Below are 57,671 nucleotides of genomic sequence, written 5' to 3' on the forward strand. Positions count from 1 at the left end.
ATTGTCTGTATGACACTGCTCTGAGAGATAATGAACAGGGTAATCGGTACAATCATGAGTAGTAAAGCTACCGCAGCACCAACCCCTGCCCGAGCAATCCCCCCTTGAATAATCTGGCTGAGTGCGTAATGCAAGGTCTTGAGATTTTCGCTATAAATGAAACTGCCGCCATCTGTTCCCCAAAGAGCGGGAAACTGCAATATCATGAGCGTAAGCCAGGCTGGTTTAACATTGGGCATCACGATGCTCCAAAATATTCGGTATTCGTTAGCCCCATCGATCTTTGCAGCCTCCAGCAATGCATCTGGAATCTGTTCCATGAACTGTTTCATCAAGAACAGTCCCAGTGAAAATGCAAGCGATGGCACAATAATGGAAGCATGTGTGTTGATCCATCCCAGCCAGGACATGACCATATAGTTGGGAATCGCGGTCACATGCGGTGAGAACATGAGTGATAGTATGACGATGGTGAACAACACTTTTGAACCAGGAAAGCGATACTTTGCCAGTGGATACGCTGCTGCAGAAGCAAGAAGGATATGCCCCGCCGTGCCCACAAGCGTGATAAGCAATGTATTTGCTATATATCGAGATAACGGCACCCATGAGTTGCCCATAAGGTTAATCAGATCCGAGAAGTTTTCCGTGGTTGGATTGTTCACCCAGAAGCGCGGTGGGAATATGAACAACTCATCCAGCGGTTTGAACGCATTGTTCACGGCGTAGATAAGCGGCAACACCATGAATGATCCGAACAGGGCCAGCAGTGCAAATAGCATCAGACTGACGGTAAAGGACCGATTGAGTTTTCTCGACATGCCAAAGACGGCCCGTACCTTGCTGGTCATTGTCATTCACCTATCTTTCTCAGCATTTTTTGCGTCAAAACGTTCGTTCCGAGCATGAGCGCAAACAAGACGGTTGCAATCGCCGAGGCATATCCCATCTCGAATCGAATCGTGCCAAAGTCCATTAGATGGGTTACAACCGTATGCGCTGCATAGTTAACACTTGGGAACCCCGCCAATGCGATCGAGATTTCGGCAACGGCAAACGATGCTGTAATCTGCATTACCGCACCAAACATCAGCTGTGGTCTCATGGAAGGCAGTGTAATATACCAGAGCTCCTGCCATCTATTTTTGATTCCATCCACGGTACCCGCTTCGACCAAAGAACGGTCAATGGTCTGTAGACCCGCAATGAAAGCAAGAAAGCTCGTGCCCAGACTAAGCCAAAGTTGAACAAGGATCACAATCGCCAGTACATATTTCTCGTTAGCCAACCATTGAATAGGCTCCAAAATGACACCGAGACGCATCAGAAAGCCGTTCATATATCCATAGCTGTCACCCGAGAAAATGATAAGCCAGATAAAGAAAACGTTGCCTGATATGGATGGAGCGTAGAATACAAGCGTCATGATCGCTCGGATTTTGGGAGACAGCTCATTGATGATCCAGGCAAACAAAAAGCAGGCAACATAACTGAGAGGCCCCGTGATCACGGCAAAGAGCAATGTGTTTTTTAATGCAATCAGAAATACGTCGTCGTTCAGAAAAAGCCGTGAATAATTCTGCCAACCAATGAAACGAGGCAGTTCCAGCATATTGAAGTGGAAAAAGCTTAGTCCAAGTGAGATGGCGACCGGTACTACAGTGAACATGAAGAAGATCAGCATAAACGGTGCCATTAATACGTAATAGTGCCTGCTCAGGTATAGATCCCTTTTTAACAGGGACCACCAGCTGACCTGCCGCGCATGGATGGCAGGAGCGGCGGATGTCTTGGCTGTTTTGGGCTGCAACCGTTACCCTCCCTTTCCTCTATTTCAGATTAAATTCTTTGCGTTTCAATTCAATTTCATCATCAATGTACAACACGTAGTCTGACAGGGCTTCACGCGGATTTTCGTTTGCGTTAACCACCTTACGGAAGGCATTGTCGAGATGACGACCTGTAAAGTACCCTCCAGGGATCTGTGGAATGCCTTGCACCCACTGCCATTGTTTCTCCAGATTCTGATAATCCTTCACCGGCCAAGGCAATTGCTCCAATGCCTCCATATTGGCTGTAGGATATCGAGCGGCAGCTCCCATGAGCCCTTCCATCTCCCTTCCGAATTCAACCTGGGTCTGCTTGCTAGTCCACCATTTCATAAATTTCCAAGAAGCCTCTTTGTTCTTGGCATTCTCCAGCATCATGACCGCGCTCGTCGCGCTTGCAACTTCATGTCTCACGGAGCCGTCCTGAAGCTCGGTTCCCGGAACAATTGTAAAGTCCCACAGGTTGCGAATTTCAGGTGCCATAACCGTCAACATGTTATATGTCGTGTAATCGGCAATACCAATGGGCATTTCTCCTGTACGAAATCGGTTTGGAAAATCGGCTTTGAGTGGAAATTTGTAATTGGTGTAAAATTGAGTCCACCGTTTGAATGCTTCCATTGAAATTTCCGAATCCAGCGAGCTTTTTTGCTGGTCATCCGAATAGAATTTTCCGTCATTCTGGTACAGCAGCATTGCGTATGTTGCATTCGGAACCATATTGGCATTGTTCAGCGTATCTTCAATCGGCAGATAGAACTCCATATTGTGCTTTTGCAGCACTGCTATGGCATTATAGACGTCCTGCCACGTTTTGGGTGGCTCCAGACCAAGCTCACTTAAGATGTCTTTGCGGTAAAACAACATGGGAAAATGCTGCTGCTCTGGCAATGCATAGACTCCATCGTTGTATCGATATGGCGTCAAACCGCTTTCACGGAATCTGCCCGAAATTTCTTCAAAATCCGGGAACTTGCTCAGATCAGCTGCGGCATTCCTCATCGCGTAATTGACCGGTATATCTTCACCCATCTGCATGGCAACGTCCGGTCCTTCCCCTGCCAGCGTAGCAGGCAACAAAATATTCGGTGGAACGAGACGCAACTGTACCGAAACATTTGTATCCGGGGTGAAGGATTCATCAATCAGTCCTTTTAGAACCTGCGCTTGGTCTCGCCCGGTCGTAATCCATACCGTGATGGAATCCTTTAGCTTTTCGGTGTTACCAATGCTGTCATAATCTTCGGTATAGGAAGCAACATATGCACCTAACTCATGCTTAACTTGCTGTAGCATCGTGGCTTCAGCTTTTGGCAGATGCTGATCAGGTGAGGAGGCCAGCAGATAATCAACTGCAATGGGCTGTTCACGAACAGATAGAATCCAGGTTCCCAGACCACCTACGTTAATTTTGAACGTATCCAGTCGTTTAGGTACGGTCTCTGGTCGTGCTGCCATATCCTCAAGTTGCACGACCATCGCATGAAGTACGGCTACCTTATCACTTTGCTCACCTGTAGCCTTCTCAAGATAATCTGCTACGGAGCGAAGAATATCCGCTTGTTCTTCAAACATTTCCGTCATCTCGGGAATACGACGTTCCAGTTGATAATCCCTTAGCGGATCTGGCTTGTTAGAGGTGATCATCAAAATTTTGCGGTACATCTCATTCAGATCCAGCACGCTGGATTCCACGGTTCTGAGCAATGGTGCGATATCCCCAAGGGTCACCGTCATTCGTATACGATGAGTTCCTTTTTTCAAATGGAACAGGTAGGGCTCATCTCCCCCCAATACCCGTGTCTCCCAATCCGGGCTATAGTTAAAGCGGATGCGCTTCATTTCTTTGAATGGAGATTTGCCATCAATCGTTAAGCTACGGGTGGCGTAGACTCCGCGAAGTTGATCCTGTTTGGCTTTTAGTGCAATTTGATACAATCCATCCTCCGGGGCATCGACTTCCCATTCAATCCATTCACCAGGCAGCTTCCAATTAAGGCCTCCAATGGCATTCATACGAATTTTGGATACATCGTAGGGTTCGAGTGAAGGGCTGGACCGATCTGAGATCGGTGCAAGTGTAGGTGAGGATTTGCTTACGGCATGTTCTCCCTGAATCTTCAAGATGGTTGAGGGAGCAGCATTCAAACCAAGCGATTCATAAGTCGTCTCCAATTCTGCGTAGGACGGAATGTTCTCTTCCTTGTACAACTCGATATAGTCGATCGCCATGCTTTCTCTCAGAGAGGTGAGTGATAACTTCTGGTTGCCTTTCTCGAAAAAAAACTGAAACGGCTCCTCGAAGTAACCCGCGCTATCCTTAAAGGAAGCTAGCTGCCAATCGGGCTGTTCCACTTGTCTTGGTCTCAGATCGTTGCCACGATCGTCCCTGCGAACGTTATCTTCACGATTGCCCCATACCCTGTCTAATAAAAGAACGTCAGCTCCCCTAAAGGGAACCTCTCCGTTGATTTCCAACTTTCGCTCAATACCAGAGCTTTTGCCTGCTACGGGATAATAGTGAATGCGAACCTGATACAGTCCACTGACCTGAACTGGAACATCCCAACCGATCATTCCGGCTTCTGGCGTTATGACCGCACTTCCGTCTAATCCGGCGTATCCATCAATCACTTCGAATCCTTCACCTTCCGTATGGACAAAAGACTCTCCCTCAATGCGCACGATTTGATCCGGCTTGGCTGTATTGGTGTGAGTAGAGATGTAGTGTTCATAGCTGCGTGAATCTCCCGTATTCGCTATAGCTTCAAAATCCTCAAGTGCGTGTACCATTGACGGACCACGATCTCGTGATGGATATATGGTCCAAATGGAGAGGACTAAGGCCAAGATGAGCACCAGGATAAGCCCCTTTTTCTTCCGTGACCGCATGTTCGAATGTATCCCCTTTCCGTTTAAGCATTGAGACAACTGCATTTATGCGTATAACTAACCCGGACAGACCGCATATGGTGGATGCGTTCTGCCCGTGATCCTTAAATTTTCGTTTATTTGTATACCTCGTCAATCGCTGCCTGGAAAGGTGCCTTGTATTTCTCGATCAGTGTTGACACCGAAACACCTTCTTTGAGTTCACCGTCAAAATCCCAGAATGGCAATGAAGGGAATGTATTGTGATCAAGAACCAACATGCCCTCAGCAACGGTTCGAGCATTGTTGATGTCAGCTTCCTCGGTCAGATGTGTCTCCAGTGTAGATTGTTCAGGGTAATCATAGATCGAATCGATCTCATTGATTTTCTCCCAGATATACATCAGTTGTTCCGGATTCTCTACAGCTTTTGGGATCGTTATAGCCTGGTAGCGCGATTCCCCGGAATGATAGGCCGAAGCACTCGGTCCTTTCGGGAATGGCACGAAGCCGATTTCGTAATCCTTCATATCCGTCTTGATCCCTTCAATCTCATACATGGCGCCGGAATACATCAAGGTATTGCCTTGACGGAAAAAGGTTGCTGGCTCCGTCCAGTCTCCCCCTTCTGAAGCTCTGCCCACTTTTTCCGTAGCCAATTTGGAGAGGAAATTCAGTGCCTCTTTGGTTTTCGGATCTTCCAGGTTCTGCTTATCTTCTTTCGTTAGAGATGCCTCATTGGAGTACAGAATGGGTTCGAGAAGTCCCGTCTGAGCTAATCCCCATGTATCAAGTTTTCCATCATTATTCCGGTCCTTATTGGCCTGTTTGGCAACTGTGAGGAACGTATCCCAGTTCCACTCATCTGCATCGACATAATCTTGAAGTGGCTTCAAGCCCAGTTCTTGCATCAGTGTACGATTGTAAAAAATACCGTTAATGAAAGAGGATTTATCCTCGGTAAATCCATAGCCTTTTCCTTCATATTGCATATATTCTTTCGTGGTTTTCTGATTGAACACTTGGTCGTTCTTCGTATATTCATCAACTGGCCATAACAGATCTTGCTTGGTCAGTGCCGGAATGGCATAGTTTTTACCCAGTCGTACGAAGTCACCCAGCGGTTCGCCCGCCATCAGGGATGCCACGACTTTTTCTTGATATTCGCCAAAATCGATCGAAACATATTCGATTTCGAAGTTATGCTTTTTCTTCAGCGCTTCCAGATTCTCGATGCGTTGAATGTTGTCCGGATTGTTATCTGTTATTTCCATATCCCACCAAGCGACTACTTTGATTGTTCTGCCTCCCATATCAAAGTCCATCTCCGGTGTGGATGTTTCGTTCTTCGGTTCGGTTTCATTAGTCGTCTGTTCCTCTTGTGGCACCTTGGTCTCCGGTTCGGGCTGAGCTGTCGGTGCTGAATTGCAAGCGGTGATGAACAACATTACGGATAAAACCAAACTGAGTAGCATGAACGTTTTTTTTCTCATCGTCTTCCCCCCTGATTGTCGTTTGCTCTCAAAGTGTAGCTTCCAAATGAAAGCGCCATCAACCCGCCGGAATACAGGTGTTTACCCTGACTAATTATAGATTTTTGCGTAATTTAACAAGCTGGGTACATTCTAGGTTCCAATTGGTAAAGAAATGGACTCTCTGCAAAAATATGCACATTGTATGCGTTTTCTTTTATTACCATAATGAAACTAAGCCATATTTCGGTTGATCTATTGGATTACAATTCAGGAGAAGGTGAGGTATTGCTTCATGTATGATATTTTACTTGTGGATTTCAGCCGTCGTTTGTGCGGAGAGTTGCAACAGTTGTTGCTACGTAGCAAAGCTCAATATACTATCGCTAATTGTGTGTTCTCATCGTCCGAAGCTTTGACCGCATTGTCTGAACGAGACTTTTCCCTTGTTATGGTACATACAGAGAGGTTCGATACCGCGGGTCTATGGTTATGCAACGATATTCGGAAAAAAAGTCAGATTCCCATCCTCTTGATGGGCGGAAGAGATCACTTCAGGCTCGTGCGTAAAGCTTTGACTTATCAAGTGAATGATTATCTTCCGCATCCTGTAAGCGCCTCTTCGTTACTTAACAGTCTGCATAGCCTTCGATCCCAGCTTGAAACGGACCCGGCACACAAAACGTCGTTTTTTTTCAAAACACCCGTTCAAATGAATGGTAAGCCTCTGCATTCCAGTCATGTTATTCGCATCGTCAAGGCCTATGTACGTGATCATCTGAGTGATGAAATTACGCTGAAGAAAATCTCAGACATGCTCCACTTTAATTGTGCGTACCTTGGTCAGAAGTTCAAACTGGAAGAGAAAATGTCTTTTAACGATTACATGCTTCAACAACGTATGGAAAAGGCTCAGCAACTGCTGTCTTCCACGAATCTGCGCATATATGAGGTTGCTATTGAGGTAGGTTATAAGGATATTGACTGGTTCTATAAAAAATTCAAAGCTTATGCCGGCTCCAGCCCGAATGCATATCGAAGACAAAAAATGAACAGCGCCTAGGGACGGATCATCTTCTTCTATCGTTGTCATGTAAAGCTAACAGACAAAACCGCAGGTCTAATGCCCTGCGGTTTTCGCGATGCCTGTCGTACCTCTCGCTATCACAATGCTTCCTATTTAGCGCACCAGAAGAGAGTCCCGGTACTCCTGAGGCGTCATGCCCGTTATTTTCTTGAACAGTCGGGTAAACGAATGCGCTGCCTCATACCCCACTTGAAGTGCAATCTCGCGCACCATGAGATCTGTATTCTGAAGCAATTCTTTGGCCCTCCTGATCCGGCAGTCGTCAATGAACTCAGACAAGTTAATGCCCATTTCCTGTTTGAAGAATCGCGAAAGATAAGACGGATTAAAATGATGAAGTTCAGCCAATCTCACCAATGATAGATCTTTCTCAAGGTTATCCTTGACGTAATTGCATAAAGAGTGAATGACAACGTTAGCACGTTCTTGTTCATTTGATCGCTTGAATCGGACTAACTCATCGGCAGCACGGTATAGATATTGCACGGCATCCTTCATACAGGTATACTCCCCCAAATGAAGCAAGCTTCGATGTTCCGGGATTTTCTGTTGAAGACTCCAACGATTAATGGTCGAATGCAGTAACAATGCGAGGTTGTAGTATGTCTCCATTGCACGTTCCATCGTTATATCTTGTTGCAACAATTCACCTGCAAGCTCCTCAAATATGTCGTAGAATGGCTGAATTCTTCCTGTCTCCAAGTAACCTGACATGATCTCGATCCGACTGGAAATCCGCATGGATTCTTTGGGTGCACCTGCCGAAAGATCATCCTTATGATCCGTGAGTACCATGGATACCCCATCTCCGACTTTCATCCATTGAAGCAATCTCAACCGTTCATATTGTTTTGTTATCTCGGACCAATGACAGCTCAGCCCACTTAATGTAAACGCGATGGATACGTCAAGTGAAACCATGCAAGCTTCCTGCACAAGTTCCAATGTACCCTCAAGAAATCGTACGATCTTGCGGTTCTCCATCTCCTCCTGCTTCGGCTGAAGCAGCCAGACCACATCACCGTAATGATCTGTTACACTAGCGTACCCCATTCGCTCATGCATCAAAGATGAGCCGATAATGCGTACAGATTCCTGGGCTTGTGTGGGCTCCGAACCTGCTCCTGACGAATTATTGAACCGACCCAATATGAGATAAACGGGTGTGTCGAACCGCAAATCTATCTCTCGTTTGGACAATTCATCTTGCATCTCGACTGGACCAGATATGATTGCTGTACAATCCTGAAGTAATTTCCTCAAATACGACTCTTGCTGAATCACTGCAAGTTGAGAATTGAATTCACGCGATTGTTCCAATATTTCAAGCATGCTGTGACTCTGCCGGATCTCTTCCATCACATCTTCGACAACTCCCATCACCTTGTCATAACCTTCCGTTTTGAGCAGGTAACGCACATTGCGCATTTGAAAAGCCCGGTAGGCATAATCAAAATCACTATGTCCTGTCAAAAAAATGGTCCGACAATTCGGCCAACTGCTCTGAATCCGCTCTGTCAGCTCCAGACCACTCATACCCGGCATACGAATGTCCGTTAGAACGATGTCTATTCTTGATCGTTGCATCCAGGATAGAGCTTCTGTCGCGGAATAGGCCTTGCATACGTCAAGCCGGTCAGGCATATGCCTGGCGAACGTTTCATAGAGACTGTCCGTAATGATCTCCTCGTCATCCACAATTAAAAGTCGATACATTCGCTTTCCCCTTCCTTCCACTGGATTCGAATTGTGACTTTCAATCCTTGCAGCTCACTTCTGGATAGGAAAAGCCCGCTTCCTTCTCCATATGTCAGAACCAGACGTCGGTGAATGTTCATCAATCCCGTCATTTCATCCGTGCCTCCGTCCATGTGTAAACGTTGCTGAAGAACATGGATGTGGCTTTCTTCCAAATCATTACCATTGTCCTCCACTGTAATCTCTGCATATGGAGCTTCCATATGAAACCCGATAATCAGAAGGCCAGGAAACGTATTCTTTTCAAGACTGTGCTCATAGGCATTCTCAATAATCGGTTGAATGATGAGTCTGGGCACCTCAATATGTTCCATTTGCACTGGAAGTGGCCCGAAATCGACTTTGATTCGTCTGGAGAATCGCAACTGTTGGATCTCTGTATAGATTCGTGAATGCTCAACTTCCTCTTTTAACTTGACGTGATCTGTTTCATTTCGGGTAATGAACCTGAAATATTCACCAAGCATATTAGTGAACTGTTCAATACGTTCTGTCTCCCCTGTTCTGGCGAGCGAATTCAAAATAAAAAAACTATTGTACAGGAAATGAGGGTTGATTTGAGATTGGAGCTGTTTCAATTCGGCTCGCTGCATCATCATTGTTTTTTTGAAATCTCGGTCGATCAGGGATTGAAGATTTTCAATCATTTGATTGAAACGGGTGTATAGGAAGCCAAACTCATCCTTTCGATTGTGCGCGATGGGGACATCAAGCACGCCGCCCTCCATTTTTTTGAATCTTTTCACTAACAATAGTAATGGAATGTGAATCAGTTTGTAGCTTGAATAGAGATACGCCGTGATGGCGACAAATGAAGTCATTGCAAAAAGCCAAGCCCAGTGATAGAACTTGCTAAGTGGCCTGGTTACTATTTCTTCGGGCAAATATGTAGCTACGGACAATCCCAGCGAGTCCATATGTAACTGACTAACGTGATACAACGTGCCCCCCACCTTCAACCGAAAACCATCAAGTGCACCTTGTGCACTATGCTCACGGTAATTCGCGAGAATAATACTGCTTTGTTGCTTATCTGTGATGGCATACCCTGTTCGGTCCTCAATCAGAAAAGTGGAACTCTCCGGGTACAAATTAAGCCGAGTGAGTTCATTCTGAAAGTGCTCTGTATCCAGCTCCACTTGAATGACAAATAGCGGTGCTTCCCCTCTCGTACCTGTCAGCCGGACGGCACTCATGTTCATGGTGTTCTCTTTCACGGTAAAATGTGTACCTTTTCCTTGCATGCCTGAACTAAAGTATAGATATGAACTCTCATCGAAATCATCGATGCCTTGGGTCGCGGAAATACTTTTGCCGACGGTAGGGATATGTACATGGACGTTTTTGATGTAAGCCGTGCTGTTCTTAAATGACGCGAGCCGTTCAGTCAGATAATTCAACGTATCCCGTCGCTCAACCTGATCCATCATGTTCCATAGAATCGCCAATCGATTCAGTTTACGATCCTCGACGATATCAAACTGCTGTAGCTCCATCCATTCCATTTCCCTATTCAGTTCCACTACATATTGGTTCAAACGTCTCTCCGTTGACAAGGATATTTCCTGGCTTGCATTGTCATAACTCCAATGATACAGATACACGCCAAGAAGAATAAGGGGAAGCACGAAGACCAGATAGGTGAATATCAATCGCACAAATATACTGTTAAACCATGATTTAGCAGGAATCTTGATCAATGCTTCCACCTCCAATGCCAAAGGCTGGATTAGTTCCTTGTATGCGTACAGTAGTAAGTGTGAACATTATTGCTCCTTTGGCTTGTTGGTTCGGAACCACGCGTTAACTTCCGATGTGATCTGATCTCCGCCCAGCTTGCGCCAGTTCTCTACAAATCGATCAAACTCATCTATTGGCCTACCCAGAATAATGTTCATATAGGCTTCAAGCTGGAGATCCCGCAGAATAATCTGCCGGTCCACCATGGTGTCCGTAATTCCGCCCGTGAACTGGTCATAGAGAAGTTGACCGTTCTTCTCGTATGAATCTGCAATGCTAAAAGCACCCGAAGGTCCGTAGGTTTGATTCCAACCCCAGCCACTCTTCACACCATCCCTATCGTAGGCAACAATTCGTTTGTGAATCGCAAGGGCTTCATTCTGCAGAGCCGAGTAATCTCCTGAACTCCTGGCATCACGAATTTCCTTGTAGGCATCTATATTTTTGTTACCGGGAAAAGGAGTAACGGGTGAGAGCATCCACACCGCTCGGGAATCGTCATTGTAATATGTTTCGTACTGTGCCTGATCCCCCCAATTGGTTTCCAGATGCAGATTCATGAGCTTCACGACAACCTCAGGATTAGAAAACCCTTTTTTTACAGCAAAGTATTGGCCTGTGTTCGAACGGAGGGGTACAAATAGATCCCTGCCTGACTTCGCAACAATAGGATATGCCTGCCATTCTATATCTGTATCTGTATCCCGGGTGGTCTGAAGCATAAAGGATGTCCACTGCTCGCCGTAGAGCATTCCTATTTTTCCATCCTGAACCAGACGAAACGCCTTACTCCCACTTTTGTAACCAAAATCCGGATCCAATTGCCCGTCAAGATACATGGTTTGCAGTACTTGCAGAGCCTCGCGAACTTCAGGTTGTATCCCCCCATAAGTAAGATTGCCTTCTGCATCTTTGACCCATATATTGGGGAATGCGCCGTATCCGGACATCAAGCCTGCTGCTCCCATGGCGGGATCCCATAGATGGTTCGTTAGCGCCAGTCCGTATGTATCCTGTTCTCCGTTCCCGTCAGGATCTCTTTCTGTAAACGCTTTCGATATTAGCAGAACGTCTTCCAGCGTTTTGGGTGATTGCAGCCCCAGATGCTCCAGCCAATCGGTTCTAATCCACAGATACTGCGCTGTCTCAATGGAGGAAGATGATTCGGGAATCGCCATAAGTTTGCCGTCAATGGTCGCTGCGTCGAATGCGCCTCTTCCCTCCGCCTCCAATATTCTCTTCGTAAGTGGAGAAGCATGCTCTTGGTATACATCCGTTAAATCTTCAATCACTCCAGCATTGCTCAGTTGTCTAAGTTGGTATGGATTCACTTTGACCACGTCCGGGAAACGTCCTGCAGCAAGAGATACGCCAAGCTTCTGACTGTACACATCTCCGTTCGCAATCCAATCATAGTGAATATGAATACCCAGCTCGGTCTCGTACAAACGAGTCCAGCGATTATCCAGTATTGTCTCACCTGGCAACTGACCAATCATTCGCTCAAGGTCATCTCCGGTTTCCCTGACAAAAGAGACCTCTATGGGCGGAGAGTATCTCCCAAACGTAGAGGGAGGTTGCATCTGCTCGCCATCCAGTTGCGAATGATGTTGATCAGAATTCCCTTCGGTGTGGCCTGCTGGTATGCACACGGCAAGGAACAGAATGAACGTCCATCTTGATATGTCCAACCATCTCTTATACATGACGACATGCCCCCAATTCGGTGTGAACAACTCTCTTCTCTCTGTCAGCTTGAATCCATATCATTGTACAACAACTTGTACCCACTGAATACGAAAAGCCGCCGTTGGGCGGCCTTTATGGATTTTCCTTGATCTCATCAGGGTTGATTACGTGATAGTCAAAACTGAAAAAGTCAGCTGTTCCTCCAACCATTTGGGTCGAATATACAAATAAACCAACCCGGCATCCCATAAAATGATCCAGTTTGTATATCATTTTATGGTGAATCCCTAGATCTCTCCACTTCATCCCATCAAAATAGGCAAAAGAGCACTCATCCAGATTGTTTTCAAAATTTCCGAATGCTTTCAACTTAACGATTGGATCGGAGACTGTAATACGTGCATGTTCAGTCGCTGGCTGCTGATCGATCAGGTTGCCAAATATCGTTGGATCCTCACTATCTCTGGCATGCATGACCAGGAAAAACGAGCCTTGCTCTCTCGTAAGAGCGATCATGCCATACGAACCGATTAGAAAGCACAACCCTGCATAATCTCCATCTTTTAGGGAAGTGCCATCGAGTGTGACCGTCGCTTCACAAGCAGGCCCCATTGAACGCTGGGTTAGTGTGTTTACGGCAAACGTCAGATTTGGACTGATCTGTCCAGTTCGAACACGATAAACCCCCGGTTTTTCTGTAACGGACCAGAGTTCATGATGAGGTGTATGATTCCATTGCCAGAAATCACGAAGGCGTATTCGTCCATCTTCTTCGACTTCATAATCGAAACGGTCGCTCCCGACCAATGGATTATAACGGTACTCTGGTCTGGTACTCGGGATGTTAATCTGTTTCGGAGCTTTGCTTGCAAACACCGGGATATCTTGATCAAAATGTAGCGGAACCAGTACAGGGATACGGCCAACGGCCCCATGATCCTGAAACAGCATCGCGTACCAGTCACCATCCGGCGTATCCACAATGCCGCCCTGAGCAACGCCTGAATTGAAATAATTCATGTCGTCATTGAATACTTCTCCACCAGCGAAAACACCTTCCAGAGAGTCAGCCATATAATACGCCTGTGTTCTACGTCCGGAAGCTTTCGTGATGTGAATCAGGAAAACGATATATTTCCCGTTGATCTTGTAGAAATGTGCTCCTTCATAACCAAGGTGATAAGGCTGCTGTTCTTTTACAATCAAGCGATGTACTCCACCAGGTTTGGGACCGGACAGGTCAGAGCTTAATTCGGTCAGATAGATCTCGGCATTACCGTGCACGAGATATACCCGTTCATCATCGTCGAAGAATAAGGAGCAATCATGGTAGAACCCTTCCACTAGCTGCTTCTTCCACACTCCTGAGATGGATGTGGACGTGTACAAGTATGTTTTACGGGTATCATTCGCGACAAAGATTACATAGAACACCCCTTGATGATAACGAAGAGAGGCGGCCCACATGCCTTTGCTATAAATGTGCTGACCATCCACTAGCCGTTGGGCTGGAGTATCGTCCAATGTGTCGTACACATAGGTAGCTACTTCCCATTGAATCAGGTCATATGAACGGAGAATGACACATCCTGGCATCATATGCATGGTTGTGCTGACCATATAATACGTGTCCTCTACACGAATGACGTCAAGATCCGGGTAATCGGCCCAAATAATTGGATTTGGATACATGCTTCATTTACACCTCATCTTTTCTGTTAAACTTCCATTCTCTTAAAAGGATGTTTGAGCTGTCTGTTGAGCCTTTAAGCATAATATACAAGGTATGAACACCTTGCGCACCCGTAATTTCGGTTGTTCGTTCCATCCAGTGAAGTGATCCAGTCGTGGACGAAACAATCATTTCTCCAATTAACGGTCCGTCTGTACGATCAAGCCGAAGTTCCAACGTACCTTCTGTACCTTGATTCGCAAGAATAGCTTTGAATATTTCAGGTCCTTCACGATCAAAATCGACGTTCGATATTGCAATCCAGCTGTCGCTCTTCAGCTTGGCTGAAATCACATTCGATTCTGATGCTGACACCTCAGCAGACAGCTCAACAGCGTCGTGATATTGTTCTGTTGATACGCCACTACTACTCCATCCAATCGTTGAACCAGTTACCCGTTGATAGGGATCAAAGCACTTGATTTGATCTACGCCCTGATAATCTGCATGTACCTCCTTGATCCGACCAGAGGCCTCATCATGTTCGACTCGATTCAGATGCGTTGAGCGGTAACCTTCAGGAATATTCATGGCCTGGCATAACGTCTGAGCATGATAGGCAATGTACCACTGATCGGCCAGTTGGAATATAGCATGATGGTTATTACCTCCAATATCAAAGAAGTGTCCAGGATTCTGGAGCAACGTTCCCTGATATGTCCATGGCCCCATTGGCTGAACGCTGGTCATATATGCAATTTCTCCAGCCGGTGGACTGCCTTCTGGCCGATCACCCTCGTCAAAATTGGAGCAATACGTATAGTAGTAAATATGATTATATTTATGTATTCCTGAATCCTCAAACATATATGGCGCCGGGATGACCTTCGCATTGCCAACGACGCTGATCATATCGTCTCCCAATCGCATAACTCTTGCCGTATCCGGTTTCTCGGCTTTCCCTTCGGGTATACCGCCTCCAAAATAGAGATAGGCTTGATGATCGTCATCTAAGAACACAGCAGGATCGAATAGCCAAGTTACTTCTTCTACTCCCGGAGTCTCTCTTGTAACAAGTGCTTTTCCTATTGGATCTATCCATGGACCTACAGGTGTTGGTGCCGATAATACACCTATTCCACTGGCATTGTTTGCGAAATAAAGAAAGAAGCAATCTTCGCCTTCTATTATTCGATGAGCAGCTGCCGGAGCCCAGGATTGCGAAGCCCATTTCGCTGCCCCCTGAGGTCCAGCAACTCTGATCTCACCATGATCGGTCCAGTTAATCAAGTCATCTGAAGAGATCACTGTGATCCGGTTGATTGAACTATAGCTGTTTTTCTGAGGAATACCGTCCTTACCATATTCGAGCTTATCACTAGTCATATATAAGTAGACTCGATTGTTAAATACCAAAGCATAGGGATCGGCTCCAAACTTGTGGGCAATCAGAGGATTTCCGTTGGGACGAAGCTTCCCAATCTCCTTTGTAAAATTCTCCAGTTTGGCAGACTGGACTGGGTTTTGCTCACCAGCTTGTGATGTAGAATGATGATTCATCGAAAGAATTCCCCCTATAATCGTTATTAGTTATCTTTTTGTGCGAAAGCGTTTGCAATACAAAGGATACCATGATAGGATGATTACATTTTAAGGTAAGCTGAGTACAATTTCATTGCGTTATCCGCTCTATTTATTGCGTGAAATGACGGGAGGTGCTTCATGAGTGGGTCCTCTGAGTATTTTTATGATCCCATCCAGCCAGAACTTTTGTACTTGCATCGAGTAACGACGTATAAGCTGGAAACGATCTATCATCGCCATAATGCATACGAGATCTACCTGTTTCTTCGTGGCAATGTTCACTTTTATGTAGAAAATCGATGTTACCATGTGCAGCCGGGAGATCTACTTGTGATGTCACCTGCAGAGATGCATCGAGCCTTTATTTTGGATGAATCTGAATATGAGCGAATTACAATTAATCTTAAAAAAACGTACCTTCATCAGTTGTCTACTACATCAACCAACCTGTCGTCTTGTTTTGATCATCGTTCAAAAGGAACAGGCAACATCGTTCACCTCGACGATCGTAGTCTGAAGCAGATATTGCAATGGACGAGCGAGCTGGAAGGATTACTTGCTTCCGATGCTTATGGCGCGGATATCAAAATGAATGCAGTGATAGCCCAATTGCTGGTCATGATTAACGTCTGTTTTCACAACAATTCCTTTGTTCCTCATGACATTATGCCTGAACTGGTACGTGAGACTATGGATTATATTGAGACACATCTGAATGAAGATATTACACTTCGCAAACTTGCGGAAGCCTTCTATATGAACAGTACTTATATCAGCCGCCAGTTTAAAAAGCATACCGGATTGACGATCAGGTCCTACATCTTGGGTCGTCGGATTGAACGGGCCAAATTCCACCTGTCTGAAGGAATGAGTATTACGGATGCTTGCTTTCAATCGGGCTTTAGTGACTATGCCAACTTTATTCGGAGTTTTACCAAAATGGTCGGCATCTCTCCAGGCAAATATAGCAAACAACGACGTGACGCCATTGAACTGTTATCATGATAATAACAAGCTAATGTATTGAAAAAGCCAAAAACATCAAGCCATGCAGGATGGCTCGATGTTTTTTATTGCGATCATAACCGCCAGTTAATTGATCTCTTTTCCCGTCCACAATCGAACGCGATCCTTAATCCATTCCGTATACTGTTGTTCCATGGCTACCGCACCTGCAGCGTCCAATTCAGCAATCATATTGTCATATATGCCTTCAAACGCACTTGGAGAGGATGTAATCGCTTCGGCGATCCGTTTCTGAATAATATCCTGCGTTTTCTGATACACCACATTATAATCCCCGCTATCAGACGGAATCGGCATGTTGTAAGCCGCGCCCCACTCTTTCACCGGGAACTCTTCTTCAGAAGGGAACAAATCTTTCCAGGTTGTGATGCCATATCCTTTCAGCGCTTCTTTTTCCTCCTCGGAATAACTTTGCTGAATCTGTTCAGGATAATTCGTCGTGTAATAATTGTCCGTTGAATCTTTAACACCATCCCCGTAATGGGCACCAAAAATGTAGTACAAGCCTACACCGGTTTCTTTGGTAAACGTGTTATTGTCTTTGTTTTTACGTTCCTGCACATCTGCCGGAATGGTGCGAACACCGTCTTCCACGTTGTAGTGTTCCCCTTCAACGCCCCAGTTTCTCAATACTTGTCCTTCTTCAGAAGACATCCAGTCCAAAAATTTGATGGCTCGAACAGGATCTTCACAATCGACCGTTATCCCGATGCCATAGCCGTCAAAGCCGATATTCTGAAAGTCTTTGCGCTGAAAACTATCGTCTAGTGTTACCGGATAGAATCCGTAGGTCATGTCGTCTTTCCCTGCACTTTTCAGCGCATTTTCCGCATCACTGAATCCCCAGTTCGGATCAAGCAACGAAAGCACGCGTCCGCTGGCGATTTTGGACTTATACTGATCATCTTTTTGAACAAAACTGTCTTTGTCCAGTAAGCCTTCATTGTACATCTTGTTTAACCAGCGGAAATATTCCTTTTCCTCTGGGCGTTTGTAATGCAGAACGGCTTCATATGTGTCTGGATCGATGAAATACTCGCCATCTCCCGGGCCACCCGTTGACATTGCAGCGGGGTCAGTCACCGTAATCATGCGTCTCCAGCCATCCGCACTAAGCGTTAGTGGAATCGTTGGCTGCCCATCGTCTGTTGTCGGATGCTTCTCGTAAAAGTCACGTAGTACGTTTTCGAAATCGTTTAAGGTTTTGATCTCAGGATACCCGAGTTCCTTGACTACACGATGTTGAATGGCTGCACCATTCGTAGCGTCAAAGCTGACCTGATCGATCGCACCGTTCGTCGGAATCCAATATATTGAAGGGTCATCATTGCTGTATTTCAACCGATTAAAATGCTCTCCGTAAATCTTTTTCAAATTGGGCGCGTGTTCTTCGATCAGATCCGTCAAATCTACCATCGCACCGGCATCTACGAGTCGGGTCAAATTGCCTTTGGGGAAGATCAGATCCGGATAATCGCCACTGGCAGCCATCAGGGAAATGCGGTCATTACCTCCTCCGCTCGAAATATCAAATTCTGCATTAATGCTGACACCGGTTTCTTCCGTAATTTTTTTCCCTACGGCATCCTGCATTTTGTTCCAATTGGGACTTGCATCTGCTCCAAAGAAAGTAAACGAGATCGGGCTGTTCGGATCACTGCTATTCGACTCGGCATTCTCTGCAGCATTTCCACAACCGGCGGAAACCAGCACAACACTTGTTACAAGGCATGCTCCTAGCAATTTTGAAACGGCTCTCATTATTTCTCTGCCCCCTAGATGGTGTTAGTCGTGATAAATAATCCAGACATTACGATAATTCGTTTCGGAATAGTATGCGCTTACATAATTGAGCGTTAATAAACGATTAAAATCCTGCATATCCTATTCCATGCTTAAAGTATAGGGAAGTCTTTTAACCCGAACCTTGATTATTAAGCCATGTAAATAGCATGATCTAGACATGATCCACAATCAACTGAGAAGACCAAAAAAGCGATGGTTGCCCATCGCCTCATAACGCCAATATTACATTTCAATAATATAATTCCAACGTAAATCCTTGGATCTCGCCTTCCACATCCCGCATCAATTCGATGACTTGGTCAGCGTAATCTCCAAGAATTTCTTTGCTTTTCTCGAATCCAAGCCATTGAACAGTAAGCGGCATGCTTACAGCTCCAGTCAAGACATCCCATAATGCGTCCAAATTGGCTCCATAGCTCTCGTCTAACTCAAGCTGTTTCTGGAGCACTTGATGCAACTCTTCCTTGGTGTGAGTGTGGTTTCCGTCAATCTGAATGATGCTCATATCATTCCTCCGTTTGTTTGATCTGTTCAAATGACTTGTAATGATCTGTCGTCTGGTAGATTAGGCCATCATTCGAGTATAGAATTCGGTCGCTTCCGCGCCGTCCTCCTGAATAATGTATATCAGCTTCGTACCATATCCGACCTTTTTTGTTAGGTAATAACCCTTCCCGGTTCCTAAATACATCGCCGCCGATGCTTTTGCCAGGAGCTACTTCATGCAGATTCCCTTCACTTGGTACCCAGCCCAATTCTCTGGCCTCTTTCTTGGTCATGTAATTTGGTGGGAGTTCATTGTGCTCCGAGATATACTTGGCAACCTCATCAAATCCCATTTCCTCCGAAACTTGAGGAGAGCCGGTATCAAACAAAGACTGTGAAGTACAACCCGAGAACATTAATGCGGCAATGATGATAAATAAAGTGTAAGCCATTTTTCTGAAAAACATAATCTTTTCTCCTTTTGCTGTTCTTGCTGCTATTCGTATTGTCGACACCTCTAACCATGAACAATGACTCTAATGTTAACGACTTGTGGTCATTAAATCAATTCTGTTGAGACAAAAAAAGCCGCTATTTTAGCGACTTTATTTCCGATGATAACCGATCATAGCTAAGCATAAGATTAATCCAATACATTAATTCAGTGTATCTAGCCATCTTTCCAATGCTACAACAACCTCTTCCAACTGTTTTTCTTCCGTAATTGCAGGCTGATTATCTCCTTTTTGCATGCCGTATGAGCCAAATTGACCGTGATTTCCACCCTCAATACTCACATATGTCGTGTCTTCCGGCAGATTTGCTTTGGAGTTCTCCCAGTCTTCCCTGTTAAGCACTCCGTCATCCGAGCCTGTAATCTGTAAGATAGACAAGTCCGTATTCTTCAAGCTACCGCCTTCATCTGCATAGGATGCCAGGAAAAAGACGCCTTTCAACTTCTCCGTGTGCTCGGCAGCATATCGTGATGCAAATGATCCTCCTAGTGAATGCCCGCCAATAACAAATGATTCATCAGGATGTTCCTCGATAAAAGAATCAGCCTTATTCTGACCGAAAATGGCCAAGTTTATTGGCATCTTCGCGATGTATACGCGGTGACCCTCTTCTGCCAGTTCTCTGGCAAGTGGAGAATAGCTTTCAGGTTCGACTAGACCGCCGGGATAGAAAATAATATTCGGCTTTGTTACCTCTGTACCCACGGGTTCAAACCGGTAACCGTCCTTAATCTCGGTAACATTAACCGGACCATCACTTGTAAACGTCGCTTCTGCTCGCTCAGACGGACTATACGTGACTGATTGAAGATATACGAAAACTCCGGCCACGATGATAATGATGGCCAAAATAGTCCACATGATTATCTTTTTCCATTTGTTTGTACGTTGTGCTGTTTTCAACTCTAAAACCACCTTGTCATGAGGATAATGTTTATGTTTTTTCAACCCTCAATAATTATACTTACCGGTAAGTATAATTACAAGATGATTTTGCTTACTATCGTTATTTGTCATAAAATATTCATGGAGGGAAGTCCAATGACAGAAAAATCAACGAAACGTTTACCTGGAAGACCCAAACATGCAGACGAAGATATCTCTATTCAACAAACCATCATTCAAACGGCTTCAAAGCTATTCATGGAGTACGGATACGAAACGGTCACACTTCAGCAAATTGGAAAAAGTTGTAGCGTATCCAAACCGACCATCTATTATCATTTCACCAGCAAACCAGAGCTTTTCAAGGTTGCTTTTACAACCATGTTACAGAATGTTAGCCGTTTAACCTCGCATATGCTTGATCAAGCTGAAGATCTGGAATCAGGACTTGTATGTTTGGCTGAGGCCAGATTGGGAAATCCACATGCGGAGATTGAAACGATGCTCAGAGAGGCTGAGCCTTTTCTTGACCACGCTCAGATTCAGGACATACGTGCAGCGGAGCATGGTATTCACGAAGTGTTAGCCACCCATTTCCAGCGGGCAATGGATCAAAACAGACTGCAGACGGATGATCCGTTTTTCCTGGCAGAGACCTTCTCCACCATGATGCTCATGGGGAATCGGGAAGATAACCTGCACAAATATGGTTCCAATCTTTCATTAGGAAAAAAACTAGTAGATCTCTTCCTTCGTGGGGCGCAGTAAAAATTCAGGGTAACAAGGAGAACTGATATGAATATTCCCAGAGGAACCTATGGTTTTCGGTTCGCTGAAGACAAGGTGCTCCAACTATGTTCACTATTTGCTGCCGGATCTGATTCTATAACGGACCCTTCTTATCTCTGGGATGGACTCGAACGTACGGATGGGCCTCTCCTGTTATTCCAGTATACGATCTCGGGTGAAGGTGTATTTGAGTCAAATAATTGCATCCACCATGTCACTGCAGGACAAGCTTTTTTGGCCGAAATCCCAGGTCCACATCGCTATTACTACCATTCGGAATCGAAAGAACCTTGGGACTTTCTCTTCCTGTTGTTCCGACCCACGCTTGTTCTGCCCCATTGGCGAAAATTCCTTCGCGAAGTTGGAGAAACACCCTATCTCCCCGCTGACAGTACACCAATCCGGTTGTTGCGAATGATCGTGACCGATGCGGCGACAGGCAGAATCACGGATCCTCTAATTGCATCATCAAGCGTATATCAGTTCATGACAGAACTGGTTAGATTACAGAAAACAACGCTGAGCAACAGAGAAAACTGGTCGGGGAACATCCAACGGGCCGTTGAATACATAGAAAGCAACTATTCTAAGATGATCAGTGTGGATCATCTTGCGGAACATGTTTGCCTTTCCAAATATCACTTCATACGTCGCTTCTCTTCCAGTACAGGTCTGACCCCGGGCGCTTATCTGACCCGCGTTCGCACTGAGAAAGCGATGGAATTGCTGCGTGGAACTGTTCTTAGTATTGAAGTCATTGCCGAACAAGTCGGGTATTCCAGTGGAAGTTATTTTATCAAAGCCTTTCGCGGCATAACTGGCTTTACGCCAGGTGAATTCCGCAGTGGTGGCGAAAGCCTCGTGTATCGTAAATTGTTCTTTGACTAACCGCAATATTATGCTATTCCACATGTAAGATTACTGTAGATATTAATAAAATCCTTTATTATGATGAATTTAGCGAGAGCAATAATTAATCAGTAGAGGAGTATTCCCATGAATCATACGCTTGCAGCATCAACTCCACCGCTTGGCTGGAATAGCTGGGATTGCTATGGCGCGGCCGTTACAGAAGACGAAATTCGTGGTAACGCCGAGTACATGGCAGAACATCTTAAAGACTTCGGCTGGAGTTACATTACGGTTGATATTCAATGGTACGAGCCTTATGCCAATTCTTCTCAATACCGTCCGTTCGTTCCATTAATAATGGATGAATATTCACGGCTTATGCCTGCCGAGAACCGCTTTCCTTCTGCTGCCAATGGACAGGGATTTAAGCCATTAGCCGACTACGTTCATAGTCTTGGGTTGCAATTTGGCATTCATATCATGCGCGGTATTCCGCGTCAAGCTGCACATGCCGGGACTCCGATCCTGGGCACAACCGCCACTGCACGCGATATTGCTCATCCGAACTCCATCTGTCCGTGGAACACAGATATGTACGGTGTCGATAGCTCGAAAGAAGAAGCACAGGCCTATTATGATTCGCTCTTTGAACTGTATGCACAATGGGGCGTTGACTTGGTGAAGGTGGACGATATTGCGGCTTCCAGACTCTACGACACCCATCAGCCTGAGATCGAAATGATATCCAAAGCAATTGACCGCTCCGGTCGGCCTATGGTCCTGAGTCTATCTCCTGGGCCTGCTCCCGTGGAATACTCGGAATTCTTAGCTGAGCATGCGAACATGTGGCGTGTCACGGATGACTTCTGGGATCTATGGCCGCTGTTATTGGATATGTTCGACCGTTGCCGGACGTGGCAAGGTGTTCCCCAAGCGGGTTGCTGGCCAGACTGTGATATGCTGCCTTTAGGTCATATCGGTATCCGTTCTGTAGACGGAGGTGGTGCAGATCGCTGGACTCGGTTCACACCTGACGAGCAGTTGACGATGATGTCACTGTGGAGTATCTTCCGTTCCCCGCTTATCTTCGGTGGTGAACTTCGAGATAACGATGATTGGACACTGTCGCTGTTAACCAACCGAGAGGTTCTTCGAATGCATCGTGAGAGTTATGGAGCCAGAGAAGCCTTACGTCAGGAAGAACTTATCGTATGGACAGCTCAACATGGTGATGGCTCGTCCTACGTCGCTGTATTCAATACAGGCGAGAAATCTCTGCCCGTGGATCTCAATATAGAGGAAATCAGCCTCTCGGGTATTACCGAAGGTACGGAATTATGGAGCGGAGAAGCAGCTGATTTCACAAAGAACGCCTTAGTTACAACTGTACCGGCGCATGGTGTACGCCTCTATCGGTTTACCTAGGCTTACAAAAGACAAGAGAGGTCTGTCATGAATTAGACAGACCTCTCTTTCATTTCGGTTTCATCGTTAAGATTGGTTACAAAAGATATCTTTCTACCATTTAAACGTCCCTTTTTTTGATGGAAACGATGACTTTTCCTTTCACACGACCCTCTCCAAGATCTTGAATGGCCTGAGCTCCTTCACTTAATGAGTACTCCCGATCAACAATCGGTAAAACTTGGCCTGATTCAACAAGTTCTTTCCATACCTCTTGATCTTCATGATTCGGTTTATGAACGAGAAGTTTTATTTGCTTATGCTCAAGCCGCGCAATAATCGGTGCCCACAGCAGATTGAGAAGAATACGCCGCATTGGACCTCCGACCATCACATATATGCCTCCGCTGACTAATGCACGCTTCAAAGCAAAAACAGAATGCTTACCGATGACATCCAGAATCAGGTCGTATTGCACTCCCCTTGCAGTAAAATCCGCTTTCCTATAATCCAACACATGGTCAGCTCCAACAGCGATTAACATACTCAGCTTGTCAGCGCTATCAACGCCAGTCACCTCTGCCCCAAGCAATTTGGCATATTGGATGGCAAATGTTCCGACTCCGCCACCGGCGCCATTAATCAGAACACGTTGCCCCTTTTGCAGATCTCCCCGATCACGCAGGCCTTGCAACGCCAGAACGGCTGCCTGAGGGATGGCTGCTGCCTGCACATAGTTGATACCCGCAGGTTTTGATGTCAAGGCACTTTCCGTAGCACATACATATTCAGCGAATCCGCCCCAGTTGCAGCCGGAAAGATCTCCGAACACCTCGTCTCCTGGTTTGAATCGTGTGGCAGCAGCTCCAACGGCGATTACCCGACCTGCTACATCTGCTCCAAGAATTCGATAACGAGGCTGCCGGACCGCGCCGATGCGGGTAACGAATGGTTTACCACGAAGGAGATCCCAATCCCAGGAGTTTACCGAGGTTGCATGGACCTCAATTAATACTTCATGATCCTTGGGCACAGGGATGGCTACTTTTTCTAATCGAAGGACTTCTGGCGTTCCGTAAGTATCATATACCAATGCATTCATGGTGTTATTACTTTGTTCACCTGGCAATCCAGCATCATTCGTTTTTTCTCCCATGATCATTCTCCATTCGACAGACGTATGTGTATCCATGGTCATTTACCCAGTGTTCCCGTCAAAGTAGGCAGACTGCAGAAATGAATAATTAATTTTCCAGATCATCCATAGCTTGAACAGCTAGATGAAATGCTTTAATTCTTCTTTCCAGAAGAGTTTTTTGAGGGCTACCTTCTTTGGATTTAGCATACATGCTCTCAAGAGATGGGAACAATCCAATCAAAACAAGGCGAGCCCCTGCTATGTCTTGTTCGGTGTACGGATGAGAATTTCGGTTCCAGACAAATTCCAACATGGCTAAGCCGATGTATAAAGCTTTGATGCGTTTCTGCACTAGAGTCGTGTTATTACCTTTCTGAGTCATATTCGCTAAGGCATTTTCTGATTTGCGGATTGTTGATTCAAAGGCTTGGATGGATTGTAATTGTTCTTCATATGACACGTTTTCCATGGAGTACTGACCTCTCTTTTTCTCCTGAACGATTCCCGTTGAATACTTGTATTCATTTCACATATTGAATATTATCTTACGCCACTTAGAGAGATTGAGCAATTAGAACAACAATCCACTATTCAGAACCAGTTTAGATAAAATATGATTTATTTTCACTAACCCATTGTGCGAACGTTCTAGCGGATCTTCCGGTTACTTCTTCGATGGTTGGTAGTACCGTATACACCTCTGCTGGCGGATTATTACCCATCTGAATAACAAAGTACTGGATGAAATCATCATCAAATCCATTTTGCTTCCATTCTTCTATCACTTGCTCTTCCGACAGTTCGATCACCTCGATCGGTCTTTCAATAACTTTGGATATTTGTTGGACCATACTTCGAATAGACAATGCTTCGGGACCAGTCAAGTTGTATATTCTGCTGCTATGTTCTGGTTCAGTTAGTGCCTTAACGGCTACACTGGCAATGTCGGCTTCATGAATTCGTGCACTTAAGCTATCGGGGAAACCATGACGTACGACACCTTCTGCCTGAATTGATTCAGCCCAACCACTCCACACCCTGAAGATGGGGTTCGACGGTTTCAGGCTTGTCGAGATCGCCAAGGGCTACTTGTGCGCCTGCAGGTAAATTCCCTTCTTTTCTGGACAACGCTTTTACCGCTGCGCCCTTGTCCAATAGTTGCTCGACAATATGTCTGCCAACGCTCCCCGTTGCGCCTGTAACCAATACATTCATTGATATATCCTCCCTAACTTTGATCGTCCTTCTTCGTTTGTTAAACTCAAGGTACTTCGTTACAATAAAGTATGGTGTAACACCATAGTCAAGGAGGATTTAATGAATCATTCTCTAACACATCTGTCGTCAGGACAATTTGCTAAATTGATGGGTATCAGCAAAGACACTCTTTTTCACTATGATCGATTGGGCATTCTTTCACCTGAGATTAAAGCTGATAATGGATACAGATACTATTCGATGAATCAAATGGATGTCTTTAAAGTCATCACCATTCTAAAAGAATTGGATATGCCTTTGAAGGAAATTAAGAATTATCTGGATCAAAGATCCCCAGAGAAACTAATCACTTTGCTTGAGGATGAAGAGGCTCTTCTAGAATTGAAAATTAATAAACTGATTAAAATGAAACAACTAATCTCAGAGAAAAAAGAAATCACTGCTTCTGCGTTAAAAATCAATCCAGCCTTCATTGGTTTTGAAGACATGTCGGCGGAAGCCCTGGTTATTACCGCGGCCGACCCTTACACCAATGACGAGAGCTTCTATGAATCTATGCTTAAGCATGACAAGTATTTAGAGAGTCATCATCTGAACGCATCTCATACGGTAGGCTGGATGCGAGATACCAAAGCGGTATTAGCCAATGAAGCGTTCAATTACGATTATCTGTATACCCGAATCAGTAACGATTCAACGCATGCCAATTTCAAAAAGGAGAACGGTACTTACTTAATTGCCTATCATACGGATGGGTATTCCAGTGTAGAGACAACCTATGATCGAATGCTACAACACAGTGAACGTGAGGGTTTAAACCTTATTGGATATTTTTATGAGGATGTTTTGTTAGATGATCTTTCAGTGAGAGGTTATGAGCACTATACGATTAAAATTTCTGTTCGCATTTCAAAATAAGGATTAATCCATAAAACAAAAAAAGCCGCTTAAATAGCGACTTTCAATGTTATACCTGTATATCAGTGCTAGAGTACTTTTTCCAAGAAGCTGATCGTCCGCTCATTCTTCGGATTCCCAAATATTTCTGCAGGAGTCCCCTGCTCAACAATATAACCACCATCCATGAAGATCACGCGATCAGCTACCTCACGGGCAAAACCCATCTCATGGGTAACGATCATCATCGTCATGCCTTCGCTCGCGAGGTCTTTCATAACACCTAGGACTTCTCCTACCATCTCAGGGTCCAGCGCCGAGGTTGGTTCATCAAATAACATGACGTCCGGATTCATGGCAAGTGCACGAGCGATAGCTACACGTTGTTTTTGTCCACCTGACAGTTGCGTTGGATAGCTGTCTGCTTTGTCAGACAGACCCACACGTTCAAGTAATTGGAGTGCTGTATCACGCGCCTGCTGTGCATTTAATATCCCGAGTTCTCTAGGTGCAAACATGATGTTTTTAAGTACACTAAAATGAGGGAACAAGTTAAAATGTTGAAATACCATGCCAATATTTTCACGAGCTTTGTTCAAATTGGTTTTAGGGTCATTTAGATCCTGATCATCCACGATCACTCGACCTGCCGTAATGGCATCTAATTGATTGATGCAGCGCAAGAAAGTACTTTTCCCTGAACCCGAAGGTCCGATGACACAGACGACTTCTCCTTCGTTGACCGCCACATCAATTCCCTTAAGGACCTGATTCGTACCGAAACTTTTTTTTAAACCTTCAACTTTTATTTTAGCCACGACGAACCTTCACCTCCAGATAATCAGCAATTTTGGTCAATGTGATGATCACAATCAGGTACATAATCGCAACCGTTAACCAAATGTCAAAAGAGGAGAACGTTCTTGCAATTACGATTTTACCCGATTGTGTCAACTCTACGAGACCAATGACGGATAAGATTGACGTATCCTTCAATGTGATAACCATCTGGTTAATGAAAGAAGGTATCATAACCCGTACAGCCTGCGGAATGACGATCTTTATCATTGCTTTACGATAAGGAAGTCCCAATGAACGGGCAGCTTCCATCTGTCCACGATCAATCGATTGAATACCGCCACGAATAATCTCGGTGACGTACGCTCCTGCATTCAAACTAAGTGTGAGTATCGCTGCCAAGAACAACGGCATCGTGAATCCCATAGCCTGTGGTATCCCGAAATAAATAAAGAATGCCAGGACAATCAGCGGAATGCCGCGGAAGATATCCACAAATACGGTGGCAACACCACGAAGGAATTTGTTCTGTCCTACCTTCATAAATCCGAAAATCAGACCGATGATAAACGCGAAGAACAGGGATACTATTGTGTATAAAAGAGTGTTTCCCAACCCTTTAAACAGGGCAGGAAGAGATTTCTGAATGAGCTCCCAACGACCCTGATTTACGACTTGGGCATTCTCTCCAACATATTCCTCTATAATGCGCTCATACTCACCGTTAGCTTTGATATTCACAAGGCCAGCATTGAACATCTCCAGAAGTTCCTGATTTTCACCCTTACTTACCGCAAATCCGTAGGAAGCCCCGTCTTCTTTGTCGGTAACGACTTTTAAACCATTATTCTGTTTTACCCCAAACCTTAGAACAGGTTCATCTTCAAAACACGCGGCCGAATTACCGGTCTTAACATCATCATACATTTGTGAAGAATCGTCGAAAGGAACAATGGTAAAGCCATATTTCGAGGCGATGGACTCAGCAAAACTGTACCCCTCTGTACCCGTTTTCACGGCTACCTTTTTACCGCGAAGATCTTCGTAGCTTTTAATGGTGTCATTACTGGCGCTAATCCCCATAACTACACCTGAATCATAGTATGGCTCTGAGAAATCAAATTTTGCTTTTCTTTCATCCGTAATACTCATCCCTGCGATCACACCATCGACCTGGTTGGCCTCAAGCGCTTGCACAGCTGCGTTAAATCCCAGAGCTTTAATTTGGTACTTGAAATTCTGATCTTTGGCGATTGCTGCCAATAGATCCATATCAATACCTACATAATCCCCATTCTCATCTTGATATTCAAATGGAGCAAATGTGATATCGGTTCCGATAACATACGTTTTACTGGAATTGGATGTGGCTGAGGCATCTCCCGCCCATCCTGATAGACCGCTCACCAGGAGCAGCATCAGTGAAAGTATAAAAAATGAGATCTTCGTTGTTTTCATGTGTCCTCCCCTGTCTCGGTACGTCCGAATAATCATTATTTTCTTTGGTATCGGTATTACTGCCCTGCTTTTAATCGATCTTTTGCACATTTGATTGTTATTATTTACTGTATATTAACAATCAATGCTCTGCCTTTCCACTTGCAACATTTTCCTCCGCAAAAATTTTTTCCAACCAGTAAATGCCCTCTTATACTTACCCTTATGATAAGCTTTACGAAACCCAATATTACATCGCAAATCAGAAAAAAGGTACATTTACTTTAAAACGTTACTTTTAAAATTTAAGAAATCAAAAAAGCCGCGTTTTCCGCGACTTTTTGATGTACAGTTTTTTTATTTTCTATTAATTCGCTTTGCTTGTCAATACTATCTCAAACTCCGAACCAGCTTCACCCGCAAACACAATGCTGCCGTTCTCAGGCAATACAACTTCATTTTGCCCGCTAACCACGGTGTGATTGATGCCGATTCCAGACTGGTTGTACACAGCAAAAGCGCTTCGGGTAGGCATTTTAACGGTCATTTCCTTACCAGCAGCTGATGCCGGAATCGAGAACCATGTGGCATGACCATTCGCTTGAATGGTTGTCTTCGACTGTCTTCCTGTATAGATCGGTTTTACAATTTCCTGAGCAGCATAGACGTTGCCTCCAGCTGTAACGTATTCTACACCATTTTCCTCATAGAAATTGAACTCCATCGTGTCACGGCCCGCCAATCCAGGAATTTGCAATTGATTCACGGCTTGGTTCGCTCCAATGATTTTATTCGTGTAGATATAACCCGGCAGTTCGTTAAAGGTATGCATCGGAATCATCGGCATAGCTGTGTTATACAATGTTGATGTGAACTTTTCGTTGACCAACACATAGGCTTTGCCTTCCCGCTTCTTCCATGCGGATTTCACTTCTTCAGCCAATTCGTTAGTTTCAAGTTTTTCTGCCTTGTATTCCGAGGAAGCGATCTGCCCAAGACCCGGCACCGACTGATACGAGCGAGACCACAAATATGTGTTTCCATTGACTTCCTGAACGAATTTCAACTTTTCCGAACCTGTGTTATTAACAAAAGAACCATCAGCGATGTACGTGTATGTCTGATCAGGACTGTTAGGAGATGACAGATTGGACATGGTTAATTGCCCGCCATCCTTCACGTCCAAGTTCATTAACATGTTAGCACCACCGCCATACATACCTGTATGCTGTGTAAGTTCCTTCGGCATGGTTGCTTTTACTGGCGTGCCATGTGACTTCTCCGGCTTACGCTCCGGAATGATATTCTTCTCCTCGAGCGCGCCAAGCAACAGTTCGGTTGCCAGCAATTGATCCGTTGAGCTGTGACCTCCCGAAGAAGTTACGGCAGCAGCCATATTATATTCAGGAAGCACAATCAATGAGGAATGATAGGTTATCGTATTGCCGCCTTTGCTTACTGCCTGGATGCCATAATCATTAAAAGGAAACAAGTTTACGCTATCCCAGCCCAAGCCATAGCCAACGGACGTATCGCCATCTTCCGGCCACATACCTCTCTTGTATTCTTCTTGCTCCATAGCCTCTACAGATTCCTGTGAAAGAACACCTTCAACCTCACCTGTGAAGATTTTCGAGAATTGAACCAAATCTTCAGCGGTGGAATAGAGGCCACCGGAAGCAATCATGTTTGTAGTCTCTAAGGGAAGCTGCTCCCCATGCGACGGGGAATATGTTGCTGCCATCTGGCTAAGATTCACATCGTCCTGCGGTGTTTTGGTATGGTCCATACCAAGAGGTTCCGTTATGTACCGGTGTATGAAAGTGGTGAAACTCATGCCGCTGACCCGCTCAACCAGAATCTCAGCTAAGGTAAAACCATCATTGCTATACACCGAGTATGCACCAGGATCTGCCTTCAGATGTTGCGTCGCCAATTGTTCAAGTAACGTATCATGTGCGTAGGTATCCTTGTCCCCGAACAGTATTGCACTATTACTCGACGTTCCAAGAAGCCCGGATGAATGATTCAGCAGCATGCGTGGTGTGATCTGTTGGTAACGCTTATCTTTCATTTTAAAGTCCGGAATATAATTCACGACAGGCTCATCGAGATCGATCTCGCCTTGGTCTACTAGCTTCATTACGGCAGTTGCGAGCACCATTTTGCTGGTTGAACCTATGCCATACATTGTATTAGAAGAAAGGGGAATGTTGTTCTTCTGGTCATTTTTGCCTAACTGACCGGAGATTACAATCTCTCCCTCTTCCATCAGCGCGTATTGCACACTTGTCGTAGCGTATGATTCAGTAAGTACCTTGGCCTTCGCGACTACTGCCTTTTTGGTCAGATCATACGTAAGATTACTTCCGTTACTTGTAGCGGATACAGCCATGGCGGACATAGGGGATATCATCGCGAACACCAAGGTTATCGCGGCGATGGAAGTTCGTTTTTTCAGTGTCAATCTCATCTTCTCCTGTCTTATCTATGAATTAGGAATCTCTGTGGTAGTACTCCAGTAGTGTAACCGAAGAAGATGAACTGTCTGTTGCTTCAATATGAACCGAGTATGAACCAACCCAAGCAGGCGCGTTACACGGGAAATATCAACCAGTCTAAACTTTGCTTTATTGCCAATTCAACTTTTACCATGATAGTATTCAATGGAGTGCCAGAAGTAACCATAATTACATAAGAACATGCAATCCATAATCTCAGCATCACTACAGGAGTTGAATCCATGCTAAAAGTGAATCGCAATGACCATCGCCCGATCTGGCAGCAACTTCTTGACCAAGCTATTCAACATATTACAACCGGAAAATGGCCGCCGGGCGAATTGCTACTTCCATCACGTGAACTCGCACAATTAATTGGCGTTTCACGATCAACCATACAAATTGTCTACGAGGAACTATTCAGCAGAGGGTATACGGTAACCTCCCGTCGTAGCGGGACGAGGGTCAGTCATTGGACATATGCGCCTCGTTCATCGGAGGATGTCGCGATCCAGGGACCTATCCCTCCCGAACTGCCTATACTAAACGATTCGATTGGTCATCTGCATAGTTGGTTTGGCAATAGAGACAATCGCAAAATAGAAATTGATTTTAATCCCCACGAGCCTTATCTGGATGAAAGTTTCACAAAAGCCTGGAGGCAATCTTTTTTACAAGCTTCCACTGAACCTAATTTGGATATATGGGCTTATGGCGATGCCAGAGGGTTACTGGCGTTAAGAGAACAGATTCAGCGTTATTTGTCACTTGAACGAGGCATTCATATCGATGTTGATCAAATCTTGTTAACCTCTGGTGCACAACATAGCATTGATTTAATTGCTCAGGCACTCTTAAGTGAGGGAGACAGAGTTTCGGTAGAGGACCCCGGGTTCCCTGCTGCTTGGATGGCGATGAAATATCGACGGATGCAGGTTGAACCCGTTCCTGTCGATGAGTATGGAATCTGTGTAGATCGCATTCACCCAGATACTAAACTCGTATTCGTCACACCTTCTCATCAATGCGCAGTTGGCGTTATTATGTCGGAGCCCCGCAGGCAACAATTAATGCATATGGCTGCTCATCATCGATTTTGGATTGTTGAGGATGACTACGATAGCGAATTTAGATACCGCGGAGATCCACTTCCGACCATTTTCAGTCAGCAACCTCAGAATACGCTTTATATGATGAGTTTCTCCAAGATGGTTGCGCCTGGCATTCGACTATCCGCTATCATCGGACCCAAAAAGGCTATTGATCGGCTAACCCAAGTGCACGAACTAACGTATCGTCATCTGCCGATTATGGAACAATTAACGCTTACTCACTTTATTGAACGTGGTCATTTCATGCGCCATATGAGAAGAGTTCGGAATATATATCGACGCAGACACGAAGTCATGACCAAAGCCATTGTAGCTTCTGGGCTAATTTCACAATTTACATTAAGTGGTGTGGAAACGGGATTGCATATGCTTCTTGAATCTGAAACGTCGTTTGACGAAGAAGTGATGACCGATGCTGCCCTTGATCAAGGCGTACGCGTATACCCGCTTAGTAAATATTGCCTGGAAAGTAATCGAAAAGGATGGATATTAGGTTTTGCGAAAGTGGATGAGGATAGAATTGAGGAAGGTATACATCGCCTTGCACAGACTCTATTATAATGAAGGACATTTTTTCCAATCCGGTCTGAAAGGAAGTATTGTATTTTGAAAATTTCCGTGTTAGGTGCCACTGGGAGAGTTGGAAGTCATCTCGTCTCTCATGCATTACGTTCCAATCATCAAGTAACCGCACTGGTTAGAAGCCCGGAGAAGGTACAAATTAGTGATAAAAATTTCATTCTGCATCAAGGGAATGCTTTAGTCAAAGAAGATATTCATCTCGCCATGCAGGGGGCTGATCTCGTTGTTAGTGCCTTGGGCACCGATGGAACGACTACATTATCGCAATCCATGAGATTGATTGTTGAAGCTATGGCTCAGGAGCGCATGAAAAGAATCATTACCATAGGTACGGCAGGAATATTGGAAAGTCGAACCGATCCTGGCTTGCTTCGTTTTCAATCCTCCGAATCCAAACGTAAATCAACGCGCGCAGCAATGGAGCATCTAGAAATGTACAACATTCTCAAGGCATCAGAGTTAGAATGGACCATTGTGTGCCCTACCTACTTGTATGACGGAGAATCGCTCGGTAAGTACCGAGTTGAGCGCGACTACTTGCCTGATGGCGGAACTTCTATATCCGTCATGGATACTGCGGAGTTTGCTTATCAACAAATAACGTGTGGGGAGTATGTGGAGTCACGTGTAGGTATAGCCTATTAACTTACGGTATATCTCTCCTGTTCAAAAAAGAAAGTTTCAACATAGCAAGCAAAATAAGAGCCTGCAATTGTTATCCATCAGGAACAATTGCAGGCTCTATATGTGTCTGCTGTTGAACTATTTAAGCCCTTCATATAGAGGAAATTGCGAAGTGATTTCGCGGACACTACCTAATATCTGATTTTTCACCTTCAAACTTTTGGGATTTTTGAAAGCCACCCCTATAAGCTGTCCGATTTCTTTCATTTCCCTGGCTCCAAGTCCTCTTGACGTCATAGCCGGAGTTCCAAAACGAATACCGCTCGTGACCAAAGGACTTGCCGTATCGTGAGGGATTGCATTTTTATTCGCTGTAATCCCCACTTCATCAAGTAAAGCTTCGGCTTCTTTGCCTGTAAGGTCCATAGTTCGTAAGTCAACCAACACGATATGATTATCTGTCCCACCCGATACAAGGGTGAGTCCTTCATTCATTAAAGTTTCTGCCAATACGTTGGCGTTATTCAGAACACCTTCAATATATGTTGTGAAATCGGATTGCAATGCCTCACCTAACGCCACCGCCTTCCCTGCTATGACATGCATGAAAGGCCCACCCTGAGTTCCCGGGAATACAGCTTTATCGATCGCCTGTGCCCACGACTCCCGACACAAAATGGCTCCCCCTCGTGGTCCTCGCAAAGTCTTGTGCGTGGTAGTTGAAACAAAATGGGCATGCGGTACCGGATTAGGATGCAAACCTGCTGCGACTATTCCGGCTATATGCGCCATATCTACAAAGAAAAGGGCTCCCACTTCGGCGGCAATTTGGGCGAATAATTCAAACTCAATGGTCCGCGGGTATGCACTCCCACCTGCAACGATCATGCGTGGACGATACTTATAGGCCAGTTTACGTACTTCGTTAAAGTCAATGCGGCCTGTTTGTGCATCGACACCATATGGAACAAACTTATAAAATCTCCCAGAAAAATTAACAAGACTTCCGTGTGTTAGATGACCACCTTGGGATAGATTCATGCCAAGTATTGTGTCACCAATCTCAACCGAGGCAAAATACACAGCCATGTTGGCCTGAGAACCGGAGTGAGGCTGCACATTCGCATGTTCAGCTCCAAAAAGTGCTTTAAGGCGGCGATTCGCTATCTCCTCGATTGTATCTACATGCTCACAACCGCCATAATATCTTCTGCCCGGATACCCCTCCGCATATTTATTGGTCAATACTGAGCCGGTTGCTTCCATCACAGCTTGACTTACAAAATTCTCTGATGCAATCAATTCTATCGTATCCCGCTGTCTTCCAAGCTCTTGCTGGATAGCATTTGCCACGACTTTATCTTGCTTCTCCAATTGTTTCATGAACATCTTCCTCTCAACATAACAGTTATCAATTCGATTCAAATTGTCTTTTTGGAAATTTGCTATTCATCAGTAGATGTGCCATCATTCCTGCAAAAAGTCCCCAAAATGCACCACCGACACCAAGTAAAGTCACATTCGCTGCTGTCGCTAAAAATGTTATCAATGCGGTTTCACGTCCTTTAGGATCCGTTAATGCATTCGCAAGACTCCCCCCAATTGTTCCGAGTAAGGCTAGTCCGGCTAATGTTGCAATAAAAGTAGCAGGAAGAATCAAAAACAGAGCAGCCAATGTTACGCCAAAAATGCCGACAAAAATATAAAAAATTCCACAAGCAATACCTGCTATATATCGTTTAGTTGCATCTTCATGTGCATCTTTTCCTGTACAAATCGCTGCTGTAATAGCTGCCACATTAAAAGCATGTGATCCGAATGGAGCTGCAAGAAGTGAACCCAAACCTGTTACGGCCAAAATGGGATTGGCACTTGTCTTGAATCCATCATTACGCAAAACAAGCATTCCGGGCATATACTGCCCTGTCAAGGTAATAATGAACAGCGGGAGCGCAACGCCAAGTAAAGCATTTAACGAAAATGCTGGAACAACAAATACAGGCGATGCGACCGCCAATTGGATCGTACTGAAGTCTGTTTTCCCCATGCAAATCAAATAAATCAAACCGATTGCCAATATACCAACAATGGCATAACGGGAAGTAAATCTTCTTAGCACGATGTAGGCTGCAAACAGCACAGTAACAAGCAAAGGATCAACCTTCGCTCCTCCAAAGGCCGATATTCCAAACTGTAGTAGAATACCTGCTAACAATCCGGAGGCGATGCCTGGGGGAATCAGTCGAACGAAACGTTCAAACATACCTGACCAACCCAAAATAATAAATCCAACTGCCGAAATCATGTAAGCGCCAATAGCTTCTGGATAAGGGGTTACCGCTAATGCTGAAACGAGAAACGCCACACCCGGTGTAGACCAGGCTGTAATAATCGGTTCCTTGTATCGATAACTGAGCCAGATCCCCGTTACTCCTACCCCAATCGAGATGGACCAAATCCAGGAAGTAGTCATTTCCGGGCTTAAACCAGCCACTTTTGCAGCTTGAAACACAAGAATAAATGTCCCCCCGTAATTAACAATTACGGATATTAAAGCGGCGATAACCGGTGAGATCAGATCGCGACCACGTAACGAAGGGGATGCTGTCTTCATATTTAACACTACCTCTCACTTAATCATCGATGCGTGTGTTTTCATTCCAGTAATATTCGTCCGGTAAATAGCGTGGTCCAAATACACTTGTTCCTACACGTATCAATGTAGCTCCTTCTTCAATAGCGACCTGGAAGTCACCGGACATGCCCATCGATAGAATATCCATTTCTACACGCGGGATGTTTTTCTCTTTAATTTGAGTGCGAATACGGTTTAACAAACGAAAGCAATGCCGTGTTTCTTCGTTTGTCGCATTCAGTTTTCCAATGGTCATTAAGCCTTTCACGTTCAACGTTTCGAATTGAGTTAACTGTTCTACAAGCTCAACGGCAGTTTCTGGAGAGGCACCAAATTTACTTTCTTCGTAGGACGTGTTAATTTGCACAAGAATGTCTAGGGTCTTATTCTCTTTGAGAAGCTGGTTATGTAACGCCTGACCCAGTTTCAGACGATCTACGGAATGGATGAGAGTAACATATTTAACAACGTCCTTTACTTTATTCGTTTGCAGATGTCCGATAAAATGCCATTCCACCTGTTTGCTTTGTTCCATGAGCGGGAATTTATCTCGGAGTTCTTGAGCTTTGTTCTCTCCGAATAGGACCTCACCTGCTTGAATAGCAATTTGTAATTTCTCTAACGGAACCGTTTTGGTGGCGAGCAACAATGTAATGTCCGTTATGTCACGCCCCGAAGACTGGCAGGCCAAGGCAATTTGCTGTCTTACCGATTGGAGATTTTCTTCAACTAGATGCTTCATGTCATCTGCCTTCTTTCTATTCCGCACAGGAATGGATAATTGAGATTAGCTCCTCCTTATGTATTGTGAAGACTGTGTAGAACGTCATGCTAGTATAACAACGGATGGATTGGTTATAAATATCCAAAGACTCTATAATTGAGCAATCCAAAACAAATGTAAAAAAGCCGCTAAATTAGCGGCTTGGTTTAGTCCTATGCTCATCTCCACGAGGTGAGAAACATGCTATAAGATGATTTACTCGTTAACATTTTCCTTGGTTACCAGTTTCAATTCAGCGGGGATCGATGGCTCCACCTGCTTACCACTGAGCACATCCAGAGCAGCTTGCAATGCCAATTCGCCAATCAGTACGGGCTGCTGAGCGACCGTAGCCGTCAACTTTCCATCCTGAATGGATTTGATTGCATCGTCATTGCCGTCAAATCCGATGACCGGAATGTCCTTACCCGAGCTTTGGATCGCTTCAATCGCACCAAGTGCCATCTCGTCATTATGAGCAAATACAGCCTGTACGTCAGGATTACCCTGAAGCAGGTTCTCCATGACATTCAATCCTTTGGACCGATCGAAATCAGCAGACTGTTTGGAAACCACATCGAGTTTCTGGTCAGCCACTTCATGGAAGCCTTTACCCCGCTCTCTTGTTGCGGAAGCACCAGGCACACCCTCAAGTTCAATAACTTTTGCTCCTTCACCCAGTTGTTCCACGAAGTATTCTGCTGCCATGCGTCCGCCCTTAACATTATCAGACGCAACTAATGCCGCTACTTCGCCTTTATCTGCGGAGCGATCCAGCGTGATCACGGGAATACCCACGCTGTTGGCGGATTGAACCGCTGTAGAGATCGCTGCGGAGTCTGCAGGGTTAATCAGAAGTGCACTAACTCCCTGTTGAATGAGATCATCCACATCATTTGTTTGTTTGGCAGAATCGTTCTGGGCATCCACCACGATGACCTGTATTCCTTGTTTTTTAGCTTCAGCAACTACCCCGTCCTTCAATGATACGAAGAATGGATTATTGAGTGTTGATATCGACAAACCTATTTTCTTCTGTCCGTTACTTTTGGAAGGGTCAGGTTTCGCCCATTCGGGTGGCTCCAGAGAGCATCCAGCCAGAACAATGATCATCAGCATGCTTACGAGTGTTAAAGTCCACTTTTTCATATTCGCTTCTCTCCTTATGCTGTTTTCTTGCGGTCCAACAGGACAGCAATAGCAATTACGACGCCTTTCACAACCATTTGGTAAAAGGAGTTTACTTCGAGCAAGTTCAATCCGTTATTCAATACGCCGATAATCAGAACACCGATCAGTGTACCGACGATACGTCCGCGTCCTCCAGCGAGGCTTGTGCCACCCAATACAACGGCTGCGATGGCATCCAGCTCATAGGATGTACCTGCTGTTGGTTGTGCTGAGTTCAAACGCGATGTCAGAATTGCACCCGCCAGAGCAGCGAGCATACCTGTCAGGGAGTAAATCATAATTTTCACGCGATTTACTTTGATACCCGAGATAATGGAAGCTTTCTCATTACCACCAATAGCGTACGTTTTGCGGCCAAAAGCCGTTTTATGCAAAATAATCCACAGTATCATGAAGGTAATCAGCATGGTGATCGCAGGTACCGGAATACCCAGCAGGTAACCGCGGCCAAACAGTTGGAACAATAGATTATCGCCGAGTCCTGTAATTGGATTACCATTCGTGTAAACCAATGTTAATCCCCTGAATATGGTCATGGTAGCGAGTGTAGCGATAAACGGAGCCATTTTGCCTTTGGTAATCATCAGTCCGTTCACCATACCCATGACACCACCGAGCGCTACACCGATAATGATGGACAAGATCGGATCCAGGCCAGACAACATCATATTCGCTACAAAAGCACTGGATAAAGCCAGGATTGAGCCGACCGACAGATCGATTCCGCCCGTCAGGATAACAAACGTCATACCGAAGGCAATCAGTGCATTAATCGAAACTTGCCGTAATAAATTCAAAATATTAAGCGGTTCCAAGAAACTTGGATTCAACACCGATACGATGAGAATAAGAATGATCAAGCCGAGTAGCGGTCCCAATTTTTGTATTACATTTGAGAAACGGAAGCCGCTTTTAGCCGTTTTGTTTACCTGCATTGTTGTCATATCACTGTCCCCCTGTGGCCAATGTCATAATGTTCTCTTGTGTTGCTTCTTCCCTCAAAACCTCACCACTGATGTGCCCCTCATGTACAACCGCAATTCGGTCACTCATGCCAAGCACTTCAGGCAGCTCCGACGACACCATGATAATGGCGACACCGCGGTCTGTCAGCTCATTCATCAATTCATAGATTTCTCGCTTCGCACCGACATCCACCCCTCGAGTAGGTTCATCCAGAATTAGTACACTTGGACCGATTCCAACCCATTTGGCGATGACCACCTTCTGCTGGTTGCCCCCGGACAGATTCCTTGCTGCCGTTTCTGAGGATTGTGTTTTGATCTGTAGACGCTTGATCAGTGTATCTACGAATTCTTGTTCTTTTGGAGCTGAGATGAAGCCTTTGCTTGAGAAACTGAACAGATTCGGCAACGCCATATTCTCGCGAATCGAGAAGTCTAATACCAGGCCCTCATCCTTGCGGTCTTCTGTAATAAACCCAATACCATGTTTCACGGCATCGGCCGGTTTACGGATGTTCGCCTTTTTGCCACGAATGAAGATTTCACCGCTATCCAACGTATCCAAACCGAAGATTGTTCTCATAATCTCTGTCCGTCCAGAACCCATAAGTCCTGAGAAACCGAGTATTTCTCCCGCTCTAACAGTGAAGTTGATATTTTCGAATAACCCTTTGCTGCTTGCATTCCTTACTTCCAGAACGACATCACCATAAGAAGGTTTCCGAACGGGATAACGCTCCGTAAGTTCACGACCTACCATTTTTCGCACCACTTCATCAAAGCTTGTCTGCGGAATGGGCTGGGTGTCTACCGTTCTGCCATCACGCATAATGGTAATCCGGTCACAGATCGTGAATATCTCCTCCATCCGGTGAGAAATATACACAATGGATACTCCGTTTTTCTTTAGCGAGGTAATTACACCAAACAGCTTCTGTATCTCACGCTCCGTGAGAGCTGCCGTTGGTTCGTCCATAATGATGACCTTGGCATCCGTCATGAGTGCTTTTGCGATTTCAATCATCTGTTGCTGCCCGACGGAGCACTCTCCAGCAGGACTTTCGAGCGGAATGTCTACGGAAAGCTTCGCGAACTGTTCTTTGGCGAGCGCTTTCATTTGTCTCGTGTTGAGCAATCCGAAGGATGACGTCAGTTCTTTACCGATGAATAGATTATCCAACACCGTCATTTCAGGCCATACGTTCAGCTCCTGATGGATAAATGTGACACCCAGCTTCTCTGCTTCCTTCGGACTCACAAAATAGTTTTCTTCTCCGTCTATGGTGATGGTTCCCTGATCTCGCTGATGGAGACCAATCAGAATGTTCATCAATGTGGATTTGCCGGCTCCATTTTCCCCCATCAAGGCATGAACCTCACCATCTTTTAGTTCAAAATCCACTCCGCTCAGCACCTGATTGGTGCCAAATGCCTTATGAATGTTTTGCATCTGAATGTGCATCATGCAACCTCCTTTTAACCGAAATGGACTCCCGATTGTAAAATGCAATTGGCATAGGGTGTGGCTTCGCCAGTGCGAATAACCGCCTTCACCTGCCGGGTTAATACTTTAAATTGTTCGTGGTTGATGGAAGCATCGATTGCTTCTCCACCGAATCTCTCCGTAATGAATTGCATGGCTACGGGATTACCTTCATGAATTTCTTCTGCCACAATGACTTTCTCAATGACCATATCTTCAGCGATCAATTCCACAACTTCGCGGAAACTTGGTGTGCCCAGTTTGAGGGCCAGATCGATTTTGAGCACGCCGTCTGGTACGGGTAGACCCGCATCCGCAATCGCAATCAAATCCGTGTGACCCAGATCAGACAAAATCTTGGAAATGTGACTATTCAGTATGCCATTTTTTTTCATTACAAGCTCACCTCTACTTCATCACGCGTTGGCATGCCGCCCTGCGCTCCGAACTTGGTGACGGACAATGATGCAGCCCGGTTGGCGAAGCGTATACTCTCTTGTAACGGTTTGCCTTCAGCCAAAGCGACTGCAAATGCGGCGTTGAACGTATCCCCTGCCCCAGTAGTATCGACAGCCTCCACTTTATAAGTGGGGACTAGAATTTCTTCTGTACCATCAAAGTAACGTACACCCCTACTGCCCTCCGTAATGAATAACTTGTTCGGATATTGACGCAATGCCTGTGCCGGACTCATGCCCTGAAATAAAATCTCAGCTTCATGCTCGTTCGGCGTGATATATGCGGCGTTGTCGATCACTTCTTGCGGCAATGTTCTCGCCGGAGCGGGATTCAGCAGCAGCGGTGTTCCGAATTCTGCACACAATGCGCTCACATGAACAACCGTTTCCTCCGGAATTTCCTGCTGAATCAGCACGATATCTGCATTTCGAATGACCTCAGCCGCCTCATCGACATATGCAGGAGTGACTTCACGATTCGCCGCTTCAACAACTATGATACTATTATCACCTTCTGCCAGAATGATATGAGCCGTTCCACTTTCTAAATGTGTAACCGGTTTCACATTTTGCGTATTTACAGCATTTATTTTGAAGTTCTCTAAAATATCTTTGCCAAAGGCATCGTCGCCTACCCGGCCGATCATCGTAACCTCGGCACCCAGCCGTGCAGCGGCAACAGCCTGATTGGCCCCTTTGCCCCCAGGAACCGTTTTGAAACTGTCGCCAAGAACGGTTTCACCCGCTCCCGGCCGTCTTGCAGAAGTAACAACCAGATCCATTGAACTGCTTCCTATTACACATATTTTAGCCATCTGATCTCACCTTTCTCGTAGTGCCCCGTTCGATGAAACTTACGGGCAGCTGTATGTTTTTGTTCTCTATTGCAGCTTGTTCCACAAGCTGGATAAGTAATCCCGCCGCTTCTCTTCCCATCTCGTATGCTGGCTGATGGATGGTGGACAATGCCGGCGATAACAGGCTGCTCATCGGAATATCATCGAAACCAATCACTTGGACGTCATCAGGAACCTTCCTTCCGATTCGTGATGCCTCGTGCAGTACTGCCATGGCTGCGATGTCATTGCTGGCAATGACCCCGTCTGTGTCCGCATACTTCCTGAATAATTCTTCAGCCCATTTACTTGCCTCGTTAATTGAAAATGAGGTCGTCTGGATTACCCGGTAGTCTAACCCGGCTTCACGGATGATTTCAATCGCTCCTTCGAAGCGATCCTGAGCGGGCCTGATCTGTGACGGTCCTTGCATAACCGTAATCCGGCGACTACCGCGGTTGATGATCTCCCTTGCAGCTAATCTTCCACCTTCCCTGCCATCCGCATACACGGATGGACGATCCAGTGAAGTTCTGTCCAGAAACACCACGGGAATCTTCAGGTTTTCATATATTGAAGAATGAGGGTAGTTCGTTGAAGAGATTACACCGACCACGTTATTCTGGATAAACGTCTGGATGTAATCCTGCTCCTTCCGTTCCTCCTCATCACTATTTCCGAATATTAATCTGTAATCCTGCTCCTGCATCCGATCCTCTACGCCGCGGGCTAACTGCGGAAAGTAAGGGTTTGCAATATCCGGGAGCAACAGGCCAATCAGTTTGGACTTGCGCTTATATAATGAGCGGGCCACTTCATTCGGCGAAAAGTTAAGCGCCTTCACAGCATCTTCCACTTTCTTGCGTGTGTCCGCATGAACATAACCTCTATCGTTAATGACCCTTGATACGGTGGCTACGGATACGCCAGCCCGTTGAGCTACGTCTTTTATTGTTGTCATAAGATGCTCTCCTCTAATGTGTAACCGGTTACAGATATTAAATTATCATATTCTTTTCAGTTTGACAAGCGTTTTCATTCTGGAAATTTCTCCAAGTCTATTGCTAATGTACTGAAATACAGGCATATCCAAGATTTAATGCCAATTAGACGTCCCCAAATTGCATGCTGTTAAACATAGAAAATGACGAGATCGTCAGATAACGCCCTCGTCATTTTCTTATTTCAATTACATTATTCACCGTTTATTTTGTAGCATTTCCGTACACTTCATCTGTCACAGGTTCTAACCACTCCGGTGTACCTGCAGTGATCGCAATATGTTCAAACCAACTATCTTTAGCGGCTCCATGCCAGTGTTTGACACCATCATGAGTCACAATAACATCGCCGGCTTTTAAGAACTGAGCAGGTTTGCCTTCTTCCTGATACCATCCTTCCCCACCTGTTACTAACAACAGTTGAAATCCACCACGATGGATGTGCCAGTTATTTCTGCATCCCGGCTCAAATGTAACATTCCCAACACCCACGTTCACTTTGGGATCAGATACCAAGGTTTGGAGATAACTTTGCCCTAAGAAATTTTGGTACAGCAATCGTTGGTATAGTGGAATCCTATTTCACGAATGGGTTACCCCGGCAACCTCACATTATGTCAGAACAAGTAGGAATATTGTTGGAAAGGAACTTATAACAAAGACATCTCAAGAACCGCTTCTTCATCTAAACGTACCTTCCGGAGAACGGTTCATTCCATTTTTTGATACAACGCGTGTCGATATGTGATATGGTCAATGAGGATATTAGATTCGTACATATATATGTGCAAGAAATGCGAGGAGAAGATCGAAAGTGATAGAGAGAAATACCCTTGAGAAACCGAGTAAATTCAGTGACCCCCTTTTTGTCATGCTCATAGCAAGCCTTTGTTGTTTGTTATGGGGTAGTGCGTACCCGTCCATTAAACTTGGATATATCGCATTTAACATTTTGCCAGAAGACATTGCTTCCAAGTACGTATTTGCCGGATACCGATTTACGTTGGCGGGCTTGCTACTCTTGCTTCTGTCTCGTGTTGTCAGAAAACAGAAGCTGCAATTGTCCAAGCCACAGTGGACAAGTCTCATCATGCTAGGTGTGTTACAAACCGGCTTGCAATATATGTTTTTCTACGTGGGCGTAGCCAATACAACGGGTGTCAAAGGCTCGATTATGAATGCAACAACGACCTTTTTCAGTGTTGTTCTGGCCCATTTCATCTATAAGAACGATAAATTAAGCAGGAATAAAATCGTTGGCTGCTTGCTGGGATTCGTCGGTGTGATCATCGTGAATTTCCATACGGATCTGCTTGCATTCTCCTTTTCATTCACAGGCGAAGGCTTTGTGATTATAGCAGCACTTGTTTTCTCCGTCACAGCCATTTACGCCAAACGTCTAACCGCCACCATCGATGTTCTAATTATAACGGGAGTCAGCCTGTTCGTCGGAGGGCTGGTACTTACTCTGTTAGGTTTATCGCTCGGCGGCAGGGTCACCCATTTTACCATGGAATCCACCAGTAACTTGATCTACTTGGCTTTGCTGTCATCCGTCGCATTTTGTCTGTGGAATATGCTTCTCAAGTACAACAAGGTCGGAAGAGTGTCTGTCTATAACTTCCTTATTCCTATATTTGGCGCATTGTTATCAGCGTTATTCCTGGGGGAAACGATTTTGGAAATGAAAAATCTGGCCGCATTGCTGTTCGTGTCAGTTGGCATTTACTTAGTCAATCGTGTGCGTTCTGTGCAAAGCTCTAATAACACTCCAATAAAATAGACTACCCGTCCACTTCGATGGATAACAAAAAAAGCCGCTAATTAGCGGCTTTTTTTGTAAGTTCGTATACGAATACGTTCAGTTCTCGCGATGTTATACCTTAATATATATTTGTAAAGTCAATTAAGTCTTCTTCTTCCAAATAATTAAAAACTATAGTGTGCTTACCCAGCTCATATACCATCTCATAACCACCCACAACTTCATTATAATATTCCGAGGTGGGTTTTCCCATCCATCGTTTCACATTCCATGGTGAGAGATACTGCTTTTCATTGTACAGCTGGATAACCGCAATACGTGATTTCTTGCTAAGCTCGTGCATGTATGAATCAAACCCGATGCCGAATTTAGAATAATAATAGTACGCTCCCCATTCCCCGTTTGAACGAGAATTGGGTTTCCCCAACTTTTTTTGCATAGTTTGAAGCGTCATGCCAATCTTGATGTCCGTCCGACCTGGCAATACACCCTTTAAAGCAGCTTCCTTCAGGCTTTTCAGGTAAGCGCGATCGCCAACACCCGAGTTCGGCCAAGCTTCTGAACGGAGGTTACGTGTATCTTCCAACCGCAATTCCAATTTGTTCACATTCAGCTTAAACGTATCAACTCCATAGACGAATTGAAGGTTGTTGTAATTTTTGAACTGCACTCGGGCACCTGAAAGAGTACGAATTCCACCATCTCTGATCGCAGAGTAGGAATCGTCGATTTTTTTACCCTTATTATCGACATATGTTACACGGCGCAATTCCCCGGAACGAACAATATACGTTTTCACCTCATTGAAATTAGAAGTTCCCCAATCGGTGATCATCAGCATATCTGGTGTACTAGCCTCTTTGCTTTTCACAACGAAGTTCCAGGTTTGAGGCAAAATAATCGTATTCAGATCCAGTTTTGCTGCCTGAACAGTTCCGTATGCTGCACCTTTTTTTAGTAAGGCTGCACGATACGTGCCTGAATAACTCTTGTCGCCTTTTTTATTGTTGGTCCAACCATTTTCTTCGGTCAGCGTGCTCTTCTGTTCATCATAAGCAAAAATATAAACGGTGTAAGCCGTTTGCTTGGCATCACGAAGCGTAAATGAAAGCCGGCTCATACTTTCGAGCTGTTTGGCGGAGATTTGCTCTCCTTTGGCAGCAGCATTGGGTGGTAGCAGAAGCACTGCGCTCAGAACATAGGCGATTAAGGTAAGTAAGGCCAGAGAAGCCCATTTTGCATTGTGTTTAGGGTGTATCATCGTTGACTCTCCTTTGAGTAAAAAAAATAACAATCTAACAGTTCTTTTCTAATTTTAAATTGTGCACAATCTCAACATTCAAACAGGTACTTGCTAGCGTGTAATCTTGATCAAACTATGTAATTAATTTAAGTTCATGTTCAATAAGCATATCCTCCTACTAGTACTATTTTCCTAAGAATGATAACATACCCTTTCTAATAAAGAAATAACAATCTAATTAATAGATTTCGACTCATATAACATAAAAAAGCCGCTATTTAGCGGCTCTTAAAGTAACTTTGAATACGACATGATTTACAAACAGGAGTATACCACATTACGTAGGCGGCGTTGAACGTACGGCTCCTGACTATTCAGCAGGTGTTGCGCATACATGACCGTAAGCTCTGAATCCGGATCAATAATAGCCATACAACCAGCTGCGCCACTCCATCCAAATTCACCAATTGGGCTAAGCGAGCCGCTTCCTGCTTTGGAGATATGTGTGCGAACACCCAGTCCGTAGCCGTATCCATACATATGATCCCAGGAATAATCAGCACGAGTCATCTCGTTCAAGTGATCCGTCCGCATCAGTTCCACTGAAGCTTGTGACAGAATACGCACGCCTTCGGGACTCGTACCACGCCCAGTAAGTGCGTTCAAGAAAAGTGCATAGTCACTAACAGTTGACAACAAGCCTGCACCGCCGCTTTCCAATTCCGTGCCTACCCGGAATCCGTTGCCGTCCAGACGTACAGCCTTCTCAAGCTCATCATTATAAGCATACTGCGGAATCAGGCGTGTCTGCTGTTCCTCGTTCAGATGGAACGCTGTATCGTTCATGCCAAGTGGTCCGGTGATTTCGTCACGAAGATATGTACCAAAGCGTTTACCACTTACAACTTCCACCAAGGCCCCCAGCACATCGTGGCACATACTGTAGTTCCAATGTGTACCTGGCTCAAACAGAAGCGGTTCCTTGGCAAGCGCTTTCGCAAAATCACGGGTCGACAATGTTCCGTCGGTGCTTTTTACGGCCTCCTGAATGCTTGGAGAACCAACGTCATAGGAGAACCCGGCAGTCATGGTGAACAAATCGCGTACTGTAATAGCTCTTGTCGCCTTTTCCAGTCGGATCTCCCCGTTCGCCATCGTTTTCTTTACCGTCATCTCAGCATACTCTGGGAGATAATCGAACAGCGGATCGCTTAACAGCATCTCCCCTCTCTCCACCAGCTGCAGGGCTGCCACGCAAGTCATAATTTTTGTCATGGAGTATAGATTGAAGATCGCTCCATCACCAATAGGTGTTTTCTCTTCCAGATTGGCGTATCCATTACGATAATGGAAAACGGTATCATTTCGATGCATCACCAGCACCTCTGCCCATGGAATGCGCCAGGATGTAATGCGGTCAATAAATGAAGCAAGTGGTTTAAAATCCATATTTTTTTCCTTCTTTCTATGTATAATCATTATATTTCGAATGTGATCTACGGTATGTCCCATAATCCACATACTATTAATATACGACCATTTGCTTGCGCTGACTACCACCAGGTTTGGTAATATAATCATCTTCGTTGCCACATTAGAAAAGAACAAGCAGCCAGAGTAGCGACCTATACAACTATAAAACATAAAAATCCCCTTTCGCTCAACAAGAATAAATCCATCGGAGCCGATGGAAGTACTTGTCTACTGAAAGGGGATCAAACAACGTTATTTCGATCAAGCCCGCTTGTTCTCAACAGACTTCATCCGGTTTTGGTTATCAGGCTCTCGATCATTACTGAATTCCTGACCAGCTTCAATCTGGCCATTGCCGGAAACGGCTCGTGAGAAATTAGTGAATTGACTTTTATGCTCATCCTGCTCATGTTTTTGCTGTAGAAGCTCTTGCGGGTCCTGTTGTGGCATCCATTAACCTCCTTTGAAATCAAAAATAACATCCGAGTTTATTGTTGATGTTTTGCTTCATCTTTAATTTCTTCACGAAAGCCGGAAATACTATGTTTGCGTCGTTCATTTTTTTCCTCGATTTGAGTCTTTTCGCGTTCCGGGATTTCATCTCCAAATTCCTCAAGATAATCCTCTGCTTCCCGGTAGTTCTCGATTGTGTTCACCACTGCATTCTGCAAATGATCCACGTTATCCTTGCGATTATCCGGTTTGCTCATAATAGTCACCTCCCAAAATGGAATCATGCAATATATCTGCACTACAGAAGTTTTCCATAAGTAAGCTTGGCTTATGCACTTCGATCAAAATCAACCTTTTCCCATGATCCACAAGGTAAAAAGCTAAGTGATATTCCAATAGGCGACTTTATTATTACTCATCCAACAATCATCGATATTCCAAAGTGATGATAACTGATCACCAAAGCTGATCAGACATCGGTGTTGTCTATGCTGTGCCTTTGTTTACTCTGGAATCGCCATTAGGTTTCCCTTCTCACACAAACATAACCTGTATAAAAAACGCGCCAGAGAGTTACTGTCTCTAGCGCGTTTTTTTGTAGTGAAATGAGTTACTCAGTGAATATCTTTCTTTTTGAAATTGCCGCCTCTCACTTCAGCTACATCGTATACAACTACAAAGGCAGTCGGGTCAATCTCATGAATGATATCCTTGATCTTACTCTCTTCCATTCGGTTGATGACACAAGTGATTTCCTTGAATTGCTCATTAGAGTAACCACCGTATGCATCGGTATACGTTGCTCCACGACCTAATCTGTCCCGAATGGTTTCAACCATGATCTCAGGCTGATTCGTAATGATTTTAAACGTTTTGGAGCCGCTTAAACCCTCTTCTACGATATGTATTACTTTGGAAGCAATAAAATATGCAAGCCCTGACAAGATCGCACCTTGCAGACCGAACACGGTAGAAACGACAATAAATACAAACATGTTAAGGAACAGGATGAGATCACTGGTTCCAAAAGGTACTTTTCGTGAAAGTAGTACAGCCAACATGTCTATACCATCCAATGCCCCGCCGTTACGCAATGCAAGTCCCATACCAAAACCGATGATAATCCCGCCGACAACGGTAACGAGCAAGGTATCACCTTCAATTATGGTTGGTACATGGTGCATCAGACTCGTGCTAATCGCCAATGAAGCAATACCGATAATCGAATATAACGCGAAACTTTTACCGATTTGCTTATACCCTAGCCATACAAATGGAATGTTAATAATCCCAATGAGCATCCCGAGTGGTAACCCGAACAGCTGTGAACCCACGATACTCAGACCTGTCACACCACCGTCGGAGACATTATTCGGAATTAATATGGCTTCCAGACCATATGCCGTGATAAATCCCCCAATGATAATCAATAATACTTTGGAGAGGATCTTCAGCTTGTTTGACTTCTGTTTTCTGTTTTGACTCATTCCTTTTCCCCCTTGATGAACAACCGATAAAAAATAGTCTATAATAAAAATCACTATTTTGGCAATAGATCGTCATCTGCTTGTCTAATTAGTGGATATTCCAGGTGAATCTGTTTTGATCTAACCTTTTATTTCTCGATGAACGTTCGATACGACGAAATTTTATGCTCAAGCATCTCATCTGCTGTATTAAGTATGTGCATTTGTTTTTGAATGGACTCTTTATGATCTTCCAGCAACTTCAATCGATCTGCCGCCGTGTGCTCACCTTCCTGAAACAAGGAGGCGTACTTCTTAATGGTAGCAATGGGCATCTGAGTCTCTTTCAATTTGATTACAAATTGCAGCCATTTCAGATGCGATTCGTTATATCGCCTGTCTCCACTGGCATCTCGGAGAGGAGTTACAATCTGTTCCTTCTCATAATAACGTAATGTATGTGCACTAATATGGAGCATTTCTGCCACTTCACCAATGGTATGCATGGTCAACCTCCCTTCTATTTTTCTACTTGACTTAGAGTGAACTCTAATCAGTATAATCAACTCGTCGTCATATCACAATAAATAATGAAATCAGATTCAGGAGGAATTCCCATGAAATACACAGTGATTACTGGTGCCAGTTCAGGCATCGGATATGAAGCGGCTTTAGCTTTTGCAACCCGTGGCAAAAATATGATCCTGGCAGCACGCAGAACCGATGAATTGGACAAGTTAAAATCAAAAGTAACTGAAATCAATCCTGATCTGGACGTAGTCATTCGCACAGTGGATCTGTCCATTGCCGCTAATGTGCATGAATTCTATGAAAGTCTTCAGGCTTATTCCATTGAGACGTGGATTAACAACGCTGGATTTGGGAATTTCGCTTCCGTTGGCGAACAACATCTGCCCAAGATTGAGCAGATGCTTCATCTAAATATAGAAGCACTAACCATTCTTTCTTCCCTGTATGTACGTGATTATGCCGATGTCGATGGCACACAGATTATTAATATCTCCTCTGGTGGAGGATATACGATCGTAGCTGATGCAGTTACCTACTGCGCAACCAAGTTCTATGTAAGTGCCTTTACGGAAGGACTTGCGCAAGAGTTAAAAGGCAAGAACGCAGCGATGCAGGCCAAGGTGCTCGCTCCGGCTGCAACCGAGACGGAGTTTGCGAAGCATTCCTTTAATGTAGACGAGTTTCAATATGAGGGCAGAGTTCCCAAGTTCCATACGGCGGAACAAATGGCTGGATTTTTACTTGAGTTGTATGACAGTGAGAGCGTAGTCGGTATTGTAGATGGATTAACATATGAATTTAAACTACGCGAACCCCTCTTCCCTTACGCTGCAAGGGCAGCATCGAAACCGCAAAATTAACCCGTAATCGAGGCTAAGTCGATTGAATACTGTTAAACCATTATCTAACCTGACTGCTACACATCGTTGGACGTTAAAAGGGAACCTGGTTTCCAGGTTCCCTTCTTTGTATTTATATTCAATGCTTTATTAAATGCTTACTATATAATGAAGTATTATGCTAGCCTCATTTTGAAATCCTGATATCCGAACTCACGAACAACTTCGCAATCGCCGTCTTTTCTTTTGACAGCAATCGCTGGAAGCGGCATGCCATTAAACGTATTGGTTTTCACCATGGAGTAAATGGCCATATCCTCGAATACCAGACGATCGCCTTCTTGCAAAGGCTGATCGAATGAATAATCCCCAATTACGTCACCAGACAGACATGTTTGTCCACCAAGACGATACAGGTGAGCTTTCTCGCCCACTTCTCCCGAACCGATCAGCGGCGGGCGATATGGCATTTCCAGCACATCGGGCATATGACACGTTGCGGAAGTATCCAGAATGGCGATGTCCATACCGTTTTTATGGAAATCCAGCACAGATGTCACCAGATAACCTGCGTTCAGCGCAACAGCTTCTCCCGGCTCCAGATATACTTCGAGGCCATAGTCGTTCTGCATACGCTTGATGCATGCTTCCAGTCTTGGAATATCATAATCTTCACGCGTAATATGGTGACCTCCGCCGAAGTTGATCCATTCCATTTGCGGCAGCCATTGTCCGAATTTCTCTACAACTGCGTTCAACGTAGTCTCCAGATCATCGGAATTTTGCTGACACAGTGTGTGGAAGTGCAGCCCGGAGACGCCTTCCAGCAGGTCTGCCTGGAAATCTTCTTGCTTGGCGCCAAAACGGGAACCCGGAGAACACGGATCATATATCTCGTGCCCCTCCTGGGTAGAGCATTCAGGGTTGATGCGCAAGCCAACCTTACGACCAGCCTGAAGCGCCTTATCCTTGAATTTTGCAAGCTGTGAAAATGAATTGAAAATAATGTGGTCGCAGATGGAGAGAATCTCGTCAATCTCTTCTGCGCGGTATGCCGGAGCAAAGACATGATTCTCTTTGCCCATTTCCTCGTGGCCCAGGCGTGCTTCATACAAGCCGCTCGCCGTTGCACCGCTCAGGTATTCTCCAATCAGCGGATACATCGCAGTCATGGAGAATGCTTTTTGAGCGAGCACGATTTTGGCACCTGTACGCTGCATAACACCGTTCAGGATTTTCAGGTTTTTCTCAATAAGCCTCTCGTCAACAACAAAACATGGCGTCGGTAATTGCTCGAACTTCATTTTAACGAACAAGCTCCGATTCTTTAACTTCTTCTGGCAGCTCATCAACGAGTACCGGGTTGAAGTCTTCTACCCATGGGAGGCCCCACTTGTTCAACTCTTCCATGAATGGATCCGGGTTGAACTCTTCTACATTGAATACGCCTGGTTTGTTCCATTTGCCTGTCATGACCATTGCCGCACCAATCATGGCTGGAACGCCTGTTGTGTAAGAGATCGCTTGGGAACCAACTTCTTTGTAGCACTCTTGGTGATCACAGATATTGTATACATAATATGTTTTGTCTTGACCATCTTTTTTACCTTTGAAAATACAACCGATGTTCGTTTTACCTACAGTACGTGGTCCAAGGGATGCAGGATCAGGCAGTACTGCTTTCAGGAATTGCAGTGGAATAATTTGTTTTCCTTCATATTCGATAGGCTCGATTGAAGTCATGCCTACATTTTCAAGTGCTTTCAAGTGAGTCAGGTAGCTTTGACCAAATGTCATGAAGAAACGGATACGTTTCAGACCTGGCATGTTTTTCGCCAAAGATTCCAGTTCTTCATGGTACAACAGGTACATGTCTTTCTCGCCAACTTCTTTAAAGTCGTAGACACGTTTGATTTCCATCGGTTTCGTTTCGATCCATTCACCATTTTCCCAATATCTTCCGTTCGCAGAAACTTCGCGAATGTTGATCTCAGGGTTGAAGTTGGTTGCGAACGGATAGCCGTGGTCGCCGCCATTGCAGTCGAGAATGTCGATGTACTCAATTTCGTCAAAGTAATGCTTCAGGGCATAAGCGGAGAATACGCCTGTCACGCCTGGGTCAAATCCACTTCCGAGCAATGCAGTAATGCCTGCTTTTTCAAAACGCTCTTTGTAATCCCACTGCCAGCTGTATTCGAATTTCGCTGTATCATGTGGCTCATAGTTCGCAGTATCCATGTAATTCGTTTTGGTTGCAAGGCATGCATCCATGATTGTCAGATCTTGATACGGCAAAGCCAGGTTCATTACGATATCCGGTTTAACTTCGTTGATCAGAGCGATCAGTTCGTCAACATTGTCAGCATCTACTTGCGCTGTCGTAATTTTCGTTTTTCCGCCGTCCAGCTTTGCTTTGAGTTCATCACATTTGGATTTTGTACGACTCGCGATGCAGATTTCCTCAAAAACTTCGCTATTTTGAACGCATTTGTGTACTGCCACGGAAGCAACGCCGCCGGCGCCGATGATTAGTGCTTTTCCCATTTTACATTCTCCTATCCCAATATGTATTTTTTTTAATTGGATTAATACGGTGACAACAAGACAACAAAAAAAGCAAGGTGAAAAATGCCCGCAATCGCGCATCATCACACTTGCTTGTTGATATACATCATAAAAAAGACGTGAAGTCTCCATGACCAAAAAAGTTCATAAGAATTCCTTTGGCGGGAAGCTCCTTCATGTATATCAATATTGGATCAGAGTCTATATAGCAAATAATTCGCCTTTACCACTCTTATTGACCGTTTCACAAGTTGATGTGCAATTGCACTGGTTGTAAAGTAACCAACTTATAAAATTTGAGCTTTGAACTCAATCAATAAAGCAACGTAAGTTGCCAATCGGCGTTTGACCCGGCTGTCCGTATGGCCTTAACTTCCTGGTGAAGTGGTCAAAATTATCTGCTGGAAAGCTCTAATTCATATTGATAAATCAACTTCCCAAAATCACAGGTCTTACACTATCAGACGTTGAAAAAAAAATCAAGCAATAATTAAAAAATAATTTTTTTGTCCGAATGAGGACGTCTCTCTCAAATACTTCTTCATACGCGATCATAATGTTGTTGCCAGCAATTTCCGCTAATTGATCATGGGCCGAATGGTTCATTTCCTTCTTTGCGAGCTTGCAGAGCAATTTCAGTGGCTTTATGCATAAAAAGTTCATCTTTATTCATTAGCTTCACCTCCACAACTAAAATTATGTATGCAAATTCAACCTCGTATTAAGCGTTTTCAATTTCTTTGTGTACCTCTTATTCTTTCCATTCTATCATCAATACAAATAAAGAGTATGACGACAATTCGTCATACTCCAATGATTCATATCCAGATAAACGATTAGAATTTTACGGGCAAAGCTGCCAAGCCCTGTGATGACAAAGCGGAGTGCCAATGAATCTCTTCCTGAGGAACACTCAGCTGAAGACCGGGAAGCCGACGTAAAAGCGTAGTGAACGCTACATCCCCCTCCACCCGAGCAAGCGGAGCGCCAAGACACATATGAATACCGTGCCCAAAGGCCAGATGTCGTTTTATTTTGCGTTCAATATCCAATTCTTCCGGATCACTGAATTGCTGTTCGTCCCGATTCGCTGATTTCAAAAGAGGAATCACGACATCTCCCTTTTGAATCGATTGTCCATCCAGTTCCGTGTCCTGCGTTGCATAACGAGGACCTGAAGAAGTGGCGGGTCCGTTATATCGTAGCAACTCCTCCACCGCAGAAGGAACCAGATTTAGATCTTGTTTAAGTTGTTCCAGTTGTTCGGGATGTGTCAGAAGAAGATAAGAGCCGGTTGCAATCAGATTGGAAGTTGTCTCATGTCCAGCAAATATTAATAACGTGATCATGGATATTAATTCATCTTCATTCAGTCGATCTCCCTCCTCCTCAATCGCAATTAATTGACTGATAAGGTCATCGGAGGGTTCCTCTCGTTTGTTCGCCACAAGCTGTGAGGTGTACTCTGCGAATGATCGCAAATGCTGCGCTACTGCAGGGTCCTGTTTACCAAAACCAAGACCTTTGGCAATGGCTTCGGACCATACATGGATCTGAGGTCGGTCTTCCTGAGGTATACCCAGCATCTCGGAAATGACGTTGATTGGGAATGGATAGGCATAGTCTTTTACAAGATCCATCTCTCCTTTCCCTTCAATCTGATCGATCAATTCATCTGCAATCTCTTGAACACGTGGACGCAGGCTTTCCATATATCTTGGCGTGAACGCTTTGGAAACCAGACTACGCAGCCTCCGGTGATCCGGTTCATCAACAAAGAGCATCGACTTTCCCGTAAAAAAGGTCTGGGGTTCCGAAGAACCAAGATCTTCTGAGAGATTCTTTCGAATATCATTGCCACTATCCATAGAGTTCAGATCTACCGTGAACCGGGAGTGATCTTTCAGCACTTCCATGGCTACATCCATACGGGTAACAATCCAGGTCTGCCCTGCTCCACCCATCGGATTAGGAATAGGGACAACGGAGCCTTTGGAGCGCATCTGTGCAAACATGGCAAATGGATCAGTAATATTTTCTTCGCTAAACAAATTAAATTCTGCTTTTTCGGATGTTTGGTTACTCGAATGATTCATAAAAATCTTCCTTTCGAAGTGAATTTTTTCAAATCTATGGAAATTTATGTGCACTCCGATTATATACTACTCGTATATTTAATATCAAATTTCACTATTTAAATTACAATAAACAACCGCTATAACAACTTATTACTAATAAACGAATAGTATATTAATAATTTATATGGGAAATAAAAAGAGGTCGGCTTTGGGCCAACCTCAATTTAATGCCGTTGTTTTACAAGTTCCAAATACCACCAACAGGTTTCAGTCAGCCTATTCGCTTCCGAGTGAAAAGCACTGGATTTGTACTCTTTGTGAAATGCTTGAAGTACCACTTCTATCACAGAAATATTTAAATCCTCTTGATCCTGTAATAACGCTAAAAGCCCTTTCGAAAGTTGCTTCAATGGTGCAGATTCCTTGGATTTTTGAACACGTTTGTTGAACTCATTAAATTCCTCCAATAGAGTGTCGACGTCCATACCAATATCACGGTTACGCTCATCCGCATTCAGGAAATAGAGAGACTGAAAGTCAAAAATATGTTCATTCCTTTGGTGCATTGTTTTTAATATCACTTCAATATATGTTAAAACTTTTGGAACCACTTCGCTCCATATTGGTTTTTGTGTATTTAGGCTTCTTGCTGTGTTGGCAATCTGATGCAATATGCCATAACACAATATGGCGCCTTCGTTGGCATATAAGCTGATGTCTTTTCCGTACACCTGAATCAATCGTGTAGACAACCATTTTAACTGAACAGTAGCCAGTTTGGCTGAGTTGATCTCTCCTGAATAAAAGCCAGTCCAATATAATTCCCATACTCGCTCTTTATTAGGTACAGACATAGGGATGGCAATCTGATCAACGAGCAGGTCATAATCCGATGTGTAATGATTTTGTTCAAGCTCTTTGCGAATGAAAACATCCTCTTGCATACGCTGATCAATAATTGAATATAAACAGTCTTCTTTCGAGCTGAAGAATTTGTAGAATGTGCCTTTGGATACACCCGATTGATCCAGAATCATCTGGATTGTTGTATTTGCATAGCTATGCTCTAAAAATAGAGCAAGTGCTGTCTCCAATAAACTTTGTTTCCGGCTACTCATGTCCCGTCATCGCCCCAAGTTTTTCTATTGATTTTAACATTCATTCCTTTGGAGTTGAAGCATTGATTCGCAGTATGGCCGTCACATAAAATAATTGCACAATGAGTAAATTTGCACAATGTGCAACTTGTTGTTATGATAAACCTCACAGAGTGCATGCTTACGAGTATGTTCTTCATTAAACTACTTTAACCATCGTCATTGGTGTTGGAGGTGAACGCTTAAGCGGAGAATGATGATCAAACGAAACTTGCGACATTTGAAAAAAGAAGCGACTGAAAAAGCACTTGCTGGTGCTGCATTTGAACTGACTCTTGAACACGGACTCGATGGTTTTACGGTCGAAGATATCGTGCATCAAGTGGGATGTTCCCGCAGAACATTTGCAAACTATTTCACATGTAAGGAAGAGGCTGTAGCCAGAGGCGCAATATCTGTCCAGAATACAACCGAACTAGAAGATTTACTTACCGAAATGCCCGACCATGCCTCTTTGCTTGACGTACTGTATAGCCTGATCAAGATGCAGCTTACAACAGAACTCTTAGGAAGGCTTCACCAACTATTATCACTATCTCATACCTATCCCGTGTTAGAACCACATTATCTTGGAGCCATGCACCGAATGCAGACGCAGGCACAAGACACCCTATTAGACCTATCTAACGGAAAGTATGACGAGATCTATACTTATCTTTTGATTAACGCACTATATGGAACGATACTGCCATTAATTGATGGAAGACTCAATGTGTTGCTGCCCGGACAAGTCATTACTGAAGATACCAAGCCCGGTGCTATCACCTTCGATCAATTTTTGGAGACCACGTTTGGTCATTTGCGGGCAGGATTCGAACATGCCAACCATCCACATTCATCATAGAGGGAGTGTAAAATAGAGAAATGTCTACATTATTATACAGAGTGGGGAAAACCGCTTTTAGCAAACCTGCAACCTTCATCATTGGCTGGGTATTCATTCTGGGAATTGTCATTTCCATGATCAGCATCAATGGTATTCACATCAGTTCTGAAA

General features: G+C 44.6%; 52 protein-coding genes (2 of these 52 cut by a window edge). 12 read left to right on the plus strand and 40 right to left on the minus strand.

What is annotated here, in order from left to right:
- The 4 genes from AC4G47_RS16235 to AC4G47_RS16250 all read right to left on the minus strand — a co-directional run.
- A protein-coding gene (locus AC4G47_RS16235; protein ID WP_105409724.1) for a carbohydrate ABC transporter permease crosses the window boundary here: on the minus strand, positions 1-851 show its 5' portion. The gene continues 25 nt to the left of window position 1, outside the view; 851 of the gene's 876 nt are visible here — the first part of the coding sequence; the start codon lies at positions 849-851; its stop codon lies off the left edge, out of view.
- Positions 852-853: 2 nt separating this feature from the next.
- On the minus strand, positions 854-1,771 hold the full coding sequence (locus AC4G47_RS16240; RefSeq protein ID WP_458127238.1) for a carbohydrate ABC transporter permease: 918 nt from the start codon (positions 1,769-1,771) through the stop codon (positions 854-856).
- Positions 1,772-1,829: 58 nt separating this feature from the next.
- The gene (locus tag AC4G47_RS16245; protein ID WP_491101820.1) at positions 1,830-4,721 is read right to left on the minus strand and encodes an extracellular solute-binding protein; all 2,892 of its coding nucleotides are present in this window, start codon (positions 4,719-4,721) and stop codon (positions 1,830-1,832) included.
- A gap of 116 nt (positions 4,722-4,837) precedes the next feature.
- The gene (locus AC4G47_RS16250) at positions 4,838-6,193 is read right to left on the minus strand and encodes an extracellular solute-binding protein (protein WP_491101821.1); all 1,356 of its coding nucleotides are present in this window, start codon (positions 6,191-6,193) and stop codon (positions 4,838-4,840) included.
- Positions 6,194-6,467: 274 nt separating this feature from the next.
- Between AC4G47_RS16250 and AC4G47_RS16255 the strand changes: the two genes are divergently transcribed.
- The gene (locus tag AC4G47_RS16255; RefSeq protein ID WP_458126879.1) at positions 6,468-7,235 is read left to right on the plus strand and encodes a response regulator transcription factor; all 768 of its coding nucleotides are present in this window, start codon (positions 6,468-6,470) and stop codon (positions 7,233-7,235) included.
- Positions 7,236-7,352: 117 nt separating this feature from the next.
- Here AC4G47_RS16255 and AC4G47_RS16260 read toward each other — a convergent pair whose 3' ends face one another.
- The 5 genes from AC4G47_RS16260 to AC4G47_RS16280 form a co-directional block, all read right to left on the minus strand.
- Complete coding sequence (locus AC4G47_RS16260) at positions 7,353-8,975, minus strand: helix-turn-helix domain-containing protein (RefSeq protein WP_491101822.1); 1,623 nt, start codon at positions 8,973-8,975, stop codon at positions 7,353-7,355.
- Positions 8,960-10,717: a sensor histidine kinase gene (locus AC4G47_RS16265; RefSeq protein ID WP_491101823.1), complete on the minus strand. Its 1,758-nt coding sequence runs from the start codon at positions 10,715-10,717 to the stop codon at positions 8,960-8,962. Before AC4G47_RS16265 ends, AC4G47_RS16260 begins: the two co-directional genes overlap by 16 nt.
- A 66-nt stretch (positions 10,718-10,783) precedes the next feature.
- The gene (locus tag AC4G47_RS16270; protein ID WP_491101824.1) at positions 10,784-12,463 is read right to left on the minus strand and encodes an extracellular solute-binding protein; all 1,680 of its coding nucleotides are present in this window, start codon (positions 12,461-12,463) and stop codon (positions 10,784-10,786) included.
- 115 nt (positions 12,464-12,578) lie between these two features.
- Positions 12,579-14,138: a glycoside hydrolase family 43 protein gene (locus tag AC4G47_RS16275; RefSeq protein ID WP_491101825.1), complete on the minus strand. Its 1,560-nt coding sequence runs from the start codon at positions 14,136-14,138 to the stop codon at positions 12,579-12,581.
- A gap of 7 nt (positions 14,139-14,145) precedes the next feature.
- Entirely contained in the window at positions 14,146-15,678 is a 1,533-nt protein-coding gene (locus AC4G47_RS16280) for a glycoside hydrolase family 43 protein (RefSeq protein WP_491101826.1), read from the minus strand.
- A gap of 162 nt (positions 15,679-15,840) precedes the next feature.
- On the opposite strand from AC4G47_RS16280, the gene AC4G47_RS16285 reads away from it, so the two are divergent.
- Positions 15,841-16,707 (plus strand): helix-turn-helix domain-containing protein, encoded by an 867-nt coding sequence (locus AC4G47_RS16285; RefSeq protein ID WP_491101827.1) that lies wholly within the window; start codon positions 15,841-15,843, stop codon positions 16,705-16,707.
- An 87-nt stretch (positions 16,708-16,794) separates the two neighbouring features.
- On the opposite strand, the gene AC4G47_RS16290 is transcribed toward AC4G47_RS16285, so the two are convergent.
- The 4 genes from AC4G47_RS16290 to AC4G47_RS16305 form a co-directional block, all read right to left on the minus strand.
- Positions 16,795-18,489: an ABC transporter substrate-binding protein gene (locus tag AC4G47_RS16290; protein WP_491101828.1), complete on the minus strand. Its 1,695-nt coding sequence runs from the start codon at positions 18,487-18,489 to the stop codon at positions 16,795-16,797.
- Positions 18,490-18,763: 274 nt separating this feature from the next.
- Positions 18,764-19,039: a barstar family protein gene (locus AC4G47_RS16295; RefSeq protein ID WP_145325942.1), complete on the minus strand. Its 276-nt coding sequence runs from the start codon at positions 19,037-19,039 to the stop codon at positions 18,764-18,766.
- Position 19,040: 1 nt separating this feature from the next.
- Entirely contained in the window at positions 19,041-19,487 is a 447-nt protein-coding gene (locus tag AC4G47_RS16300) for a ribonuclease domain-containing protein (protein ID WP_491101829.1), read from the minus strand.
- Between the two features lie 189 nt (positions 19,488-19,676).
- Positions 19,677-20,438 carry an alpha/beta hydrolase gene (locus tag AC4G47_RS16305; protein WP_491101830.1) on the minus strand — a complete coding sequence of 254 codons (762 nt, stop codon included), beginning with the start codon at positions 20,436-20,438 and terminating at the stop codon, positions 19,677-19,679.
- Positions 20,439-20,576: 138 nt separating this feature from the next.
- Between AC4G47_RS16305 and AC4G47_RS16310 the strand changes: the two genes are divergently transcribed.
- From AC4G47_RS16310 to AC4G47_RS16320, 3 genes are all read left to right on the plus strand, one after another.
- Positions 20,577-21,188, plus strand: coding sequence for a TetR/AcrR family transcriptional regulator (locus AC4G47_RS16310; protein WP_491101831.1), 612 nt, complete (start codon positions 20,577-20,579; stop codon positions 21,186-21,188).
- Between the two features lie 27 nt (positions 21,189-21,215).
- Positions 21,216-22,097 carry a helix-turn-helix domain-containing protein gene (locus tag AC4G47_RS16315; RefSeq protein ID WP_491101832.1) on the plus strand — a complete coding sequence of 294 codons (882 nt, stop codon included), beginning with the start codon at positions 21,216-21,218 and terminating at the stop codon, positions 22,095-22,097.
- A gap of 108 nt (positions 22,098-22,205) precedes the next feature.
- Positions 22,206-23,486 (plus strand): glycoside hydrolase family 27 protein, encoded by a 1,281-nt coding sequence (locus AC4G47_RS16320; protein ID WP_491101833.1) that lies wholly within the window; start codon positions 22,206-22,208, stop codon positions 23,484-23,486.
- A 100-nt stretch (positions 23,487-23,586) separates the two neighbouring features.
- Here AC4G47_RS16320 and AC4G47_RS16325 read toward each other — a convergent pair whose 3' ends face one another.
- The 4 genes from AC4G47_RS16325 to AC4G47_RS16340 all read right to left on the minus strand — a co-directional run bounded on the left by AC4G47_RS16325 (position 23,587) and on the right by AC4G47_RS16340 (position 25,818).
- Complete coding sequence (locus AC4G47_RS16325; protein WP_491101834.1) at positions 23,587-24,621, minus strand: NAD(P)-dependent alcohol dehydrogenase; 1,035 nt, start codon at positions 24,619-24,621, stop codon at positions 23,587-23,589.
- An 88-nt stretch (positions 24,622-24,709) separates the two neighbouring features.
- A complete protein-coding gene (locus AC4G47_RS16330; RefSeq protein WP_491101835.1) occupies positions 24,710-25,072 on the minus strand; it encodes a hypothetical protein in 363 nt (120 codons plus the stop codon).
- A gap of 133 nt (positions 25,073-25,205) precedes the next feature.
- A complete protein-coding gene (locus AC4G47_RS16335) occupies positions 25,206-25,685 on the minus strand; it encodes a Rossmann-fold NAD(P)-binding domain-containing protein (protein ID WP_491101836.1) in 480 nt (159 codons plus the stop codon).
- Positions 25,621-25,818 (minus strand): SDR family oxidoreductase, encoded by a 198-nt coding sequence (locus tag AC4G47_RS16340; protein WP_491101837.1) that lies wholly within the window; start codon positions 25,816-25,818, stop codon positions 25,621-25,623. Before AC4G47_RS16340 ends, AC4G47_RS16335 begins: the two co-directional genes overlap by 65 nt.
- A 102-nt stretch (positions 25,819-25,920) precedes the next feature.
- Between AC4G47_RS16340 and AC4G47_RS16345 the strand changes: the two genes are divergently transcribed.
- The gene (locus AC4G47_RS16345) at positions 25,921-26,739 is read left to right on the plus strand and encodes a MerR family transcriptional regulator (RefSeq protein WP_491101838.1); all 819 of its coding nucleotides are present in this window, start codon (positions 25,921-25,923) and stop codon (positions 26,737-26,739) included.
- A gap of 68 nt (positions 26,740-26,807) precedes the next feature.
- Here AC4G47_RS16345 and AC4G47_RS16350 read toward each other — a convergent pair whose 3' ends face one another.
- The 3 genes from AC4G47_RS16350 to AC4G47_RS16360 all read right to left on the minus strand — a co-directional run bounded on the left by AC4G47_RS16350 (position 26,808) and on the right by AC4G47_RS16360 (position 31,426).
- A complete protein-coding gene (locus AC4G47_RS16350; RefSeq protein WP_458126864.1) occupies positions 26,808-27,536 on the minus strand; it encodes an amino acid ABC transporter ATP-binding protein in 729 nt (242 codons plus the stop codon).
- Positions 27,529-28,974 (minus strand): amino acid ABC transporter substrate-binding protein/permease, encoded by a 1,446-nt coding sequence (locus AC4G47_RS16355; protein ID WP_491101839.1) that lies wholly within the window; start codon positions 28,972-28,974, stop codon positions 27,529-27,531. The genes AC4G47_RS16350 and AC4G47_RS16355 overlap by 8 nt, the downstream gene beginning before the upstream one ends.
- Before the next feature lie 346 nt (positions 28,975-29,320).
- A complete protein-coding gene (locus AC4G47_RS16360) occupies positions 29,321-31,426 on the minus strand; it encodes a serine hydrolase domain-containing protein (protein WP_491101840.1) in 2,106 nt (701 codons plus the stop codon).
- A gap of 270 nt (positions 31,427-31,696) precedes the next feature.
- Here AC4G47_RS16360 and pdxR point away from each other — a divergent pair, with 270 nt between their 5' ends.
- Both pdxR and AC4G47_RS16370 read left to right on the plus strand, forming a co-directional pair.
- Positions 31,697-33,127 (plus strand): MocR-like pyridoxine biosynthesis transcription factor PdxR, encoded by a 1,431-nt coding sequence (pdxR, locus tag AC4G47_RS16365; protein ID WP_491101841.1) that lies wholly within the window; start codon positions 31,697-31,699, stop codon positions 33,125-33,127.
- Positions 33,128-33,172: 45 nt separating this feature from the next.
- The gene (locus AC4G47_RS16370; RefSeq protein ID WP_491101842.1) at positions 33,173-33,793 is read left to right on the plus strand and encodes an NAD(P)-dependent oxidoreductase; all 621 of its coding nucleotides are present in this window, start codon (positions 33,173-33,175) and stop codon (positions 33,791-33,793) included.
- A 117-nt stretch (positions 33,794-33,910) separates the two neighbouring features.
- Here the strand turns inward: AC4G47_RS16370 and glyA are convergent, their stop codons facing one another.
- The 10 genes from glyA to AC4G47_RS16420 form a co-directional block, all read right to left on the minus strand.
- Entirely contained in the window at positions 33,911-35,155 is a 1,245-nt protein-coding gene (gene glyA / locus AC4G47_RS16375) for a serine hydroxymethyltransferase (RefSeq protein WP_491101843.1), read from the minus strand.
- Between the two features lie 28 nt (positions 35,156-35,183).
- Positions 35,184-36,386, minus strand: coding sequence for a benzoate/H(+) symporter BenE family transporter (locus AC4G47_RS16380; RefSeq protein ID WP_491101844.1), 1,203 nt, complete (start codon positions 36,384-36,386; stop codon positions 35,184-35,186).
- A gap of 19 nt (positions 36,387-36,405) precedes the next feature.
- Positions 36,406-37,149 carry a YggS family pyridoxal phosphate-dependent enzyme gene (locus tag AC4G47_RS16385; protein ID WP_491101845.1) on the minus strand — a complete coding sequence of 248 codons (744 nt, stop codon included), beginning with the start codon at positions 37,147-37,149 and terminating at the stop codon, positions 36,406-36,408.
- Positions 37,150-37,386: 237 nt separating this feature from the next.
- A complete protein-coding gene (gene rbsB, locus AC4G47_RS16390; protein WP_491101846.1) occupies positions 37,387-38,319 on the minus strand; it encodes a ribose ABC transporter substrate-binding protein RbsB in 933 nt (310 codons plus the stop codon).
- A gap of 14 nt (positions 38,320-38,333) precedes the next feature.
- On the minus strand, positions 38,334-39,296 hold the full coding sequence (locus AC4G47_RS16395; protein WP_491106726.1) for an ABC transporter permease subunit: 963 nt from the start codon (positions 39,294-39,296) through the stop codon (positions 38,334-38,336).
- Positions 39,297-39,306: 10 nt separating this feature from the next.
- Positions 39,307-40,788, minus strand: a complete 1,482-nt coding sequence (locus tag AC4G47_RS16400) for a sugar ABC transporter ATP-binding protein (protein WP_491106727.1) — start codon at positions 40,786-40,788, stop codon at positions 39,307-39,309.
- 14 nt (positions 40,789-40,802) lie between these two features.
- Complete coding sequence (gene rbsD / locus AC4G47_RS16405; protein ID WP_491101847.1) at positions 40,803-41,204, minus strand: D-ribose pyranase; 402 nt, start codon at positions 41,202-41,204, stop codon at positions 40,803-40,805.
- Positions 41,204-42,082 carry a ribokinase gene (gene rbsK / locus AC4G47_RS16410; RefSeq protein WP_458126859.1) on the minus strand — a complete coding sequence of 293 codons (879 nt, stop codon included), beginning with the start codon at positions 42,080-42,082 and terminating at the stop codon, positions 41,204-41,206. Before rbsK ends, rbsD begins: the two co-directional genes overlap by 1 nt.
- Positions 42,075-43,064, minus strand: a complete 990-nt coding sequence (locus AC4G47_RS16415; RefSeq protein WP_491101848.1) for a LacI family DNA-binding transcriptional regulator — start codon at positions 43,062-43,064, stop codon at positions 42,075-42,077. The genes rbsK and AC4G47_RS16415 overlap by 8 nt, the downstream gene beginning before the upstream one ends.
- Before the next feature lie 244 nt (positions 43,065-43,308).
- Positions 43,309-43,680: a cupin domain-containing protein gene (locus AC4G47_RS16420; protein WP_491106728.1), complete on the minus strand. Its 372-nt coding sequence runs from the start codon at positions 43,678-43,680 to the stop codon at positions 43,309-43,311.
- A gap of 238 nt (positions 43,681-43,918) precedes the next feature.
- Here AC4G47_RS16420 and AC4G47_RS16425 point away from each other — a divergent pair, with 238 nt between their 5' ends.
- Positions 43,919-44,887 carry a DMT family transporter gene (locus AC4G47_RS16425; RefSeq protein ID WP_491101849.1) on the plus strand — a complete coding sequence of 323 codons (969 nt, stop codon included), beginning with the start codon at positions 43,919-43,921 and terminating at the stop codon, positions 44,885-44,887.
- A 100-nt stretch (positions 44,888-44,987) separates the two neighbouring features.
- On the opposite strand, the gene AC4G47_RS16430 is transcribed toward AC4G47_RS16425, so the two are convergent.
- From AC4G47_RS16430 to AC4G47_RS16455, 6 genes are all read right to left on the minus strand, one after another.
- On the minus strand, positions 44,988-46,130 hold the full coding sequence (locus AC4G47_RS16430) for a DUF4309 domain-containing protein (RefSeq protein ID WP_491101850.1): 1,143 nt from the start codon (positions 46,128-46,130) through the stop codon (positions 44,988-44,990).
- Positions 46,131-46,427: 297 nt separating this feature from the next.
- The gene (locus AC4G47_RS16435) at positions 46,428-47,561 is read right to left on the minus strand and encodes a serine hydrolase domain-containing protein (protein ID WP_491101851.1); all 1,134 of its coding nucleotides are present in this window, start codon (positions 47,559-47,561) and stop codon (positions 46,428-46,430) included.
- A gap of 285 nt (positions 47,562-47,846) precedes the next feature.
- Complete coding sequence (locus AC4G47_RS16440; RefSeq protein WP_458126853.1) at positions 47,847-48,035, minus strand: hypothetical protein; 189 nt, start codon at positions 48,033-48,035, stop codon at positions 47,847-47,849.
- Positions 48,036-48,073: 38 nt separating this feature from the next.
- Positions 48,074-48,295, minus strand: coding sequence for a small acid-soluble spore protein Tlp (gene tlp, locus AC4G47_RS16445; RefSeq protein ID WP_145317345.1), 222 nt, complete (start codon positions 48,293-48,295; stop codon positions 48,074-48,076).
- A gap of 357 nt (positions 48,296-48,652) precedes the next feature.
- Positions 48,653-49,525 (minus strand): YitT family protein, encoded by an 873-nt coding sequence (locus tag AC4G47_RS16450; RefSeq protein WP_491101852.1) that lies wholly within the window; start codon positions 49,523-49,525, stop codon positions 48,653-48,655.
- A 128-nt stretch (positions 49,526-49,653) separates the two neighbouring features.
- Entirely contained in the window at positions 49,654-50,010 is a 357-nt protein-coding gene (locus tag AC4G47_RS16455) for a MerR family transcriptional regulator (RefSeq protein ID WP_491101853.1), read from the minus strand.
- A 111-nt stretch (positions 50,011-50,121) separates the two neighbouring features.
- On the opposite strand from AC4G47_RS16455, the gene AC4G47_RS16460 reads away from it, so the two are divergent.
- Positions 50,122-50,895, plus strand: a complete 774-nt coding sequence (locus tag AC4G47_RS16460; protein ID WP_491101854.1) for an SDR family NAD(P)-dependent oxidoreductase — start codon at positions 50,122-50,124, stop codon at positions 50,893-50,895.
- 155 nt (positions 50,896-51,050) lie between these two features.
- Here the strand turns inward: AC4G47_RS16460 and nspC are convergent, their stop codons facing one another.
- The 4 genes from nspC to AC4G47_RS16480 all read right to left on the minus strand — a co-directional run bounded on the left by nspC (position 51,051) and on the right by AC4G47_RS16480 (position 56,611).
- The gene (gene nspC, locus AC4G47_RS16465) at positions 51,051-52,178 is read right to left on the minus strand and encodes a carboxynorspermidine decarboxylase (RefSeq protein WP_491101855.1); all 1,128 of its coding nucleotides are present in this window, start codon (positions 52,176-52,178) and stop codon (positions 51,051-51,053) included.
- 1 nt (position 52,179) lies between these two features.
- Positions 52,180-53,418, minus strand: coding sequence for a saccharopine dehydrogenase family protein (locus AC4G47_RS16470; RefSeq protein WP_145317360.1), 1,239 nt, complete (start codon positions 53,416-53,418; stop codon positions 52,180-52,182).
- An 857-nt stretch (positions 53,419-54,275) separates the two neighbouring features.
- Positions 54,276-55,535, minus strand: coding sequence for a cytochrome P450 family protein (locus AC4G47_RS16475; protein ID WP_491101856.1), 1,260 nt, complete (start codon positions 55,533-55,535; stop codon positions 54,276-54,278).
- Positions 55,536-55,741: 206 nt separating this feature from the next.
- A complete protein-coding gene (locus tag AC4G47_RS16480; RefSeq protein ID WP_491101857.1) occupies positions 55,742-56,611 on the minus strand; it encodes a TetR/AcrR family transcriptional regulator in 870 nt (289 codons plus the stop codon).
- A 256-nt stretch (positions 56,612-56,867) separates the two neighbouring features.
- Between AC4G47_RS16480 and AC4G47_RS16485 the strand changes: the two genes are divergently transcribed.
- Together AC4G47_RS16485 and AC4G47_RS16490 are read left to right on the plus strand one after the other, a co-directional pair.
- Positions 56,868-57,518 carry a TetR/AcrR family transcriptional regulator gene (locus AC4G47_RS16485; RefSeq protein ID WP_458126845.1) on the plus strand — a complete coding sequence of 217 codons (651 nt, stop codon included), beginning with the start codon at positions 56,868-56,870 and terminating at the stop codon, positions 57,516-57,518.
- Positions 57,519-57,538: 20 nt separating this feature from the next.
- Positions 57,539-57,671 carry the start of an MMPL family transporter gene (locus AC4G47_RS16490; protein ID WP_491101858.1) on the plus strand. Its footprint extends 2,192 nt past the window's final position, so the window shows 133 of its 2,325 coding nt (coding positions 1-133); its start codon is at positions 57,539-57,541; its stop codon lies off the right edge, out of view.

It is taken from the genome of Paenibacillus sp. Negev47 (assembly GCF_058313655.1).

Bases quoted from the DNA above. Each gene is read 5' to 3' on its own strand.
- AC4G47_RS16245 (WP_491101820.1), bottom strand. From the start codon at position 4,721: ATGCGGTCACGGAAGAAAAAGGGGCTTATCCTGGTGCTCATCTTGGCC.
- AC4G47_RS16250 (WP_491101821.1), bottom strand. From the start codon at position 6,193: ATGAGAAAAAAAACGTTCATGCTACTCAGTTTGGTTTTATCCGTAATG.
- AC4G47_RS16255 (WP_458126879.1), top strand. From the start codon at position 6,468: ATGTATGATATTTTACTTGTGGATTTCAGCCGTCGTTTGTGCGGAGAG.
- AC4G47_RS16260 (WP_491101822.1), bottom strand. From the start codon at position 8,975: ATGTATCGACTTTTAATTGTGGATGACGAGGAGATCATTACGGACAGT.
- AC4G47_RS16270 (WP_491101824.1), bottom strand. From the start codon at position 12,463: ATGTATAAGAGATGGTTGGACATATCAAGATGGACGTTCATTCTGTTC.
- AC4G47_RS16275 (WP_491101825.1), bottom strand. From the start codon at position 14,138: ATGTATCCAAATCCAATTATTTGGGCCGATTACCCGGATCTTGACGTC.
- AC4G47_RS16280 (WP_491101826.1), bottom strand. From the start codon at position 15,678: ATGAATCATCATTCTACATCACAAGCTGGTGAGCAAAACCCAGTCCAG.
- AC4G47_RS16285 (WP_491101827.1), top strand. From the start codon at position 15,841: ATGAGTGGGTCCTCTGAGTATTTTTATGATCCCATCCAGCCAGAACTT.
- AC4G47_RS16290 (WP_491101828.1), bottom strand. From the start codon at position 18,489: ATGAGAGCCGTTTCAAAATTGCTAGGAGCATGCCTTGTAACAAGTGTT.
- AC4G47_RS16295 (WP_145325942.1), bottom strand. From the start codon at position 19,039: ATGAGCATCATTCAGATTGACGGAAACCACACTCACACCAAGGAAGAG.
- AC4G47_RS16300 (WP_491101829.1), bottom strand. From the start codon at position 19,487: ATGTTTTTCAGAAAAATGGCTTACACTTTATTTATCATCATTGCCGCA.
- AC4G47_RS16310 (WP_491101831.1), top strand. From the start codon at position 20,577: ATGACAGAAAAATCAACGAAACGTTTACCTGGAAGACCCAAACATGCA.
- AC4G47_RS16315 (WP_491101832.1), top strand. From the start codon at position 21,216: ATGAATATTCCCAGAGGAACCTATGGTTTTCGGTTCGCTGAAGACAAG.
- AC4G47_RS16320 (WP_491101833.1), top strand. From the start codon at position 22,206: ATGAATCATACGCTTGCAGCATCAACTCCACCGCTTGGCTGGAATAGC.
- AC4G47_RS16325 (WP_491101834.1), bottom strand. From the start codon at position 24,621: ATGGGAGAAAAAACGAATGATGCTGGATTGCCAGGTGAACAAAGTAAT.
- AC4G47_RS16330 (WP_491101835.1), bottom strand. From the start codon at position 25,072: ATGGAAAACGTGTCATATGAAGAACAATTACAATCCATCCAAGCCTTT.
- AC4G47_RS16340 (WP_491101837.1), bottom strand. From the start codon at position 25,818: ATGAATGTATTGGTTACAGGCGCAACGGGGAGCGTTGGCAGACATATT.
- AC4G47_RS16345 (WP_491101838.1), top strand. From the start codon at position 25,921: ATGAATCATTCTCTAACACATCTGTCGTCAGGACAATTTGCTAAATTG.
- AC4G47_RS16355 (WP_491101839.1), bottom strand. From the start codon at position 28,974: ATGAAAACAACGAAGATCTCATTTTTTATACTTTCACTGATGCTGCTC.
- AC4G47_RS16360 (WP_491101840.1), bottom strand. From the start codon at position 31,426: ATGAGATTGACACTGAAAAAACGAACTTCCATCGCCGCGATAACCTTG.
- pdxR (WP_491101841.1), top strand. From the start codon at position 31,697: ATGCTAAAAGTGAATCGCAATGACCATCGCCCGATCTGGCAGCAACTT.
- glyA (WP_491101843.1), bottom strand. From the start codon at position 35,155: ATGAAACAATTGGAGAAGCAAGATAAAGTCGTGGCAAATGCTATCCAG.
- AC4G47_RS16380 (WP_491101844.1), bottom strand. From the start codon at position 36,386: ATGAAGACAGCATCCCCTTCGTTACGTGGTCGCGATCTGATCTCACCG.
- AC4G47_RS16385 (WP_491101845.1), bottom strand. From the start codon at position 37,149: ATGAAGCATCTAGTTGAAGAAAATCTCCAATCGGTAAGACAGCAAATT.
- rbsB (WP_491101846.1), bottom strand. From the start codon at position 38,319: ATGAAAAAGTGGACTTTAACACTCGTAAGCATGCTGATGATCATTGTT.
- AC4G47_RS16395 (WP_491106726.1), bottom strand. From the start codon at position 39,296: ATGCAGGTAAACAAAACGGCTAAAAGCGGCTTCCGTTTCTCAAATGTA.
- AC4G47_RS16400 (WP_491106727.1), bottom strand. From the start codon at position 40,788: ATGCACATTCAGATGCAAAACATTCATAAGGCATTTGGCACCAATCAG.
- rbsD (WP_491101847.1), bottom strand. From the start codon at position 41,204: ATGAAAAAAAATGGCATACTGAATAGTCACATTTCCAAGATTTTGTCT.
- rbsK (WP_458126859.1), bottom strand. From the start codon at position 42,082: ATGGCTAAAATATGTGTAATAGGAAGCAGTTCAATGGATCTGGTTGTT.
- AC4G47_RS16415 (WP_491101848.1), bottom strand. From the start codon at position 43,064: ATGACAACAATAAAAGACGTAGCTCAACGGGCTGGCGTATCCGTAGCC.
- AC4G47_RS16430 (WP_491101850.1), bottom strand. From the start codon at position 46,130: ATGATACACCCTAAACACAATGCAAAATGGGCTTCTCTGGCCTTACTT.
- AC4G47_RS16435 (WP_491101851.1), bottom strand. From the start codon at position 47,561: ATGGATTTTAAACCACTTGCTTCATTTATTGACCGCATTACATCCTGG.
- AC4G47_RS16440 (WP_458126853.1), bottom strand. From the start codon at position 48,035: ATGCCACAACAGGACCCGCAAGAGCTTCTACAGCAAAAACATGAGCAG.
- tlp (WP_145317345.1), bottom strand. From the start codon at position 48,295: ATGAGCAAACCGGATAATCGCAAGGATAACGTGGATCATTTGCAGAAT.
- AC4G47_RS16450 (WP_491101852.1), bottom strand. From the start codon at position 49,525: ATGAGTCAAAACAGAAAACAGAAGTCAAACAAGCTGAAGATCCTCTCC.
- AC4G47_RS16455 (WP_491101853.1), bottom strand. From the start codon at position 50,010: ATGCATACCATTGGTGAAGTGGCAGAAATGCTCCATATTAGTGCACAT.
- AC4G47_RS16460 (WP_491101854.1), top strand. From the start codon at position 50,122: ATGAAATACACAGTGATTACTGGTGCCAGTTCAGGCATCGGATATGAA.
- nspC (WP_491101855.1), bottom strand. From the start codon at position 52,178: ATGAAGTTCGAGCAATTACCGACGCCATGTTTTGTTGTTGACGAGAGG.
- AC4G47_RS16470 (WP_145317360.1), bottom strand. From the start codon at position 53,418: ATGGGAAAAGCACTAATCATCGGCGCCGGCGGCGTTGCTTCCGTGGCA.
- AC4G47_RS16475 (WP_491101856.1), bottom strand. From the start codon at position 55,535: ATGAATCATTCGAGTAACCAAACATCCGAAAAAGCAGAATTTAATTTG.
- AC4G47_RS16485 (WP_458126845.1), top strand. From the start codon at position 56,868: ATGATGATCAAACGAAACTTGCGACATTTGAAAAAAGAAGCGACTGAA.